Origin of the sequence: Pseudomonas sp. LTJR-52 (genome assembly GCF_003691465.1) — a bacterium.
In the GTDB taxonomy this organism is placed as follows: domain Bacteria; phylum Pseudomonadota; class Gammaproteobacteria; order Pseudomonadales; family Pseudomonadaceae; genus Chryseomonas; species Chryseomonas luteola.
The window spans coordinates 2793189-2850452 of the sequence record NZ_CP033105.1 but is presented as its reverse complement, the minus strand read 5'-3'; the positions used below and the strand labels follow the sequence as shown (position 1 = coordinate 2850452).

Sequence of the window (57264 nt, the reverse complement as noted above, 5' to 3'; positions counted from 1 at the left end):
TGTTGGCGTTCTTTTAGTTGAAAGGGCTCTGCGGGTGGCTTCGCTGATACCGGCGATCACCGTTGCAACGCCTCTATCACGCTCTATCGCATTAACTAAAAATTCCATTCAATGAGCAGGAGGTGCCCTATGCCTTTAAACATCTCCGATGATGTAAGCCTTACTGTGCTCCGGCAGATGAAGGAGGGTGGTTTCGACTTCTCACGCATACATCCCATCGATTTCTTCGCTATTTTTCCTGATGAAAAACAGGCCCGAGAGGCCGCATGTCAATTCAAGGGAGAGTCGTTGAACGCTCAGATAGTCCCGCACGAAGAGGGTGGGTGGCACTTACAAGTCAGTAAGGTCATGTTTGCTACCTATACGACAATTGACGATTTCGAGTCTGATCTTGAGGCCGTCGTCAGTCCTCTTGGCGGAACGTTGGATGGCTGGGGCGTAACCCAGGAAATCAGGAGGACCTGATCCTGACGTCGAGGCATGGCCGTTCGTGTCATGCCTCATTTTAGTTTCTGCCACATGCTCCGTTTGATCTCACGTCCTGCGATACCGATTTACTACTCCCCGTTCCTGCCCAAGAGGGCATAATGAACCCTTGATTCAGGGGAGAAAGGCATGCTGTCAGAGTTATTCGCGGTCATGGCGCCTGTGCTCATTGGCGCAGGTATCGGCTATTTCTGGAAGCGCTGGGGCTATGAATATCCCACTGACTTCATCTCCCGCCTGGTCTTCAACGTAGCCTCTCCCTGTCTGGTCTTGGCGACACTGGGGCATGCACACATCGACAAGCACAGCTTTGGGCAAATGGCCCTGGCCTGCGTTATTATCTGCGCGATCATGGGGTTGGCAGCCTATGGGCTTGCCCGAGTCTTCAAGCGAGACTGGAAGGTATTAGCCCCGGCATTCATGTTTCCCAATGTAGGCAACATGGGCTTGCCGGTGTGCCTGTATGCGTTTGGCGAGCAAGGCATGACGCTGGCCGTGGCATTTTATCTGGTCTTGTCGATCGGTAATTTCAGTTTAGGGATCTTCTGGATGTCCGGCGAGCGCTCGCTCAAGATGCTGTTGGGTAATCCCATTATGATTAGCGTAGCGATTGCGTTATCGCTCATGATGCTCGATGCCCAACTGCCGCGCTGGATTGCCAATACCGTCGACCTCATGTCCGGCCTCGCCATCCCGCTCATGCTTATTACGCTGGGCGTGTCACTGGCCAGCATACGGCCACAACACTTGGGGTCCGGCTTCCTATTCGGCGGAATCCGGTTATGCCTGGGTGCTCTTGTGGGCTGGCTGGTAGGTTGGGCGCTACATCTGCCACCTCTGGCCCATGCTGTCCTCGTCACCCAGTCATCCATGCCCGTAGCGGTTTTCAACTATCTCTATGCCCTACGCGCTAACCGGTCTCCCCAGGAAGTAGCCAGTCTCGTATTGTGCTCAACCATACTGGCGTTTGGGTTCTTGCCGCTGATGCTGGCATGGTGGCTGCCTGCCACAGGATAATCAGCCTCCCAGCAGGCGGGTCAGGTTGGGAAGTACAAGTACGATGGTGGTGATGATCAGCACAAGGCTCGCTTGCCGCCACTTGGGTGTCGGTTCTCTTAACATGACTCAAGCCCTTTCTTCTTATAGGGAGAAGCTCGATTGCTCTGTCGGCATTTATTATGGCCCTCGCAAGGGCCATATCACATTGAGTCGAGACTAGGTCGCAAGTTACAGCCTGTTTAGATCTAAAGCTTTTCTAAATCTCTTACTTAATGGTGTTTAGCGATTAAAAGGAGCGCTGTACAGCGTCTTTTCACTGTTATAGACACGTTTCACAGAGGTTTCGTGACAGCGTGCCGTTTGTCTGATGATTGTCAGGCGCGGCCGAAGTGTTGGACGTCCAGGGCGATAGCGTTATCCAGTGCGGACAGTAATGGCGCTCTGGCCTTTACCTTCGTATTCCCATGGGCTGACATGTTGAGCTTGCTCAGGCGCATAGCGGCGCGGTGAACAGCGTCTTCCAACGCTTCTGGCGCTACGACTTCATCCAGAAAGCCTGCTTCGACAGCCGCTTCAGGTGAAAACATTTCAGCACCAATCACGGCTCGTTGAAAGGCGGGACGGGGCAACCGGTCGCGTGCGATTTCAATACCCGCCTGATGCATTGTCATACCAATGGCGACTTCGTTCAGCCCTATGGTAAAGGCGCCTTTGACGCCAATCCGGTAGTCTGCCGACAGTAACAGGAAGGCACCTTTGGCAACGGCATGACCACCGCATGCAACTATCACGGGGAAGGGGTGGGACAACAGACGACGTGACAGACGAGACCCCATTGTGACTAGGTCGATCGCCTGCTGCGGGCCGCTCATCATGACCTTCAGATCGAAGCCCCCGGAGAGGATTCCCGGTTGGCCTGTAATGACCACAATGGCTTTGTCCTTTTCGGCCTGATCGAGAGCCTCGTTCAGCGCATGGATAACAGCTGGCGAGAGCGCATTGACCTTGCCGTTATTCAGCGTAAGCGTTGCAACAGGGGATTCATAGCGATAAGAAACAAGTGCGTTCATGAGTGAGCCGTTGTCGTTATTAATATTGCGGTGAACGTAACGACTGTTTCGAGTCACGTAAAGCCGTTTGGTTGACTGCCTGGTCACGCATGAACTGGGCTTTCTGATTTAAATGCATGAATACATTAAAAAAAATTTGCCATTTCAAAACTACATGGATATAGTAGCGCACCTCAACGACGCAGACGTTGAAAAATTCTGGTGAGGTGTCCGAGCGGTTGAAGGAGCACGCCTGGAAAGTGTGTATACGAGAAATCGTATCGTGGGTTCGAATCCCACCCTCACCGCCAGATTAACAAAACCCCTGAGAGCGAAAGCTCCAGGGGTTTTGTGCATTCTGGGTGAAATTTCTGCCGAATATACGGGCAGGATGTCAGCGTTTTAGATACCGAGCGCTTGGGGCGTAAGTTGCGAGTGTCAGATCTGGCAGGCAGGGTTCGCTGAAAGACGGTGGTTTACGAACTTCACGCTCTATATCCGTTAGCACAGTGTCCATCAGCAAAGGGTTCTGGACTTGCGCTGAGGTCAGCTTCCAGGTGAGCGGAGAATTCCCCGTTACGGGAGCTGCAGTAATGGTCAGGCTACCATCGCAATCGACCACTGTATTGACCTGATAGCGTCCAAGCGAGAGATCCGACAGGTGAAGAAGTGACTTCATGATCAAAGAGCAGCGTTTTCCGTGATGAGTATTAGATACGGAATTTCCTAAACATTCCCGCACGGCTTGACCGTTTGTCAGATCTTTTTTTCCTGTCTTACGTCTTGATTTAGATCAAGAAAGAGGTTGTTTCACCGACGCTGTTGACTCAAGCCGCAGCGTGTCGTGGCGACATGTCCGCCGCGACTTGCCTTTTATGGCCAAAACTTCTGATGGCCTGAAGGCTGTACGGGAAGGATGGTGGTAGGTGCGGTTATGAGGTCGCTGCTTAATCGCTCGACTGTTGTTTGCCAAGTTGTTGGCTATTGAAGGGCTAGGCTGACTTTTTCCCCTGGGTACTGTCAAAAACCGGGATTGTAGCGTGTGGCCAACTGGATGTTCGCTGGGTTGTCTGCAATGCTGTGTTTATCTTCAGGCAAAGGCGAACAGTTTGCACATCGCTATTCATTCCCTACCTCAACAATATGGCCATATGCGCCAGCCTGGTCTGTACTGGTTGTTGGTCAACCAGGCTCTGGTGGCCGATACGTTGCTGCTGTCAACCCTCTATGAACAGGCTTCGGACGTATCGTCAATTTGCGTATTGCCTGACCGGCCCAAGGACAGCTGGATCGACGTTCTGCTGGCTCATAAAACTAACGTCCGGTTTTATACGCTAGCTGAACAGAACCATGAGCGCTGGCTGGAGCGGTTGACCGAAGAGCTTGAATGGTACGGCAGGTTGGCCGGCCGGCTGATAGTGGTGCAGTACGATGTTCGCCAATTGGACAGTCTGACCGAGGCTGCGCTGAAAAAGCGGCTGGCTCATCTGGCCGGATGGGTCCGTAAGCACAAGGTTACATGGCTCATGATTGGGGTGGGAGATGGTGTCCAGCAGCGGACACGTCTAGCGCCGCTGAGTGATGAGTTATCCGGCCTGGGTGAAATGGAGCGCCATGCCTTTCATGTGCATTACCATATTGATCACTGGCGTAGCGGGGAGGGTGGCGTTTTTCATGCTGACTTCTCACTTGAGCTGAGTGAGTCCGGCCTGCGACTGGCCAATGCCGCTGATGTGGAGGTATCTACCAGTAACCGTGATGACGAGGTGGTTCTGGCCTGGCGAGAATGCCTGGCAGGTCGACAGGCACCCTCCCGACATTGGCAGCTGTTTGACTCACTGGAAGATCTGCTTAATGCAGCCCATGGCGCCCATGCCGCTACGGTAGTGCTGGGCATTGCAACTGCGGGCAAGGTAGAGGAACTCGCAAGACAGATCCATGGCTTACGCGCTGCCCGAGGCAATCGGCTCAAGATTGTGATTCGTGAAATCAGTCAGTGTCTTCGCCACGTGGATGAACGGCTGTTCTTTTCAGCGGGTACCAACCTCGTTGTGCCGTACCTGAACGATGTATCCCGTTTCTTTAGTCAGTTGCAAAGTGTACAAGGACAGATTTATCGGCGAACGGGCGATACGGACTTCGATAAGCTCCTGCAGGCATTACGTCCCCAGTTCATGCGTGGCTATGTGGCAGCAGAGACCTTTATTGGCAGTGTACAGGCCGAACTGGAGCGCATCGTACAGGATGAGCTGCCCGGCATGGTATTAAAGCTCAAGCCCGCCCATGGTCTGACCGCTCTGGATCTATTGGCACAGTGCGACATGAAGCGTCGTGGCGATTTCGTGACGGTGGTCGAGCAAAGCTTGTACCTGTATCTGTTTGCGTGTCGCCTCAATGATATCGAACCGGCCTTGCGAAATATTTTTCGTGTTTCTGTCGATACGCTGGCATCGAGTATCGAGATTTATGACAGCGCCGAGCGGTTGGGGCTGGAGCTGAGTCGAATGAATGCGCTACCGGCCCAGCATGACTATACGGATGACCTTGCCTTCCGGCTCAAAGGTATTGCCGAGCCGGCTGACATCAAAGATGTCTCTCCCGAATCGGGTGAGCCACAGCCGGTATTGAGGCGTGTTTCGCTTATGGTAAAGAGGACTGCAATCCATGAGCGATGAGCTGTTTCACTACGCCGTTATTCTGACCGGCATTCTGGCCTTTCTGGCGGGTTTTTTGCTGCGCTCGGCTTGGAAGGCCATACTGGATTGGATATTTCACAAGACACAAAGGCCTCGTTACCTGAAACCCTCGATAGAGCTTAAAGGGGGCAAGATTCGTGATGGCGAGACAAAAGGGCGGGGTAATCAGTAAACCTGACGGACGTTTATGCTCCGTCATCCATTCGACTACGCCTCGCTATCGCCTTGAGCGGGCAGGACGCCTTGATTGAAGATGTGTTTATGACCGATAGACCACTGCTGCCGCCACCCACCGCGCTTCAATACTGGCGAGGGTTGGGCTTCTGGAATTATTACTTCCTCACCAAATTCGTGCTGTTCTGGCAAGGCCTGCTAAATTTTCATGCGTTGGAGAATTTGGCCTTTGCGGCTTTTCTGTTGGTGCCGCTGCCGCCGGTATGGCTGCACCGTCTTAGGCATGTCGTGGCGATTCCCATTGGCGTGTCGCTTTATCTATATGACACTTGGCTACCCCCTGTCAGCCGGCTCTTTGCCCAGTCTGCTGAGATATCGGCGTTCAGCTTTGACTATATCCTTGAGCTGGTAGGGCGGTTCATTAATACTTCCTGGCTGGCCGCAGGTCTCGTGCTGTTGGTGGGGTACCTGTTCTTCAGTCAGTGGATACGTTTCACGGCGGTAACGGTTGTAGCCTTGGTAGCGATTCTGATTGCTGGCCAGACAACCTTCTGGCGTTCATCAAACCCTGCCGCGGGACCAACACTTGTAGACGTCCCAACCACGGCTGTACAGCCTGGAGGACAGGCGTCGCCTGTGCCCAGGCCGGTGGCGGGCGGAACGGTAGAGGCAACCGATGCCAATCTCAATGCAACACTCAGTGATTTTTATACCCATCAGAGCACTCTGGTCAGCCAGTTCCCTCCAGCTCTAGGTAACGACGCGGCCCCCTTTGACGTGCTGATCCTGAATATCTGCTCGTTGGCCTGGGACGACATGGAGGATGTCGGACTCAGTCAGCATCCGCTCTGGAACAAGATGGACGTGCTGTTTGATGACTTCAATTCGGCCGCTACTTACAGCGGACCAGCTGTATTGAGGCTGCTTCGAGCGAGCTGCGGCCAGTTGCCTAATGCCGGGTTGTATCAGCCTGCCAGCAAACAGTGCTTTCTCTTCGAAAATCTCAAGCAGTTGGGTTTTGACGAGGCCATGGTCATGAACCATACCGGTCGCTTCGATAATCTGATCGGGCAGGTTAAAGACAACGGTGATATGCAGGCGACTCTTTTCCCGTTTGGGGACTTGAGGCCCGTCATGACGGGCTTTGATGGCTCGCCCATTTACCGTGATGGACAAGTGCTCTCCAAATGGTGGCAACAGCGACTAGACAATGCGTCAGCGCGCGAGGCGATGTTCTATAACACGATCTCGTTGCACGACGGGAATCGGGTCATTGATCCAACGTCTGGCAAGACGGTCACGGCAGAATACAAGCCGCGTCTGCAGAACGTACTAGATGACCTGAGCGGATTTATTGATCGCCTCCAGGCTTCTGGAAAGCCGGTTCTGCTGGTGATCGTGTCCGAGCATGGCGCCGCATTGCGAGGAGATCTCATGCAGATCAAGGGAATGCGAGAAATTCCAAGCCCTACCGTGACGCACATTCCGGCCGGCGTCAAACTCATCAATGCCAAGGCGACGTTGAGCGGGGCGCCTGTTCATATCCGTACGCCTGCCAGCTACTTTGCGTTGTCGGAATTGATTAATCACCTGGTGGATGGCGCTGCCTGGAAAAATCCGAATTTCGACCTGAATGCCGTCATTACCAGCCTGCCGCAGCTGGATCATGTGGTGGCGGAAAACGAAGGCAGTGTGATGATGCGTTTCAACAACACGCATTATTTGAGGCTGGATGGTAAAAGCTGGATCAAGTATCCGGAGCGGGGGAAGTAAGCGAGAAAGGCCAGTCGTAATGTACGGCTGGCCTTTCTGGCGCTAGCTTCAGTCGTTGCCGACCCGGACGACCAGCTTGCCAAAGTTCTTGCCTTCCAGGAGGCCCGTAAACGCGTCAGGAGCATTCTCCAGGCCGTCCACGATCTGTTCGCGGTACTTGATCTTGCCTTCGCTTACCCAGGGCGTCATGTTTTCCAGGAACTCACCGTAACGGTCGCCATAGTCCATGGTGATGATGAACCCTTGCATGCGAATGCGCTTGTGCAGGAACGTAGCCTCCAGCATCGGGAGGCGATCCTTGCCGTCCGGCAGATCCTTTGGATCCTTGTTGTAAGTGGCGATCAGACCGCACACCGGTACGCGTGCCTTGGTGTTCAGGAGAGGCAGAACCGCATCGAATACCTTGCCGCCTACGTTTTCAAAATACACGTCGATACCCTTAGGGCAGGCCTTGGCCAGTGCCTCGGCAAAATGCTCACTCCGGTGGTCGATGCATTGATCAAAGCCCAGGGCTTCTACGGCATGCTGGCATTTTTCGGCTCCGCCCGCGATGCCTACAACGCGGCAGCCCTTGAGCTTGGCAATCTGTCCCACCGTCGAGCCAACGGGACCGGTGGCCGCGGCAACCACAACGGTTTCACCCTCCTTGGGCTGTCCAATATCAAGCAGCCCCATGTAAGCAGTAAAACCAGGCATTCCAAGAACGCCCAATGACCAAGAGGGATGCTCCGGGTTATCGCCGAGCTTGTTGAGATCATCGCCATTGGAGACGGCGTAATCCTGCCAGCCATTAGCAGCTAATACCCATTCGCCTTCCTTGTAATCCGGATGTCGGGAGCTTTCCACGCGGCAAACCGTGCCCCCTACCATCACATCGCCCACTTGCATCGGATCGGCATAAGATTTCGCATCGCTCATCCGGCCCCTCATGTAGGGGTCGAGAGACAGGTAGACCGTGCGCAGCAATACTTCACCGTCTTTTGGCTCAGGGCGAGGCTCGCGCTCCAGACGAAAGTTCTCTTGCGTCGGTGCGCCTTGCGGGCGCGAGGCCATTACGATGCGGCGATTTTCGTTTTGGGATTGGGTCATGTCTCACTCCTGTGGATCATCCAGGGTCAGCGCTGTGCCTGTTCAACAAGAGCAGGCGGGCTGTTGGTTACAGGGAAGGGACTGACCCAGATGCCCAGGGTTCCTGAAAATCTCTTTCAGGCTGGCCTGGGTTTAATTGAACTGTGCATATTCCTGAAGTGGCTCGGGCGGCATCCTGAGATCGCCTTCCCAGGGAGCAAAACTGTAGCGCAGGTACACGAGTGCTTGGTTGGGTTTGTAGTCACTCCCCACGGAGCGCTCGATTCCGGCAGACGTACCGATGAACCAATTGGGCGAAAGACGACGCTCCAGCGAAAAGCTGGCTCGATAGCCAAGGCCTTTGCTGCGGCCTCCCGTCAGTACAGGATTTCCTGCTTCGCGCTGCCAGGCGGACTTTGTCGGGAAGTAATCCGCATCATCCTCTTTCACCCACGAGTAGCTGGCTGATGCTTCGGCGTAAAACGACCAAGAATCCCAGCGTTGCGCAAAGTTGATCGGGACAGAGTAGGACAGGTATTGCTGTGGGCTATAATAGCCTCCCTGGCCGAACGTATAACCGCTCAGGTTTTCCTTGAAGTGCCAGTACATGACGTTACTGCCAACCCGCAGGCGTCGATTGGGCTCGTCGATCAGGCGAAAGTAGATTCCGCTCATCAGGCGCAGGCGATCATTGCTTTCCACGTTTTTACCAGTCAGACGATGAGCCTGCAGGCTCGACCAGATGCCATAGAAGCCGCCCTGGTCGTAGCTCAAACCAAGCGATACCCCATTGGTGCGGACGCCGCCCCAGGTTTTGCCTGTGCGAGGGTCTTCAGTACCTGCATAGGCCAATAAGGACGTGGACAGGGCGCGGCGGGAAATATCCATTGTCCAGCCAAGGGGCTCAAGATCGCCGCTCAGGCGTACGCCTCCCACGATATCCTGTACTGGAAACCCCAGGGGAGTAGTACCTACGTCCCACTGGGTGTCTTGCCCACGCCAGCCAACAGCCAGGCTGGTACCTTGGGCGCGTTGGTTGATATGCCCGCGACTGCATTCCTCACGGGTCTGGCAGAGGGCGACACTTCCAAAGTTGTTCTGCTCAAGAATGTTTCCCAGGCTGCCATTATCCATCGTAATGGTTTCCGCCCGGAAAAAGCCTTTGCCATCCCTGAGGGGATGATCAGCTTCAAAGCGTAGATCATGGGCCTTGAGGTCCGATATACCCGGTGTGCCTGAACTGTCCCATGCGTCATACTGCAGTGTCGCAGTAGCGGTCTGCTGTTGATAAAGCTCAGCGGTATCGCTGCGAATGCTGCGGTTGAGCCAGTCGTCATCAGGTTGTACTCGGGTTTGCCGGGTGAACTGCGCATCGTTTTGGCCCGGATCGCCCATGTTGCTTGTGCGCATGGCCTGGCGATAGCGATCAAGCGCCAGGTCCGGCTGTTGATTGCGCCTGGCGAGCCGCGCCGCGTCGCGCCATAGGAGCGGATCACGGGTCTCGACCTCCAGCGCGGCATTCATGTAGGCAGCGGCTTTCTCCGGCTCTCCCAGTTCCGACCACAAATTGGCCATTCGACGTTGTTGTCCTGCAGTGGCTGCTTTGGAGGACAGCTCGGCCAGCTGGCGCCGTGCCTGGATATCAAGGCTCTGCTGATGGGCAAGCTCTGCCAGGCTGAGTCCGGCTTCTATATTGTCAGGCTCAAGTACCTGAGCTGCACGGTAATAACGTTTGGCCTCGTCAGGATGTCCACCTAATACCGACCACTCGCCCAGCAGGAGAGGAATACCCGCTTCCTTGGGAAAGCGCGTACGTGCCTTTTCAAGCAGGGCGGTCGCATCCTGGGTGCGGCCCTGATTGTTTAAATCGCGCGCTTGAGCCAGGGTCAGGCCGTAATCCAGTCGATAGGCAAGGCTGTGCATGTCCTCACTCCACTGGTTGGCAGGGACTTGTCGCAGGCTACCAAGCGCCCGTTGCGCCTGGTCCTGACTGTCGAGAAAGAGCGCGTGGGCGTACCGCAGGACCGGATCAGTGGAGCGTTGACGCAGCTGATTTGCAAAGGCGTCTTCTGCCTTTGGATTATCCAGTGCTGCGCGCGCTCTGGCAAGGTTATAGGCCAGCCAGGGATCCTGCGGCTGCAGCTCAAGGGCTTCTGTCAGCTTGTGTTCAGCGGTTGCCCATTGACCTTTGGCGGCATGGGCATCGGCCTCGCGCGACAAGATGTTCGCCCGAATCCGGTTTAGCTCAGGTGTATAACGTTGACGCTGATCCTGGGGAAGGGAGGCGATGAGAGATTTGGCCGTGTCGATCTGGTTTTGCTGAAGGTAAAGGTTGATGAGGCCGCGTAGTGCTGGACCGTTTCGACGGTCATAGGCCAGCGCCCGCTTGTAGGTCTGCTCGGCTCTGTTCGTATCGCCCTGCGCTGCATAAACGTCGGCAAGACCTGTCAAGGGCTCTACAGCACGTGGCTGCAGTCTGGCAGCGTTCTGGTAGGCTTTTGTCGCTGCAGTGTAATTGCCTGCACGCAATGCAGCATCCCCGTCATTGAGGGTTGCCCAGAACTGGGCTGTTGCAATCAGGCTCTGCCATTGGGCTCGCTGGTCGATGTTCTGCTCGTTGGCCAGGGCCCGCTGGTAAAAGGCTAACGCTTCCTGATGCCTGCCTTCCCGTTGCCGTAGTCTTCCCAAGCTGCCTAAAGCGTCAGAATCATTGGGGAAGCCCTTGAGGGCCTGCTGCAAGGCGCGCTCGATAGCGGCATGGTCCTGCGAGTCTTGCTCCAGGAGCTGCTGCGCCCTCTGCTTGGCTCTGAACGCTGGGTTTGCCAGCAGCTGTTGTTGCGCGGCCAATCCCTCGTGGGCGATAGGAGCTGCATCCGGGTAGGACTCAAGGTAACGCTTCCAGAGCGTGACAGCCCGATCTTCAACTGGCATTCGCTGGAGCTGGTCCAGCCATACTGCAGAGGCGCCCTGGCGGGCATAGGGGTCCTGACTGAGCTTTTCCAGATCCTTGTAGGCTTCTGGATCATACGGATTCAGATCAAGTCGCTGTCTGACCAGCGCCAGCCGATAATTGCCACTTTGCGGATAGCGATTTACCAGTGATTGAATGCCCTGTAGGGCTCTGGTATGACCCTGCGGCGTATTGGCAACCGCTTGCCAGTATTCCAGCTCGTATTCCGGCGACGGCAGGCCTGGCTTGAATAGCTCATCGTATAGCTTCAGGGCTTCGTCATAGCGCCCCGCCCGCGCGAGCAGCCTGGCTTGAAGAAGCTGCGCTTTTTTTTGTGGCTGGTCGAGTTCGATATCAAGCCGTACCAGACTCAACGCCTGCGAACCTGGAGCAACCTTCTCCAGATGTTCCAGTGCGGCCTGTGCTTCCTGCGGCTTGTTCTGTCTTAACTTCAGGCGGGCGAGGGCAGCCAAGCCTTCCGGATGATCAGGTGCAATTTTGAAGAGGCGGTAAAGGCTGTCTTCGATCAGGTCATCTTTGTTACGCGCCTCGCCAGCCCTGACTTGCGCCATTAGCCGATCCTCCGGCGTAACGGGCCCCTCGGCCTGGGCCGACAGGCTAACCAATAGAAGAGACAGCAGAACAATCAGCGTGGGCATGCAGCGGTATCCGGCAACTGCAATTCACCATGAACGTTGAAGCGGAAGCGACCTTCTTGCCAGCCTCGTCCAAACAGCGACAGGACATTGCCATAATAGGCATCTGCCTCGAGCGGCTCCTGCTTCAGACGGGTTAGCTGAGCGTCGAGAGCCGCCTTGTCACCAAGGCTTGCCAGAAGCGGAAGTACAGCCGCCGAGAAGCCTAAAGGCCCGCGGTTTTGAGTAGTCCCTGTCTCGGCATTGACCTCTTCGGGCGGGTAGCCCCGTTGCGAGACATAAGTCTGCATGGGCTGGAAGCGCGAAAGCAGGCTGTCTCGGCCGGCTGACCCAGGTGCTTGCATACCCGCCCACAGGTAGACGCGAATGGCATTATAACTGCCTTGCCAGTTGCTCCGTTCGGAGCCATGCCAGGCACCTGAGCGCCAATCAATCCAGTCGGGTGCAAAGCCTTTGGGTGCGGTTTCGTTCAGCAGCCGCAGCGTAGGGGAAATCATGCCTTGCCAGGGGCCTTCCGGATGCTTGTATGCGAAGCTGCTGAGCAAAAAGAGCGGCGTGTAGCTGGGATTTAGCGTCCAGCTGTCCTCGTCGGTAAAGCCCACCGGGGCGGGCAGAAGCATGGGACCAAACCCGTCGATTCGCGCGACTTCCTGCTTTTCGATCTGCTGCAGAAGCCGATTGGATAACGTCTGGTAATTGTGAATCCGCCAGAGGCGCGAGGCTTCCTGAAGGCTGTAGGCGATCCAGAGGTCGGCATCAGAGGCGGCGTTGTCATCCAGTATTTGAAAGTTGCCGTTTTCCGCACGCCCCCAGAGCCAGGCGGGCAGGTGTTTGGAAAAGTCTCCCTGGCTTAGGTTGCCCTGCGTCCAGTTGACCAAACGCTGAAACGTGGTTCGGTCACCTGCCACCAGGGCGAAAAAGAGCGCGTAGGATTGCCCCTCCGATGTCGTAATTGCGCGCTCGTCGCTGCGATCAATCACCCTGCCATTTTCGATGAACCCGCGCTTGAAACTTTCCCAAGCCGGCCACTGGCAGGCAGCCGAGACGGGGCTGGCGAGGCTGATCAGACAGAGGGAGGCAAGCACTTTTTTCATGAAGGTTACTCCTGTTCCTGCAGGCGACGGCGCGCCAGCCAGCGGAGGACATTCCAGAGCAGGGCAGCCAATATCAGTGTGGTCACGATTGCAATGAATGCCAGTAGCAGTGGATGTGCGGACAGGTGATACCAGAGAAGCAGCCACCAGGGCAGGCTGCCTACGTAGTAAGGCTCCCCTACGATATGACTGTCGATCCGGTCTCCGCGGAAAAGACTGACAGACCCGGTGACATTCTCAAGCCCGGTATTCTGGCTCAAGGCCTCTTGCAGCTGCTGATAGCTGTTTTCGCCATAACCCATCAGAGCGACTACGCTACGCGAGCTGGCGTATGGGGATTCAAATCCGACCAGCGCCGAGATCGGCCCCGACGACAACGTCTGCAACTGTGTGTCTGCCATGGCAGACCCAGTGTCCTGTAGCGGTGACTCAAGGCGGGATGTCTTGCGGTTGGGCAGCATGAGCGACGTTCGGGTCTCATCCACGAACGCTGTCATATTCTTGTCCAACTCGGTCCGAGCCCGCTCGGGAATTTCACCTATTATCAGAACGTCGCGTTCGCCTTTCTTTACGGCTGACCAATCATCACCAATGGAGACCTGTGTCGCGGGATAGCCTGTAATGGCCCCCATGCGTCCCATCAACGTAAACAAAAGGCCTGTCTGTTCCGGCGTTGGCTGCGAGGGCATCATTACCTGCGTCTGGGATAGATCGGCAAGGCGAGTAAAGGGATATCCGGCACTGACAAAGGCGCGTAGATCGGGCATGGCCTTGTAGTGATAGAGCGAAGAAAAATCAATGGTCGAGTCCGGATCGATTGCGGCCTGAACATTGAGCGGAAGCGTCGTGGTGCAGCTGGTATTGTCGCCATTGGCCGGGAAGGCGCCGAAAGAAAAATCAAAACGCAGCTCATTGCGAGCCCCTAGCTTGAGTGACGGCACTTGAAAGCCGGTACTGGTCCCTAGCAGATTTTCGTTAAGAATCGGCAGATTAACACCGCCCATGCTCTGGTTGGCATTCTTGCTCAGCGTAAAGGCCTTGATGAACTGGTTGTTGGCGTTGACCGTCAACAGGGCTGTATCGTCACGGAGCGGGGGCGTGTAGCGGTATTTAAGATCCAGCGGGATACCGCGATTACGCCACACGAAGAGGTCCGGCGGAATATTGAACGCCAGCGTAATCGGTCGCGGCACCATGCCGGTGACTTCCAGCTGATTGGGATAATCCATTAGCTCGCCCAATCGAGTAGGGCGATCCAGTGAAACCCAATTTGGGGCATCGTAGGGTTGACGAGGTGCCAGGGTTTGCAGAGAGTCCACGGTAGTGGATTGTCCGCGTAGCGTAACAGCGCCCAAGGCGACGGCTTTCGCTGCGGTCAGCAGGTCGTTGTCGTCGCGTCCAAGGATCAATAACAGCTTTCCATAAGGATTTTGCGGATTCTCGACAATCTCAATGGTCGGTGCTGTCACCTCCGCATGGCCTTCAATCAACGCAGGCAACTGTGCATTCGTTGCAAACACAACGGCATTGCCTTGGATGGGCAGGTGTCCAAAAGAAGTCGGGAAGCTGGCGCCTCGCCAGCCGCTCAGCGTTCCAAACCAGGAGGCTATCACCGCGCCGGCGGTCTGCTGGGCACTGTTGGGACGATTTGCAAAGATGAATGGAACGCTCAGGGCCGCCGGGTCGCGCTGATCGAAAAAGGGCTCTGGTAATTTGGATAAGTCATTCTGGATCTTTAGTGCCTGAGTGCTCAGGATTAACTGGCTTTTCGCGCTGAAGTCAACCCACAAACTGGAGTGCAACGGGTCTTCACAAATAGGGGCGTAATGGCCGACCAGCTCAAAGCGCATGTTGTTGTAATCAGAAATAAACTGGGCATCGAGCGGTAGATCCCGCGTGATTTCCTTGCCCAGATCCGCCTGATTGATAGGCAATACCCCCATCAACTCATTGTTCAGATAGACTTTCAGGTGTGACTGCACCGGTATCAGTGCCGGCGAAGGGGTATACACCAGATGGAGTCGAGCGCCTGTGACGACCTCATCGCTACGTAACCCGAACGATGCGTAGAGATTTCTCAAGACATTACGGGTCGTCAGGTTTCCCGCTGATGAGATCTGATTGAAGCCCAGCTGCCGTTCCTGCACTGGAGGAACGGCAGGTCTGGTGTCGGGAGCAGGCGCAACCGTAGGCGCCGCGGTAGTCCAGGGGGCGCAGGCCAGCAGAGCCGCTGCGATGAGAAAGCGGATTACGCCTTTCATGCTTATCCTTGCTGTTATGTTCGTTTTGGCGGTAGGACAGGGGTTACAGGTATGAACGACACGAGTTTCTCCACCAGCCACACCGAGCCCTTGATAAGAGGACGGGAAAGCCTGGGGGAGTGCTGCAGCATGCGTTTATAACCTGATAATCCGACCCGGATAATGGCCAGGATGCTGCGTAGCGGACTGTCTTGCACGAAACTTTCCTGCCATTGGGCCCAAGTGTCGGCACGTGCAAACGTACATTGCACAAAATTGATGCGTGTCTGAACATCCATCGGTTCAAGCTCTAGCCCTGCCACCCGGCCTCGCTGGTTCCGAACGCGAGTGGCAAAGCTGTACTCCTCAAGGCCGCGCTTTAGTTGCAAAAAGATCTGCTCGTCCGACTTGAGGTCCAGCTCTGGCGGCAGCTCCAGGCCCACACCGCCGTCGGAGTAGTCCGTCAGCGTACACGCATAAACGTGGCCGCCCGTCAGACGTATGGCGGCAGGTAGTCTCAAGTCGACGCGATGGGTGCGACGAACCTGACGAACTTCTGCGGCAACTGCAATGGCGCCTCCGAGGATAATCAGGTTATAGACGGTCCAGAGCATGCTGATGATGACAGTGCCTTGTTCGACGGCTGGGCCGGTAACGTAACGATAGACACCAAACAGCAGGCCTACCACATTCAATCCAGCCAGGAACAGAAAGGACTTCGAGATCGTCCAGTCAAAGACGTTTTCCTCAACCAGTCCCCCTTTAGCCGTTACGTTGAATTTACCCTTGTGCGGATTGATCAGTGCCACTGTGGTAGGCCGGGCGATGTACCAGGACAGCACCGTTTCGTAGATCTCGCTCCAGAAGGAATAACGGTACCGACCCTGGATGCGCGAATTGGTAATGCTGGCATGGGCGATGTGAGGCAGAACGAACAGCAGAATCAGCAGCGCCGGGGCATACAGGATATACGCATGCAGGATCAGGAAGGCCAATGGTGAAAGCAGGTAGATGAGCCTGGGTACTCCGGCGAGAAAATGCAGCATTGCGTTGCAATAGCAGAGTCGCTGCGGAAGCGAGAGGCCTTTGCCCATCAGCGGATTGTCCAGGCGGAAGATCTGCACCATGCCCCGTGCCCAGCGAATTCGCTGGCCGATATGGGCTGAGAGGCTTTCGGTGGCGAGGCCGGCTGCCTGGGGAATACGAATATAAGCGGACGTCCAGCCGTTGCGGTGCAGACGCAGGGACGTGTGAGCATCCTCGGTTACGGTTTCCACGGCGAAACCACCAATGCTTTCCACGGCGGTGCGCCGCAAAATGGCGCAGGAGCCGCAGAAGAACGTGGCGTCCCACATGTCGTTTCCGTTCTGGACCAGACCGTAAAACAGGGTGTTCTCGTTTGGCGTACGCCGGAAATTACCCAGGTTGCGCTCGAACGGGTCTGGCGACAGAAAATGGTGAGGCGTCTGCATAACGCCCAGCTTTGGGCTTTTCAGGAACCAGCCCATGGTCATCTGCAGAAAAGAGCTGGTCGGAATATGGTCGCAGTCAAAGATCACCAGGAAATCACCTTTGGTGACTTTCATGGCCGCATTCAGATTGCCTGCCTTGGCGTGGCGATTATCCGAGCGAATCAGATAGTGCACCCCAACTTCCGCGGCAAACTGGCGAAATGACTCCCGTTTACCGTCATCAAGAATGTAGATGTTCAGCTTGTCTTTTGGCCAGTCGATACCCAGGGAGGCCAGTACCGTCGACCGAACGACAGACAGGTCTTCGTTATAGGTGGGAATATAAATATCGACCGAAGGCCATTCGGCAATGTTGAGGGGGAGCGGATAGGGCTTGCGATCCAGCGGCCAGATTGTCTGGAAGTACCCAAGGATCAGTACCAACCAGGAATAAGTTTCTGCCAGCAACAGGAGCAGGCCGCAGATGACATCCAGCGGATTTTCCCAGTTTAACGTCTGCGTATAGCGCCACCAGAAATACCGACACGATACAAGCAGCGAAAGGATAATAAGCGCTAACGTCGGGAAGCGCCCCGGCATCTTGCGAATGACCATTGCCAGCGCCCATAGCATGGCGATAAAAACGATCTGCTGGCCGATCTCGAATGGCTGCGTTACGCAAAGCAGCAAAAGCGGCGTGGCAATAAGCGCAAAGGCACCACCTAAGATACATTTCGTTCTAACCGAAAGAGACGACCAGGTCTCTTCTTTCAGCGTAGCGAGTGGCAAACGTTCCGGCAGACGTGCGGCTGAACGATAGAGGCGACGCCGATGTTCAAGCAGGGCAGGAAAACGTTGGAAACCCTTGGAGAGAGCAGCCAGGTAATCGGGACCTTTGCCATTGACGGGCCTGACCAGAATCAGCCAGATACTTTGCATGACAGTTCTGAGAGGATTGCCCAGGCGCCGCGTGGATAACTGAGGGTACAGCGCACGCCAGTTGATGGCGACCCATTGCCAGGTGGGGCGCTCGAATCGCAGGAATGTCCAGCCCAGTAGCCACAATGCCGTCATCAGTAAGGCAACCGGCGCGCGATGGCGCTCGCGGCTCTTGTGGTAGTACAGCGAAAGCCAGGATTTGGCAGCCGGTGCCAGGATCATGTGGCGCCTGCCTGCGCCACGCTCCATGTAGCCAGCGAGAGGAAGTTGTGGCTGGCCAGAGAGGCCGGAGCGCTATCTGCTAGCGGCCGCTTCAGGGCCAGGGCCTCGCGTACAGCTTCATCCTCGTGGATGATGGTTGAAATCAGTGTCCTGCCCAGGACCAGGCGCCAGAGTTGTATGAGATCCCGAGAGAGCTTGTAAGCGGGTTGGTAACGGTTCACCAGCCAGAAGCGGTTGGGTGTATTCAGCTGGCCGACCAGTGATTGCTGATTAATCAGGGCATGGCAGGCAGGATCGGCCTGCACGATTTGAATCCATTGCAGGTCCGTAATCTGACCTAGTGCCTCGCGAAAGCTCGAGTGCTGTGGCACGTCGAAAATCACATAGGTATCGTCCGGCATCGCAAGTGCGCGCAGGGATGTGGGCAACCAGTCTGCAGCCAGCTCATGTAGATGGGAAAGCGAGGTCGGACGACCAAAAGGCAGCAGCCAGATGTGCTCCTTATAAAGGAAAGCGGTGCTTTGCCAGGGGTAGCCTTCGGCGAGAGCCTGTGCCCATCCGGCATCCTCTGTAACGGATAAGCCAAAGTGCAGTCCCAGTAGATTGCTGGGGCAAAGATCAATCAGCAGAACATGCTTCTGTAAGGTGGCTAGACTGGCCGCCAGGCCTGCGGCTACTGAGGTGGTTCCACAGCCGCCCCGTATTCCCTGGACGGCTATAACGTGCATATTTTATGAGGCATTCTTCAGTTTGGCTTGCTCTTGAGTCGGTAGTACGACCTGAAGCGTCTCCAGGAGAAGAGGCCATTCGGCCAACGCTTTATTCAGATTCTGTACAGTCTGAATCTCAGCGTAGCGGAAATTTTGCAAATCGTAATGACGAATTAGCGTGGAAACGTCTTCACGACCACTGTTGCCTGTGGCAACGATCTCAGTAACGGGCAAGGTAGCCATTCTGGTATTGCTCCTGTTTGCAAAGCATCTGGGCTTTGCCGCGTTTATTTCTGATGCACCCAGCGGCGTAAGGTGCAATGGATAAGGCACTTGGAAATAAAAGCGTCATCAAGGGCCGCCATAATAGAGTTGCCCCACTACCGCCTGCGATCCGTGTCTTGAGTACAGTCTGTCCGGTCGCAGCCATGCCTTGAATTTGATTTCCTTAATCCACTCGATTCATTTTGTGAGCCAGTGCAAATTATCGGCGGCTATTCCCACTGCTTAAAGGTCTATCTGGCGCCTTCTGACCGAACGATTTTTTCTCAGGACGAATGGCGTTTTGATGGCATCTGTCTGTTTCCCTTATTTCTAGTTGACCTGAGCGCTGTGTCTGGCTAAATGCCGTCCGGTTGTGACGCTGAGTGCGTCATCCGCTGAGCAGTGAGGGTGAATGAACGCTTCGTGGGATATCTTTTGCAGTGTCGTCGATAATTATGGCGACATTGGTGTGACATGGCGCCTTGCGCGTCAGCTGGTAGCCGAGCATGGTCAGCAGGTACGCTTGTGGGTGGATGATTGGTCGTCCTTTGCACGTATTCATCCAGCCGCAGGCATCAGTGATGATCCTGTCCAACAACATCTGGGCGTCGAAGTACATCGGTGGACAGCCGTCTGGCCCGACGATGTCATTCCGGCAGATGTCGTTGTCGAAGCGTTTGGCTGTCCATTGCCGGCTCCCTACATCGACGCAATGGCTCGACGTGCCTCCCATCCCCTCTGGATCAACCTTGAATACCTAAGCGCCGAGGCCTGGGTAGAGAGCTGCCATCGCCTTCCATCGCCGCAGCAGGGGATGCAGAAATACTTTTTCTTTCCCGGCTTCACCCAAGGAACGGGAGGGCTGCTCAGAGAACAGGACCTGCTCGATAAGCGTTTGCACTTTCAGGCGTCTACTGACGCACGAGCACGGTTTCTGGCTGCCCTAGGCGTTACCCAGACGCCTGGCGAGCGCATCCTTTCATTGTTCAGCTATGAGATTCCAGCACTATCGGAGTGGTTGGATGAACTGGCTCAGGGCGCTGAGCCCACCTTGCTGCTCATTCCTGAAGGCCGTGTATTGAGCAACGTGGCCCATTGGCTGGAGGCTGAAACGTTAAAGGCAGGCGAGGAATATCACCGAGGCGCATTGCGGCTCTGCATTGTTCCGTTCCGCCAGCAGGATGATTATGACCTGCTCTTATGGTGCTGCGACTTCAATGCTGCACGGGGTGAGGAGTCATTCATTCGAGCGCAGTGGGCTGGCCGACCCTTTATCTGGCATATCTATCCGCAGGAAGAGCGTGCCCATATGCTCAAGCTGGATGCGTTCCTGGACCGGTATCTCGTCGGAGCAAGCCCGGCTGCGCAGGTAGCTACGCGTACGCTATGGCACGCATGGAACGGAGAAGGATCTCTTGGGCAGGCCTGGCGTGAATGGTCAAAACATGAAGCCGAAATGACCGCTCATGCGGAAAACTGGTGTGCCCGACAGAGTGAACTCAATGACTTGGCGTCAACGCTAGTACAATTCCATACAGAGCGGCTATTATACGGCGCTTGATTTTCTATCTTCTTCCAAACGGATAACCGCATGAAAACCGCACAAGAGTTCCGTGCCGGCCAAGTGGCCATGATCGACAACGCTCCCTGGGTCATCCAGAAGGCTGAGTACAACAAGTCCGGCCGTAACGCTGCAGTGGTCAAGATGAAGCTGAAGAGCCTGCTTTCCGGCAGCAGTACCGAAACGGTATTCCGTGCTGACGACAAGCTGGAACCAGTCATTCTGGATCGCAAGGAAGTAACCTACTCCTACTTCGCCGATCCGCTGTACGTGTTCATGGACAATGAATACAACCAGTACGAGATCGAAAAAGACGACCTGGGCGATGCGGTTAACTACATCGAAGACGGCATGACTGACGTCTGCGAAGCTGTTTTCTACAATGATCGTGTGATCTCCATCGAGATGCCGACCACTATCGTTCGTCAGATCGCTTACACCGAGCCGGCTGTTCGTGGTGATACGTCTGGCAAGGTGATGAAGACTGCTCGTCTGAACACCGGTTTCGAGCTGAAAGTTTCCGAGTTCTGCGATATCGGCGACCATATCGAAATCGATACTCGTACCAACGAGTACAAGTCACGCGCCAAGGTTTAATCGGCGAGTGTCACAAGAGCCCGGCTGATGCCGGGCTTTTTTGTGGGCCGTGTTTCGTTGGCCCAAAGCACAGTGATGGACAGGATGATGTATGGATGTAACGGCGATTGTGCTTGATATCCTGCTGGGTAGTGTTCTGGGCGTAGTGGGTGGTCTTTTTGGAATTGGGGGTGGTCTGATTGCGATCCCTGTGCTGGGGCTGCTCTTCGGGCTCGATCAGCAGTTGGCACAAGGCACAGCGTTGGTCATGGTCGTTCCTAATGTGCTGGTGTCAATCATCAAGTACAACCAACGCAATCGCATCGATTGGCGTCGTGCAGGTATTCTCTCGGGAGCGGGTATCCTGTCAGCCATTGCAGGGGCGATGCTGGCGGTAGGGCTGGATGCAAACCTGATGAGAAAAGGCTTTGTAGTCTTCCTGCTGTTTCTTGTGGTCTACAATCTCTGGCAGCTGCGCATGAAGAGCCATACGGTGATCAATCCACCTGGAGTCGCCTGGTTGGCAGTACTGGGCGTGTTTGCCGGTCTGGTAGGAGGTCTCTTCGGCGTAGGCGGCGCGGTGATTGCGACCCCCATGTTGACGAGTGTCTTCGGCCTGTCCCAGGTCGTAGCGCAGGGGCTCTCGCTAACCATGGCGCTCCCGGCCACCAGCATTACGCTGGCAACCTATGCGATTCACCATGAGGTCGACTGGCTTATTGGCATACCACTGGCAATCGGTGGTTTCTTCAGTGTCGGGTGGGGTGTAAGAATGGCCCACGCCTTGCCGGAGCGTCTGCTGCGTGGGCTGTTTTGCGGTTTTCTTCTGGTATGCGCCATATTGCTTGCGCTCAAATGATCAGCCAAGACGGAAGCCTTCGACAATGAAGTTTGCGAAGGCCTCCGTAACTTGGGACTCAGTGTTCGAATTACGAATCAGCATGATCCGGGCGGAGGGCAGGCGGGGCAGACCGGCTTCTTCCTCGTTGATGATTTCCAGTTCTGGCGTAGCCAGGCTGTGCAATTGCGCTGTTACGGCAAGGCCGGTGCCGGTCATGGCCAGGATGGCCGACAGGCTGTGGCTGCTATAGGCAACTCGGTAATCGATGCCCGCTGTCTCCAGGGCATTGCACATCCATAGACGGCAAAAACAGCCATGATTGAAGACCGCTACAGGCAACGGGCTTCGCTCAAGAGCGGAGCTGCCAATGGCCTGCATCCAGCGAACGGGTTCTTCTCTAAGGAACTGACCGATTTCGTGGCCTGGCTCGCAGGTCACGATGCTCAGATCAAGGTCATGCCGCTGCAACAGCTGCGCTGATGTCTCGCACTGAACTTCGACTTGCACAAGCGGATAGGCCTGAGCAAAGCGTGACAGAATACCGGGCAGAAAGCGCATAACGTAATCATCAGGAGTCCCGATGCGAACGGTACCTACCATATGGGGCTCGCGTAGCGTATTCAGCACTTCACTGTGCAACGCCATGATACGGCGAGCGTATCCCAGCAGCACCTGACCCTCAGCCGTGAGGCGAACCTGGCGTCCCTCTCGATCGAACAGCTGACGTTGAACGATATCCTCCTCGAGACGTTTCATCTGCATGCTAACGGCAGATTGGGTTCGGTTGACGACCTCGGCCGCACGCGTGAAGCCACCGCTGTCAGCAATGGCGATAAAGGTGCGCAAGAGCTCACTGTCAATGCTGGGGAAGAGGCTCAAAGCATCAATCTCCTGAATGCAAGGCATCAGAACTATTCGTTGGATTGATCTTAGACACGGGCCAAGAATGATGCCACTACATGAAGAGGAGGTATCAGCATGAACGCTCATGAGGTTATCCAGGCTTTCGATAGTGCGCGCCGCAAAATATCGGCTCTCTTGTCCTGGCAGAAAACACATGGAGTCATCAGGGCTTGGCGTGAGCAGGCCAGGCAACGCCAGACCTTGGCGATGTTAAGTGATGACGCCTTGAAGGATCTGGGCTTGAGCCGGGCGGATGCAGAGCGGGAGGGTTCCAAATGGTTCTGGGAGGGACCATTTTCGCGTTGATGTCTGGCAGAGGGTTGACTAGGGTGTCCGTACCCGGCCCTTGGAATTCATCATGTCCGTCCCTTTGTCCCTGTCGTTGAACGAGGCTCGCCGACTCGCCCTGATGGCCCAAGGCTTTTACGGCTTCAAGCCCAGGGGCGAGGTCCGGCATCGGCATATCGAAGCGTTAATGAAGCGTTTGTGCATCCTGCAGATCGACTCGGTCAATGCGCTCGTGCGGTCACATTACCTGCCATTATTTTCTCGGCTTGGGTTCTATCCCCGAAAGCTTCTGGATGAGATGGCGTGGTCATTGGAGAAACCGCACCAGCTGTTCGAGTGCTGGGGGCATGAAGCCTCCCTGATGCCGATGGAGGATTATCCGCTAATGCGCTGGCGCATGGAGCGGGCCGCTCAGGGGCAAGGCATCTATCGGGAGCTGGCACGGCTTGGGCGTGAGCAGCGCGCCGTGATTGAAGCGGTGCTGCAGGCGGTACGGGAGCGGGGCGCGCTTGGCGCAGGAAGCCTGACGACCCGAGTCGGCAAGGCGGGACCTTGGTGGGACTGGAGCGTCGAAAAAAAGGCACTCGAATGGTTATTTGCGGCTGGAGAAGTAACGGTGGCAGGCAGGCGTAGCTTTGAACGTCTATACGATCTGCCTGAAAGGGTGATTCCGAAGGCCATACGAGAAAAACCGCTACTGAGTGAGGCGGAGGCCCAGCGCGAGTTGATCCGCCGAAGCGCAGCAGCTATGGGGGTGGCGACCGAAAAGGACCTACGAGACTATTACCGGCTCGATCCTGCTGATGCCAAGGTGCGTATCGCAGAATTGGTGGAATCCGGCGAGCTGCTGATGCTGACTGTAGAGGGCTGGAAAAAGTCGGCCTTTAGCCTTGGCGAGCCGCAGCAATCCCTGCGTGCGCGACACGTGAGCGCGCTGTTATCACCTTTTGACTCGCTCATTTGGGAGCGCGCCCGTACGGAGCGATTGTTCAATTTCAGGTATCGGCTGGAGCTCTATACGCCTGCTCATAAGCGAGTGTATGGCTACTATGTCTTGCCTTTTCTCTTCAATGAGCACTTGGTTGCACGGGTAGACCTGCGGGCTGAGCGCGCCTATGACCGGCTGACGGTACATGCCCTGCATGGTGAGGAGGGACACTTGAGCGAGGAGGCTGGTCATTCGCTGGCAACCAATCTCCGCCAGTTGGCCAACTGGCTTGGCTTGGCGGAGATCAGTCTGCATGGCAGTGCAGCGGTGCTCAAGGCACCGCTGGCTGAGGTCAGCGGCGGACCTGCTTGAGGGTTTCCGCAATCATGAAGGCCAGTTCCAGAGACTGGTCGGCATTCAGACGTGGGTCACAGTGGGTATGGTAGCGGTCGCATAAGCCGGCCTCGGTAATAGGTCGCGCACCCCCGATGCACTCAGTCACGTTCTGGCCGGTCATCTCGATGTGAATGCCGCCCGCATAACTGCCTTCAGCTTGATGCACTTGGAAGAACTCGCGAACTTCCGATAGAACGCTGGCAAAGTCACGCGTCTTGTAGCCACTGGAAGCCTTGATCGTGTTGCCATGCATCGGGTCCGAACTCCAGAGCACCAGGCGGCCCTCTTTTTGTACAGTCTGAATCAGGCGGGGCAGGTGATCACCCACCTTGTTGGCGCCCATCCGTACGATCAAATTCAGACGGCCGGGATCATTGTCCGGGTTCAGCGTATCGATGAGGCGTATCAGGTCTTCCGTTGACGTCGTCGGTCCAACCTTTACGCCGATCGGGTTATTGACACCCCGCAGGAACTCCACATGCGCGCCGTCGGGCTGGCGGGTACGGTCGCCAATCCAGAGCATGTGCGCAGAGCAGTCGTACCAGTCACCCGTCAGGCTGTCACGACGGACAAACGCCTCTTCATAATTGAGCAGCAGGGCTTCGTGAGCGGTAAAGAAGCTGGTTTCCTTAAGCTGCGGTGCGCTTTCCAGTCCGCAGGCACGCATGAAGGCGAGAGTTTCGTCAATGCGGTCCGCCAGTTGATGGTAGCGCTCGGCCAAAGCCGAGTTCGCAATGAAGTCCAGGTTCCATTTATGTACCTGATGCAAGTCGGCAAAGCCGCCCTGGGCGAAGGCACGCAACAGGTTCAAGGTTGCCGTCGCCTGGTGATAGGCCTGCAGCAGACGCTGAGGATCCGGTACGCGGTTGGCTTCATCAAAGGTGATGCCATTAACGATGTCGCCACGATAGGCTGGCAACGTGACGCCATCCTGGGTTTCTTCACCCGAAGAGCGAGGCTTGGCGAACTGGCCGGCCATGCGACCCACCTTGACCACAGGGCACCCGGCGGCAAAGGTCATCACCACGGCCATCTGTAGCAGTACCTTGAACGTATCGCGGATCTTGCCGGCAGAGAACTCCGCAAAGCTCTCCGCGCAATCACCGCCCTGAAGCAGAAACGCCCGGCCATGGGTAACTTCGGCAAACTGACGACGCAATTCACGGGCTTCGCCTGCAAATACAAGCGGTGGAAAACTGGCCAGGGTGCGCTCGACGTCGCTTAGACGCTTGGCATCGGGGTAGACGGGTTGTTGCTGGATGGGCAGTGCTCTCCAGCTGTCAGGGCTCCAGGGTTGAGTCATGATGGCTACTTGCTTTACGGATTATCCAATTGGGCAGGCATGTTAACCGATTAACAGCCTTTGGCGCTGATAGACGTGCTATATCAGTCTGCCTAAGATGGTGTGCTCTGTATAAAGGAGTCGACATGGATACTCAGGAGCGGTTACTGGCGGAAGTACACGACGAACATGGTCGTATTCGAGTCGTGGAAGCAGGGGAATACCGCTTTCTCGAGTTTGGAGACGAAATCGAGCAGAGTTGCGTATCCACTGGCAATCCCGGCTGGTTGGAATATGAGTATGGCCGGGCCATGCTGATGGGCGCGCTTTGCCATCCTGAACCACGGCGGGCGGTATTCATGGGCTTGGGTGCCGGAACACTGACGCGTGCCTGCCTTGATCATCTGCCATTGCAGGATGTCGAGGCAATCGAGCTGCGCGAAGCGGTACCGCCGCTGGCTCGACAGTATTTCGGTCTTGGTGACGATCCGCGCCTGCATATCCGCATTGGCGATGCGATGGATCTGCTGGACAGCTGCGAGCCAGCCGATCTGATTTTCGTCGACCTCTATACGGATGTAGGCCCCTCAGCCGCTCACTTGGCATGGGGGTTTCTGACAGGCTGCCAGAGCCGCCTCAATCCTGGTGGCTGGCTCATCATCAACCAGTGGAGCAGTACCGACGACAAGCCCCTGGGATCTGCATTCCTGCGCGGCATGTTCAGGCACCACTATTGGGAGTGCCCGGTGCCTGAGGGCAATGTCATCATTCTGGTGCCGGCCAGCTTCGAGCAAACCCTGGACCGGAGCGGACTGTCGGTACGTGTCGGTGCCATGGAGGAGAAGACTGGTTACTCACTGGGCCATCTGGTCGATCTGATTCGTCCGGCGAGCTAAATGCTTAGCCTTGAAAGCATTTTTGAGAAAGGCTGGGCTAATCCTGAGTTTTCCGGTATGATACGCCTCGGTCTTTTCAGACCTTTCCGTTCAGGAACTGCATTTTCCCGGTTCGCACCGGCCATAGCCTTGCAGTGCGAACTATTCCAGATGTAACACCACGTAATTTACTCATTCGCAAATCCTCACCTCGTCTGCCTGGGTGACTTCGGTCTATCGGAAATTAGCAGCACTAGGTCTTGGGTCTTTGCGATGTACAGAGGCAAGACAATGACCCAGGAAATCGGCGGTTTCGCCGCTCTCGATCTTAATCCTAACGTACTGGCGGCAATCAAGTCCGTTGGCTACGAAGAACCTTCTCCTATTCAGGCCCAGTCGATTCCAGTCATTCTGGCTGGCCACGACATGATCGGCCAGGCTCAAACGGGTACTGGCAAGACAGCCGCTTTTGCGCTTCCGTTGCTGTCCCGTATCGACCCTGCTCGCCGTGAGCCACAAGTCCTGATATTGGTGCCAACCCGTGAGCTGGCCCTGCAAGTGGCAACAGCCTGCGAAACCTACTCAACAGAAATGCCGGGCGTTAAGGTCGTTGCTTTATACGGTGGCGCGCCCATGGGCCCACAACTGCGTACGCTGCGTTTGGGCGCTCAGGTTCTGGTTGCTACGCCGGGCCGTCTGTGTGATCACCTTCGTCGGGATGACAAGATACTGTCCACTGTTGGACGTCTTGTACTCGACGAGGCGGATGAAATGCTCAAGCTGGGCTTCATGGACGATCTCGAATTCATTTTCGAAGCGATGCCTGAGTCGCGTCAGACCGTGCTGTTCTCCGCTACGCTGCCGCCGTCGATCCGTGCGATCGCCGAGCGTCATCTGAAAGAGCCCAAGCACATCCGCATTGCAGCCAAGACCCAGACAGTTGCCCGTATCGAACAGGCTCACCTGATGGTTCACGCTGATCAGAAGCCAGCCTCCGTGCTGCGTCTGCTGGAAGTGGAAAACTTCGATGCCCTGATTGCTTTCGTGCGTACCAAGCAAGCCACGCTGGACATGGCTGAAATGCTCGAGCGTCAAGGCTATCGCGTCAGTGCCTTGAACGGCGACATGCCCCAGGCTCAGCGAGAAAAAGTAATCGAGTCGCTCAAGGACGGATCGCTGGATATCGTGGTTGCAACAGACGTTGCTGCGCGGGGTCTGGACGTGTCTCGTATCACGCACGTACTGAACATCGACATGCCCTATGACCCAGAGTCCTACGTACACCGTATCGGTCGTACAGGTCGTGCCGGTCGTGAAGGTCGTGCGCTGCTGCTAGTAACGCCGCGTGAGCGTCGCATGCTGCAGGTCATCGAGCGTGTAACAGGTCAGAAGGTTGGCGAGATTCGCCTGCCTGATGCCGAAGCGGTACTGGAAGCCCGCATTTCCCGCCTGGCGGACAGTCTGGGTGCGCTACTCGCGGACGCAGAAGAAAACCGCGGTGCGCTGCGTGACGAGCTGTGCGAGCGTCTGCAGTGTGATCCGACAACATTGGCCGCTGCGGTATTGGCCAAGCTGACTGCTGGCCGTGCGCTGGATATCGACACGGTTCGCCGTGAGCAGCCGCTGACACCGGCGCCTCGCTCCGATCGTGGCGAGCGTCAGAGCAGTGGTGGTCGCAGTGAGCGTGGCGAGCCACGTGATCGTCGTCCGATGGCGCCACTGCCGGAGGGTCGCGTGCGTTGCCGTACAGCCCTTGGTGCACGTGATGGCATCGCTGCCAAAAACCTGCTGGGTGCTATCCTTAATGAGGGTGGCGTTCAACGCGAGGCGATTGGTCGTATTCAGATCCGTGAATCCTTCAGCCTGATCGAGTTGCCGGAAGAAGGACTCGAAGGGCTGCTGAATCGTCTGAAAGATACGCGTGTAGGTGGCAAGCCGCTGCGTCTGCGTCGTTATCGCGAAGACTAAGCAGTGTGATTTGCAAAAAGCCCTGGCCTTGTGCCGGGGCTTTTTGTTTTCAGGTGTTGGATGCCTACTGTCTAGTTATCAGCAAGGAGGTCATGTGGAAGCAGCATTCTGGATATCCAAGTGGGAGCGCAACGAGATCGGTTTTCACGTGCCTGAAGTCAGTGCTTATCTCACACGAAACTGGGCGTCACTGGAGCTAGCTGCCGGGTCGCGCGTACTGGTTCCGCTTTGTGGAAAAACACTGGATATGGTCTGGCTGGCAGAGCAGGGCTATCAGGTCGTGGGCATTGAACTCTCCCAGGTGGCGGTCGAGTCATTCTTTGCCGAGCAGGGAATAAGCCCGATGCAGGAAAAGCGCGGTGATCTGGTGCTCTACAAGGCAGGACCTTATGAAATTGTGCAAGGTGATTTCTTCAAGGTAGGCGCACAGCAAGTGGCGGCATGCGCTGGCTTCTATGACCGAGCAGCTTTGATTGCCTTGCCGGAAAATATGAGGCCTTCTTACGTTAAGCAAATGGGCAGGCTTATGCCAGCCAAGGCGAAAGGACTCCTCGTAACTCTTGAATATGACCAGGACAAGCGCGCAGGCCCGCCGTTTTCAGTGTCAGGGCACGAACTCCATGCCTTGTATGGCTCTGCTTGGGGGCTGACCTGTCTGGAGCGCAATGATGTACTGGCGGAAAACGCCAAATTCGCCCGGCAGGGGGTGATCCGGCTTGATGAGGTGGTGTACCAAATCAGTCGGTAGGAAAGGGGGCAGCAATGCGCTGCCCCTGATTCAGAGAATGACTTTGTCTCGCAGCTTTTCAGCAGCCTGCTGCAAGGCCTGGATGACTTTTTCCTTGTCATAGTTCTGGATGCTATTGGTATCCAGGTACATGGAAAAGCCTGGGGCTTCATGCTCCATGTAACTGGGTGAAGCGCCCAGATCACGGCGGAAATCTACGACCTGATAGATCTGAACCGGGCGGCTGAAGCCCTTCACGCTAATCTGGCTTTTATCCCGGCACATGATGACGTCCTTGATCAACGAGTAGGTCTCATGGCTGATCAGAATTTCCCCGGCATCGGCCGCACTTTCAAGCCGGCTGGCAAGGTTTACTTCACGGCCGATGATCGTGTAGTCCATCCGTGTGCTGGCACCGAAGTTACCGACTGTGCAGTAACCCGTATTGAGGCCCATGCGGATTTCCAGAGGCTTGGTAATGCCCTGGCTACGCCACTGCTGCCTGAGAACTTTCATGTGCTTGCGCATGGCAATGGCCATGGATACCGCTGCAACCGCGTCCTTCTTCGCGCCTTGGGTATTGGGATCACCAAAGAACACCATGACGCAGTCCCCTACGAATTTGTCGATCGTACCACCGTACTTGATGGCAATTTTCGACATCTCGTTGAGGTAGTTGTTGAGCATGTCCGTCAGCGCTTCGGCTTCAAGCTCTTCGGACAGCTCCGTAAACCCTTTGATGTCGGAAAAGAACACGGTGAGCTTTTTACGCTGGGTCTCTAGGATGACGTTCTTTTTACCAGTAAAGATCGACTCCCATACCTGAGAAGGCAGATACTTGGAAAGATTATGGGCTAGGTTCGCGGCTTTTTCATGTTCAAGCTTGAGTTCTTCCTGCGCCTGGCGCAGGCGAAGCCGCTGTTCATACATGAAGTACGCTGTCATGCAGAGGTGCAGACTGGTGCCTACGATACTGACAAAGGTAACCAGAAGCGGTGTGTGCGGTTCGATGTGCTCCAGCGCGACCGCACTGGTCGCCAGTAGAGCGCTGAAGGCTGTCAGCAATGCAATAGCAGCATAGCGGCCCCCTCCCATCAATAGGGAGGTAAACGTCAATAGCAGCAGGACCATGAAGCTGGGTACCAGCGAAAAGCCTAGCAGCAGAATGCTGATACCCGCATGCACCGAATCGATGAACAGTAGGATCAGGTCGGTTTCCTGGTTGCGGTTGCGGCGGAAGCGTATGCTGACCTGTTGAGCCACATGGGGATACAGCAGCGTGTAAGGCACCAGCCACAAAATGTTGTATGCGAAGTGGTGGGCATAGGCGCCTGCGGCAATGGTGGCTGCCAGGGCAAGATAGGCCAATGCGCGAGAATAGTATTCGCCTAGGTACTCGGATGGGCTGTTGGCGTGTCGATGGGTCAGAAACTTCATAGAGTCGAACCATCTGGAAGAAAAAGTGATGCCATGGTAACCCTCAAAAGTCTTGCAAAGAGCTGTGCCAGAATAGCGTCGCTGGCGAGCGCGATCTTAGCTGAGGTCGTTATTCTCGTCCAAAGTCTTTACTTGTTACCGATGAGCAGAAGTTTGGCATGGAGTAATGGCACAATTCAGCCGGTCTGTACAACAACGATCGTTTTGATGAAAAGAGGTGTTCATGGATGCACTCGATGTGCTGCTTAACCGCGTTTCCGTTGCTCGCTTGACCGAGCCTGCCCCTACGGCAGAGCAGTTGAAAACCCTCTTTGCTGCCGCGTTAAGGGCGCCCGATCATAAGCAGCTGCGCCCCTGGCGCTTCCTGACGATTCAGGGGGAAGGGCGCCAGGCGCTGGGCGAGTTGTTTTCAAGGGCGGTTCTGGCTCAACGCCCAGAGAGTCCGCCCGAAGCCTTGGCCAAGGCGCGCAACATGCCTATGCGTGCGCCTTTGCTGGTGGTGGCTGTGGCCTGCATTCAAGAGCACCCTAAAGTACCTGCGCAGGAGCAGATCCTGGCAGCAGGATGTGCCGCTCACGGTCTGGAGCTGGCAGCTTATGCCATGGGGTTAGGCGCTATATGGCGCTCCGGCGATCTCACGCATGATCCTGTCGTACGCGAAGGGCTGGGCATTGGTGCTCACGAGGAAATCGTTGGTTTCATTTACCTGGGGACGCCGGAAGTTACTCCGCGCAAGCCGGTAGCGTTGGAAACGAAGCAATTCGTCAAGACTTGGCCGGCGTAATCAGGCTTGCGGGAAGCTCCAGTGTGGCGACGAACCCACCCTCGGGATGGTTGGCGAACACGAGCTTTCCCCCATGTCGCTCGACCGCGCGCCGAGCGATGGCCAGGCCCAGGCCGTAACCCTGACCCGTCTGGTTGGCCGCACGATAGAAGGGTTCGCCCAACCGTGGTAGGTCTTCATTCGCCACCCCTGTTCCGTGATCACGCACTGCGATAGTCAGTGTTCCCCCGGTCTGGTGGGCTGTAATTTCCAGCGGCGTTTCAGGTGGATTGAAGCGCAGTGCATTACGGATCAGGTTATCGATGGCGCGTTCGAGCAGGTCAGGCCATCCGTGTAGCATCAGGGTAGCGGGTACACTTACCTCGATCCGCTGCTCGGGTGCGGTCAGCTGAGCGTCATCGCACAGGTGTTCGATGAGTGCATTCAGAGGGATGTCTGCCCTGTCGCCAGATTCGCCGTCCAGGCGGGCCAGCGCCAGGATCTCACCGATCAGCGTTTCCAGACGATTGCATTCCTGTTCCAGCCTGGGCCACATGGCGGCGCGATCTTCAGGGGTCGCGCGCTCGGCCAGCGCAAGGGCAATGCGAAGTCGGGCAAGAGGCGAGCGTAACTCGTGAGAGACGTCTCGAAGCAGTTGACGCTGGCTGACTATGAGACTTTGCAGGCGGTCGCCCATTCGGTTGAAGTCCTGTGCCAGTACGCCAAACTCGTCTCTTCGCTGAGAAAGCTTGGCAAGGCTGTCCTGCTGATAGGCCGTACGTCCCAGATCATGCACAGCGCTGCGCAAGCGGTTCAAGGGTCGGGTAATCGCCAGCGTTAACAGCAGACTGAACAGCGTCAGAACCACAAAGGCAATGACCAATACACTGATAGGGAAGAGCACTGAATCGCGCCGCCAGGCGTTCAGCTCGGGCAGTGGGATATGGTAAATGAACAGGTAACTGCGCCCGCTTTCGCTGCTGGTATATTCCGTAGTAATCCGGCGCCAGGGCGGCGGTCTTCTGGGGCCGCGTTTTTCCATTTCCATAACGTGCGGAGGGAGGGTGCCGGGCACCAGTAGCGTCCCGTTCTCGCCCAGTACCTGTATATCGACGCCAAAGCGGCGCTTACGGTGTTCGAGCAATCGTTGGGCCGCGTCCTCGCCTTCATGCTCGTAGCGCTCGACCCACTTGGCGGGCAGCTGTTGAAGGCCGGGGTGGCGGGAGAGGATCCAGGAATCCTGATCGAGAATATGCCCCAGGAGCATGGTCAAGCCGACTGCCGACAGGATTGCCAGCCAGAAGGTACCGAATATTCGCCAGAACAATGTTCTCAAGACCATGTAGAACCCTGGTTTGGATGGAAAACTGCCCAGCCGGACTAGCCGGGCTAGGCAGTTTCAAGCGTCAATTGGATTTGTGTTCTTTCTTCCACTGCTGGAATTCAGCCCATTCCGCTTTGCGCTGTTCCTGCTTCTTGGTCTGTTCATCGAACTTTTTGCGCTGATCAGGCGTGAGCTGATCGCGAATGGTCTTGTGCGTCTTTTCGCGGTTGGCCTTGAGCTCATCCTTCATGGCCTGGCGCTCTTTTTCTGGCAGCTTGTCCAGGTACTTGTGAATGATGTCCTGGCGATCGTGCATCTCCTGACCCATCAGCTTACCGATGGTACGGTGCTGCTCAGGCGTCAGATCAAGCTCGCGGAACGGGCCGCCCATCATGTCGCGATGTCCCTTGGGGCCGTCCATATGCATGCCGGGCGGGGGCGGCGGCATGTCATCGGCTGGCGCAGGCGCTGCAAAAGACAAGGTAGGCAGCAGGGAAGCGAACAGCAGGGCGGGAATCATCTTGCGCATAAGGTTCTCCTTTTTGAGAGCCGGTATCGACCGGATGAGTCCACTTTAGCGGAGGCAAGGTCAGGCGCCGTCAATCAAGGTAAAGCTTGGGTAAATACGCAGTCAGTAAACTGTGTCGTACCGTGCTGGCTATTCACTGTAGTAATAGCCGCGGCCTCTAATGGCCATGATGCGGGGTCTGCCATCCGCATGGGCACCCAGTTTCTTGCGCAGATTGCTGACATGCATGTCGAGGCTGCGATCGTAAAGCGTAAGCTTACGTCCCAGGGCAATCTGGGCCAGAGCCTGTTTATCCAGAGGGTCACTGGGTTGGCGAAGCAGGGCTTCCAGAATGCGGCTCTCGGTAAGTGTCAGGTTGACCTCGTGCTCGCCGATGTTAGCGACGCCTCGGGCAACGCTTAATGACAGATCACCCAGCTGTAAACGGGCTGCGGGCTGCGCCGGATGGCTGCGGCGTAGAACGGCGCGCAGGCGCGCAGTCAGCTCTCGCGGGTCGCAGGGTTTGGCCAGATAGTCATCCGCGCCCAGCTCCAGGCCCAGGATGCGATCCAGGGGTTCGCCACGGCCGGACAGCATCACGACAGGTAGCTCGGGGTAGTCGCTGCGTAGCTGCTTGAGCAGCTCCAGACCACTTCCATCAGGCAGCATGACGTCTAGTACTACTGCAGAAGGGGTGTGGGCAGCCAGTTCCTGGCGTGCAGTCACGCCATCGTGGCTGGCGCACACTTCGAATCCTTCCTGCTGCAACCAGGCACTTAGCAGATCGCAAAGCTCACGATCGTCATCGATCAGAAGAATTTGGCTCATTACGTTAGGCTCGTCGGGAACCGGAAGCAGGCTACCGACGTATGACAGGCCGGCAGCTGTATGAAGACTTCAGCGGTTCTAGGATTTCTTGGAGTCGCTGTCATGCAGATGCCTAGACAGGTAAATGCCCTGACCAATCATGAAGAGCAGCGTCATGCCCAGGCTGCCAAACACCTTGAAGTCCACCCAGATGCTCTCGAACGTAAAGGCGACGAACAAATTAGCAAAGCCGCAGACCAAGAAGAAGATGATCCAGGCAATGTTGAGGCGTACCCAGATCGCATGAGGCAGGGTCATGGCATGGCCCAGCATCCGTTCGATCAGCGGTTTGTCACCAATGAAATGACTGCCGATGAAGGCCAAGGCAAACAGCCAGTTGACCACAGGCGCTTTCCATTTCAGGAAAGTTTCGCTGTGGAACGCCAGGGTCATGCCACCAAACACCAGACAGGCCACCAGCGTCAGCCATTGGCCTTTCTCCAGACGTCGCTGCTGGATGAAAAGGATGCCATAGACGATGACTGACGCAATGATCAGAACCGCTGTTGCACTAAAGATGCCGCCCAGTGAGAAGGCATGACCTGCGAACTCGACGGTTCGAGGTTCAAGCTTGAAGACGATGAAGAACAGAAGCAGGGGGATGAAGTCGATAAGTTGTTTCATTTAAGCAGCCGGAGCCAAGACATCCGGGCATAATAACAGACGAATCAAGACGAGGAACCAGGATGCGTGTCGATCTGCACTGCCACAGTACGGCTTCCGATGGGACATTGGCCCCGGCCGAGGTGGTTGCACGCGCCTATGAGCGGGGCGTTCGGTTACTGGCCCTGACCGATCATGACACCTTGGAAGGATTTGCCGAGGCGCGACAGACGGCCGATAAGCTGGGATTGACGTTACTGACAGGCGTTGAGCTCTCCTGTACCTGGGGCGGCGCGACCATCCATGTATTGGGCTACGGCTTTGACAGCGACTCTCCAGACTTGAAGCAGGCGCTACAGGCCCTTTACACGGGGCGTTGGGCGCGGGCCGAAGAAATTGATCGACGTTTGGCTGCCAAGGGCATGCCGGGGGCGCTTGAAGGCGCTCAGGCTATTCAGCAGGCGCTGGGTGATAGCCGTAATGCGCCTTCCCGCCCTCATTTCGCTGAGTTTCTAGTGCAGGCAGGTTATGTTAAGGACAGGGGCGAAGCATTCCGCAAATGGCTGGGCGGAGGCAAGATCGGTGATGTCAAGCAGCACTGGCCGACCCTGGAGGAAACAGTCACAACCCTGCGTGCGGCCAAGGCCTGGATTAGTCTGGCTCATCCATTGGCTTATGACTTCACGCGGACCAAGCGGCGTAAGCTGATCGGTGACTTCATCATGGCCGGCGGGCATGCCCTGGAAGTGGTCAATGGGGTCCAGCCAGCCGAACAGGTTGGCATGTTGGCAATTCTGGCGCGTGAGTTCGGTCTGATGGTTAGTGCCGGAAGTGATTTCCATACACCGAGTGACTGGTCTGACCTGGGCATGTACCGTCCGGTCCCTGAAGACCTGCCTCCGCTGTGGGCACGATTCGGCCATGCCATCTACCCAGCCAATCAGGAGCCAACGTGAGCCAATACATCGAGATACATCCGCAAAATCCCCAGCCGAGGCTGATCCGTCAAGCCGTGGATATCATTCAAAGCGGCGGCGTGATCGCCTATCCCACCGACTCGTCTTATGCATTGGGCTGTCGGATCGGTGAGAAAAATGCCGTAGAACGCATCCGGCGAATTCGCCAGCTGGACGATAAGCACAACTTCACTCTGGTATGCCGCGATCTTTCCGAGCTTGGTTTGTATGCCAAGGTCGACACGAGCACCTTTCGACTGATCAAGGCACATACGCCAGGGCCTTATACCTTTATTCTCAACGCCACCCGTGAGGTGCCACGCATTCTGCTGCATCCCAAGCGCCGTACCATTGGTGTGCGAGTGCCCGAACATCCAATTACTCAGGCGCTTCTGGAAGAGCTGGGGGAGCCGCTGATGAGTGTCAGCCTTATCATGCCCGGCGAGAAAGAGTCGCTATCCGACCCTTATGAGATGAGAGACCAGCTGGACCATCTCGTTGACCTGATCATTGATGGTGGAATGGGGGGACTTGAGCCCTCTACGGTGGTCAGCCTGACCGACAGCGAGCCGGAAGTTCTACGTGTTGGCGCTGGTGATCCAGAGCCGTTTGAGCGTGAGCGTGCATGAGCGAGCCAGGCAGTCCTGACGTGAACGAGCCTTCGGCACGCATAGAGGCGGCAGTACCGCTGGTTTACGGGCAGGCTTTTACCGAGCTGCCACAGGACTTGTATATCCCGCCAGATGCGCTGGAGGTCTTCCTCGAAGCCTTTGAGGGACCGCTTGACCTGCTGCTTTATCTGATCCGCAAACAGAATATCGATATTCTTGATATTCCAGTGGCCGAGATCACGCGGCAGTACATGGGTTATGTCGAACTCATGAAATCGGTTCGTCTGGAGCTTGCTGCAGAGTATCTGGTCATGGCAGCCATGCTGGCAGAGATTAAGTCGCGCATGTTGCTGCCTCGCTCTTCGGAGGTAGAAGAGGAAGAGGATGACCCTCGAGCTGAATTGATTCGCCGGTTGCAGGATTACGAGCGCTTCAAAAAAGCTGCTGAGGATATAGATACTTTGCCTCGGGTAGGGCGTGACATTACCGTACCCACTTTACCGGCACCTGACGCCAAGGCGCGCAAGCTCCTGCCGGATGTCGGTCTAAACGAGCTGATGCTGGCCATGAGTGAGGTTATGCGGCGGGCGGATCTCTTCGAGAGCCATCAGGTATCACGGGAAGTCTTATCGACTCGTGAGCGCATGAGCGATGTGCTCGAACGCCTCAAGGGGGGGCAGTTCGTACCCTTTATTGCCTTGTTTACTGTCGAAGAAGGCCGTTTAGGTGTGGTGGTGACATTCATGGCTATCTTGGAGTTGGTAAAGGAATCGCTGATCGAATTGGTACAGAACGAGCCCTTTGCAGCGATTCATGTACGGGCCCGAGGCGAAGACGCGCCTGTTGCCGATGCAGATATTGCTCAGTCCTGACTACCGGCCTAGGCCTAGCGCCGTCATCAGGGAATCGATTGCAGTAAATGTCTGGTCCGCCTGTGGCAATGGGGGGCGAGCACGCATCAGGACAGGAATTTTCAAGTCGCGCGCAGCGATCAGTTTAGCCTCGGTGGCGCTGCTGCCGCTGTTCTTGCATACAATCACCTCGATCTCTTGATCTTTCAACAAGGTGTATTCGTCTTCTATCTGGAATGGCCCTCGTGCGTTCAGGAGCGTAACGTTGGAACGAGTCTGCTCCGAAGTGACCAGGCAGCGAACCCACCAGCGCTGGTGACGGGGTATCTCATCGATATGGGTTAGAGGCTCTCGTCCGAGCGCCATCAGGACGCGGGCAAAGGGATAAAGCTGGGCCGTCAGCTCGGGCCAGTGATGCCATTCCCGCCAGTCATCACCCGCGTAAGGATGCCAGGCCGGACGATGCAGCACCCAATATGGGGTACCTGTTTGTCTAGCGGCTTTCTGAGCATGTCGGCTGATCTGTTCAGCGTACGGATGGGTTAGATCGAGCAGCAAATCAATTCGTTGTTCATGAATGAAACGAACCAGCCCATCGATACCGCCAAAGCCACCCACGTGGCAGCGGCAGGGTAAGTCATCGGGTATCTGACCCAGGCCAGCTAGGCTATAGATGGCATCAGCGGGAAGCTGATAGGCAAGGCGCAGACCTTCGCGAGTGCCGCCCAGCAGCAGAATTTTCTTCAAGACGCGCTTCCCATCAGATTGCCGGCGCGGTCGATGGCAAAAACGTCCAGTGCCGTGGCAGCGGGCAGTTTACTGAGCGCCACATTACGAGCGAGTCGGCAGATATGGTCAGCCAGGAGGAAACCGGCCTCATGGGAAAGCTTGAGCGCCTGTTGACTGGTAGTGCAGGAAGCAATAGCCGCTTGCAAGGTGGCGCCTGCGCCGAGAGCTGCCGCCTGCTCAGCTAGCCAGGGCAGGTCTATGCTGGAGCTACGGCTGTGGAGATCCATGTGTCCGGCTGCCAATTTGCTGATCTTGCCAAAACCGCCACAGAGAGACAGTCGTGGCACTGGAACGCGCTTGGTATGTTTTAAGACCGCGCCGACAAAATCTCCCATCTCGATCAAGGCAATTTCAGGCAGACCGAAGTGGGTCCGCATGGCCGCCTCGCTGGCATTGCCGGTACACGCAGCCAGGTGAGACTCCCCGTTGGCGCGGGCAACATCAATAGCCTGCTGAATTGAGGCGATATAGGCTGCGCAGGAAAAGGGACGAACGATGCCGCTGGTACCCAGAATCGATAGCCCTCCCAGGATGCCCAGGCGGGCATTCATGGTCTTTTGCGCCAATACCTCACCGTTTTCAATGCTGATAGTCACTTGGAACCCGCCAGGGTAGCCAGCCTCAAGGGCGAGCCGCTCCAGATGGTGGCGCATCATCTGCCGGGGTACCGGGTTAATAGCGGGCTCACCAACCTCCAGTACCAGACCTGGTCGGGTTACTGTGCCAACACCAGGACCTGCTAGAAAGATAATACCGGGCTCGGCCGTCAGCTCGACCTGAGCGAAAACCCGTGCGCCATGGGTAACGTCCGGGTCATCTCCAGCATCCTTGATGATCGAGGCGGTGGCACCCGTAGCACTACGCTCGCAATGCTCGATGCGAAGCAGAAGGGTTTTCCCGCCCTTGGGCAAGTCGATAGTCAAGGCGTCACAGGTTTCGCCACGCAAGAGCAGGCGTGCCGCTGCCAGGCTTGTGGCCGTGGCGCAGCTGCCTGTTGTAAAGCCGCTGCGCAGCGGACCTTTACGCTCGGGAGATTCCTCGCGCATGGGCGTTGAGTCGTCCTTCAGCCCACCACTGACATGAATGCGTCAGGTTTGGAATGGACGAACGGGCAGGTGAACGGTCTCATGCAGGCGGCTCCTCGCTGGCTTTCTTGCGACGCTTGTATGCCGGACGATATACATGAGCCTTGTCCTCCCGGTAAAGAAAGGATTCGGAAAAATCATCTGGTGCCAGCACACGCCCGACAATAATCAGCGCCGTGCGGTGGAAGCCTTTGGCACGAACCTTAGCCAGGATGTCTTCCAGCGTACCCATTACCCAGTCCTGATCCGGCCAGGTAGCTCGGTGCACCACAGCCACCGGGCAATCGGCGCCATAGTGCGGGATCAGGTCCTCGACAATCTTGTGCAGTCGGTTGATTCCCAGGTGTATGGCAAGGGTTGCGCCATGCCGAGCAAGGTCCGGCAGTTGTTCACCTTCGGGCATAGCTGTCTTGCCTGCATAGCGCGTGAGAATAATGGTTTGAGAGATATCCGGAAGCGTCAGCTCTGTACCGAGCAAGGCAGCGCACGCAGACGTGGCTGTGACGCCCGGTATCACTTCGAAAGGAATGTCCAGCTCACGTAAACGGCGAATCTGTTCGCCAATTGCGCCATAGAGTGACGGGTCGCCTGAATGCACGCGTGCTACATCCTGGCCCTTGGCATGGGCAGCTTCGATCAGCGTCATGATTTCTGCCAGATGAAGCTCGGCAGTATTGATGACTTGTTCGGCTGTGTTGCCTTGGAGAACAGCCTCGGGGACCAGAGAGCCTGCATAGAGAATGACCGGGCAGCTGTGAATCAGGCGCTGGCCTTTGATGGTGATCAGCTCAGGGTCGCCAGGACCGGCGCCGATGAAATAAACCGTCATGCATCGGCTCCCAGTTTTTTAGCATAGCCGCGGGGCGTGTATACCCATTGGCCAACTCGGCGGGTTTCGCTGTTGCCCACCAGCACAATGGTCAGCATATCGACCTGAGCTGGGTCCAGTTCGCCTAGTGTAGTGACAGTGATCTGCTCTGTTGCCCGGGTGACGTTGCGACCGATAATGACAGGCGTGTCTGCTGGGCGTTTTTCCAGTAACAGCTCACGGGCACGTGCCAACTGCCAGGTACGCTTTTGGGAGACCGGGTTGTAGAAGGCCACCACAAAATCTCCCAGGCCTGCCGCACGGATGCGTGTCTCGATGGTTTCCCAAGGAGTGAGCAAGTCTGAAAGCGAGATAGTGCAGAAATCGTGGGCCAGTGGGGCGCCCACACGGCTGGCGCAGGCTTGCAGGGCTGAAATGCCGGGCACTACGGCAATCTCCACCTCGTGCCAGGCGGGCAGCGCCTCGTGCTCCAGTAGCTCGAACACCAGAGTCGCCATGGCATAGATGCCTGCATCTCCGCTGGAAATCAGCGCCACGCTTCGGCCTTCGGCGGCCAGCTCCAGGGAGCGGCGGGCACGGCCGATTTCATCACCCAGCGGGCTATCGTGACGTGCCTTGCCGGCCACGATCTCGCCGAGCAGGTCGACGTAGAGCGGGTAGGCAACCAGGTCTGTAGCGCCTTCCAGCGCGCGGCTGGCAGCGGGGCTCAAGTGCTCCAGCCCGCCTGGGCCGGTACCGATGATAACTAAACGTCCAGTCATGAAGGATCCTGATAGGCGCGTGCAAGAGCAAAGGTCGCACGGGCGTTCTTGTGTTTGGGAATGATCAGCTCGGCCGGACCGCCCGTTACCTGCTCGGCCATTGCAAGGGCCGCTGCCTCTGCCACGCCATAGCAGCCCGTTTCGCGAAAAACGATAGCGGAGCGTTGAGTGAGCTGGTTTTCGTACCGGTTGAGCGTGTCGGACTCGAAAAACCGAATAGGTACATTTAATGTTTCAGCCAGTGCCAGCATGCCGACTTCGTCGTGTTTCAATGCGATGCTGGCGAAGCCATTGATGTCGGCTACGGTCAGCGAATGGGCAGCCAGGGTTTCTGTCATCAGTGTATGTAGTACTAATTCCGGGCAGCCTCGCTCGCATCCCAGGCCAGCAATGTAGAGAGGACGGGTGTAGCGCCGGGCACTGGTGATAACGCATTGAGCCTGCAGCTGCTCCGCCCATTCCTGCGCCCAGGCGTTGGCGCCGCCTTCATGGCCGGACAGCAGGGGAATGATGAACCGACCGGCTTCATCCAACACCAGCACCGGCGGGTCGCGGTACTTGTCTTGCAACACCGGCGCCAGGGTGCGTACGGCGATACCGCTGGCACAGATCAATGCCAACCGATGTCCGGCCTGGAAGCGTTGCTGTACGGTTTCGATAAAAGGCTGAGGACGATGCAGCCACTCGGCACTTCGATCCAGTAACTGCAAGCGTTGAGCGAGCGCAGCGCCGGCATCCGTCAGACTGACGATGGTCAGCATGGCTGTGCCCCGATTAGGAATAAGGCAAAGTAGGGGCCTTGTTCTCCATCAGGCATCGCTTCATGGCATCGAATGATCCGCTGTGTGTCACGGCTGGCGTATTCGACATAAACGCTATCAGCGTCACGTCCGGTACGTCGCAGCAAGCGCATGATTTCACCGTACTGGCGGCCGGGTTTCATGATCACGAGCGGTCCGGGCTCATGCAGGGCGCTGGCCAGCCGCTCCGGGCCGGCAGTGGCGGGTAGGATGCGCAGGCTTTGTTCGAGTCGCGTCAGCGGGTGACGCGCTGCAGCGGCGGCGGCCATGATCGAACTGATGCCCGGCACAATCTGGCAGGGAAACCGTTCGCCCAGCCGGTCATGTAGATAGATGAAGCTGCCAAACAGTAGAGGATCGCCTTCGCATAGAACCGCCACGTCCTGCCCACGCTCAAGCCGATGGGCAATATCAGCAGCAGCTTGATCATAGACAGATAGCGCCGCATCGCGCTGACGCTCGAACGGCATGTAAATAGGCAGCTCCAGCTGATCGATCAGGTGTTCCTGGGCAATGACCCGCGCCTGGGAGGCACCTTGCTGATTTGCAATATAGGCTACTACCGGACACTGCCGGATCAGGCGGGCAGCCTTGAAGGTAAGCAGCTCGGGGTCGCCGGGGCCGACACCGATGCCATAAAGTGTACCAGTCATGGTTTGATTCGCTTGAAAAGAAGTACAGGCAGGTGCGGGCGCATGAGGCGTTGACCGGCGAGACGGTCGCCTCTGGAAACGGCCAACTGGATCCATTCGTCGTCCTGGGCAGGCTCAATTTGTGAAAAGCCATGCAAGGCCATACGCGCATCTTCGGTGACGGCACTGGCGATCAGGCGTCCTCCTGACGGAAGTCGAGCCCAGCATGCTTCAAGAATCGCAGCCAGATCACGGCCGCCACCGCCTACAAATACGACGGTCGGCGATGGCAGTTTAGCGATATGCTCAGGCGCACGGCCTTCATGAATATGCAGGTTCTTGATAACGCCGAAGCGGTCACGGTTCGTAGCAAGATGGGTGAGTCGCTCGGCGTGATACTCCAGGGCATGAACCTGCCCATAGGGGTTCCATCGGGCCCATTCCACCGCTACGCCACCACACCCTGCACCAATATCCCAGCCGATATCACCTGCACGGGGCTCAAGCAGCGAAAGAACACACAGCCGTACCTCGCGCTTGGTCAGCAGACCTCTGCCGGCCTCGTCACCGTCTGTGCTGAACGCGGCGTCGGTGATGCCCGGGAATTCAGGCAGTACGCCACCTGCACCTTGAGTCCTGAAGATCACGACGTTCAAGGGAGAAAAGACTTCAGTCGACTCACTGAGAAGGCTGGCCGTATGAGTGGACACACGTTCCTCATGGGTACCCAGGTTTTCTGCTACCCAAACGGTGGAATCACCAAAGCCTCCGGCAACCAGCTCGTCTGCGATCGCGGCAGGATGGCTGTGGGCATCGGTGAGCGTTGCAAACCAGCGATTGACCTTCAGGGCGGCGCGCAGACTGGAAAGGGGACGACCATGCAGGCTGACCACTTCAGCCTCTTGCCAGGGTTGGCCGATCCGGGCAAAGGCGGCCTGGATACTGGACACTGCCGGATAAAAGCGAAGCTGCTCAGCGGTGAGGTGCTTGCGCAGATGTCCGCCAAGGCCATAAAAAAGCGGGTCGCCAGAGGCAAGCAGGACGATGCGCTGGCCGGAGTGCTCTGCCAGAAGCGACCAGAGCGCTGAAAACGGGCTTGGAAAATAGGCTCGATGAGGAACAGCGAGACCTTGCTGCTCAAGCGCTTCGAAATGACGCGGTGCACCAATAACCAGCTCAGCCGAGTCCAGTGCCTGTCGCGCCTCGGCCGAAAGGGCTTCGCCTGCGAGCCCAAGGCCGATGACTTCCAGCGTAGGGCCATTCCAGGTTCGTTCGCTCACCAGCGTATCCCTTGCTGCACACGTGCCAGTGCATTGAGCGTAGCGGCGGCCAACGCGCTGCCGCCCCGTCGGCCACTGAGCGCTATCCACTCGATGCCGAGTGCTTGCCCATGAGCCATGAGAGCATCCTTGGATTCTGCTGCACCAATGAAGCCAACCGGCATCCCGATGACAAGGGCGGGCCTGGGGCCACCCGTTTCCAAGTGCTCAAGCAGTCTGAACAGGGCTGTCGGGGCGTTGCCAATGACTACAATGCTGCCGGGCAGATAGGGCTCCCACAGCGACAGTGCCGCCATGCTGCGCGTTTCACCCGTTGCTTTTGCCAGCGCCGGGACACGCTCGTCATTCAGAAAGCATAAGGGACGTTCACCAAACAGGCGTCGGGTCAGGCCGTGCCTGACCATTTCGACATCACAGAGGATAGAGGCCTGCGCCTCCACGGCGGCAAGACCGGCTTCCATGGCATGTGGGCTGAAGTGCAGCGCTTCCACAATCTCCGGTTCGCCACAGGTGTGCACCAGGCGCATGGCAATCTGCGCCTGGTCAGGGTCGAAGCGGCTGAGGTCGGTCAATGTCCTGATCTGTTCAAAGGACTGACGCTCGATGGCCTCCGGGTCGCGCTGATAATCGAAGGGCATGCAATCAATCCGCCGGGGTCAGTTTCTGAACACCTTTGAGCGGCGCTGCCTGGGCAGGTGACAGAGCATGATCGTGACTATGGCCATGGTCATGATTGTGGTGGTGATGACCATGATGGTGATGATGATGGTGGTCATGATCGGCATCGGTGCCAATACCGCGCACATGGTGGTGGTGTCCGAACTGGGGAGCACCGACACGGTCTTCGAAGCCGATGATCTGCTCGCGGTAATGGCAAAGCTGGCAGTTCATGTTGCCAGTGCCTTCCTCGGTTTCATGGAGTTTGTCCACCAACGCCTCGATCACCAAGGGATGGTCGTTGAGATAACCGGCCTTGACAACCCGTACCTCGGGATGCGCCTCGGCATAGGCATCTACGTCTGCATAGATGCGATCGATCAGGCGTCCTGTGAAAAGGAAGTAGGGGAATACGATGACATTGCGGTAGCCCAGGCGATGCACGACAGGCAGCGCGTCGGCTACCAGCGGCTTGGTTACGCCGGAATAGCAGGTCTCGGCCCAGGCGAAGCCCATGCCTTCCCACAGGAAGCGCGTGATCTTGGTGATGTTGGAGTTGGCGTCAGCATCGGACGCGCCTCGCCCGACAACGACCAGGAGAGTTTCATCGCGACGGTAACCATCGCCAAACTGCGCTTCGGCCGCCTCGATACGATCGCGTGCCGCGCGCATCATCTTGGCGTTGACGCCCAGTTCCACTCCGTAGGTGATCTTGATTTCCGGGTTCGCGGCCATGAACTCGTTGAGTTCGCTGGGAATGTCGTTCTTGGCATGGCCGGCGGCCATCAGCATGCCAGGAATGGCGGTAATGTTACGAGCACCTTCTGCGATCAGCTTGTTAAGGCCTTCAGCAATGGTCGGGCGGGCGAATTCGAGAAAGCCTGTGGTGCACAGACGATCTGGAAAGCGGCTCTTGAGGTGTTCGGCGAGGCGGAAGAACTCTTCGACGCCCGGCCTGCTGCGAGTGCCATGCCCCACGACGAGAATGGCGGGTGCGCTGTTACTTAAAGTCATCAGGTGTTCTCAGCTGTATCACGGGTGTAGAACCAGGCGCTCAGCCAGCCCAGCACAATCCAGAAAACGGCATTGGAAACAAGTGCTGCCAACTGGAAATGTTGCTGCAGGGATTCAGGGGCCAGGCTTGCCTGTTCGGCAGGTTGTGGTGCGCCAATTATATGGGGCAGCGCCAAAAGGGCCAATGCGGCCAGACGCAACACCCTATGGCGGGTGAAAAATAGCAGGGCCAGGGCGCAGGCTGTGGCAGCCGCGGTGCCGATCCACCAGCCTTGCCGTGCGGTCAGTTCAGCCGCTGCGGTGCCGGGCAGTTCCGGTGGCAGCCCCAGGGAGGGCGCAAGACAAAAGGTCAGATAGCCGGTAGCGCCCCAAAGCAAGCCATGCCAGGCGTGGCGTGGGACTCTTAGCGTAAACAGGCCTGCCAATATCAGGCTGAATCCAACCGCAACGACCAGGTTGCCGCCGAGTGTCGAAAGCGTTCGTTGCCAGCCGTCTTCAGGCGCCCAGGCCTCGTCGTCATGGTGGTGAGCAGGCGTGTCAGCGGCATGCGCGTGCGCTTCACCCGCTACCTCATAGGTTTCGGCTTCCAGGATAAGCGGCGTGATCCAAAGACTCTGCAGCACACTCAGGAGCAGTGCCGCCAGTAGTCCGGCAAAGCCGGCTGTAAAGGCAATCCGTTTGTACATGTCACAGCCTCAATGGCAGGGGAAGCCTTCACTATGACGGGTGTCATGAGCGCCATTATGAATGGCGTCGATGTGTGAGAAGCCGGCTAGAAAGACTAGGCCTGCTCCCAACACGCACGCCAGGGCGGCGGCAGTCAGGCGTTGAGTCAGGGTGCCGGATGCCGTAGGCACATGAGACAGGGATTGGCTATTCATGGATTCCCTCCTAGGAGTGTGGCGAGGATGAGGGAACGCACGAAAGCGCGGTCGCTTGCGCGCCACGCCATTCAGCTGCGCCCGCCCACCGCGGGTTGCTCAATCGTCAATCAGGCCGGTCTCCGGACTTGTGAAGGGGTGGAGCAAGGGGCTCCAACGCCTGCAAGATCGGCCTTCCCATACTCTACAGCCGAGCACAGTGGATATCGATCTACACTCACGTACCGTTGCGGGGGCAGTGCCGGACTTGAACCGGCTTCCCGTTTCACCGCCACGAACCGCGTGGCGACACCTGAAATCAGGCGCAAGCAGACCACGAACACGGGCGAAGCGTCAACTTCATCGATTGACACTCCAGAGTGTCGCTCGTAGCCTTTGCGCCTTCAGGGTGCTTTGGCACATGACCAAAGCTAAGAGGGAATGCGGTGCGAGACCGCAGCTGCCCCCGCAACTGTAAACGGTTGTTTAATCGATGCTTTTCAGGAAGCCACTGCTCTTGGGCGGGAAGGCGAGAAGCGTTGCCGTGAGCCAGGAGACCTGCCTTGAACACATTTCAGAATGCGGCTGCACGTGTGAGCCGTATTCTTTCCGACAACCGGGCGGGGTGATCCGGTGTGGCGTCTGGACTGCGTATGAGCGCGTCTTCGTCATGCCTGCCTGTCCCTTTTTCATAAGGCAGCTCATGAAAACCTTGGCCAAGATTCCTGTCACAATCATTACCGGCTTTCTCGGCGCCGGCAAAACCACATTGCTGCGCCATATTCTGGAAAATGCCCAAGGGCGGCGCATCGCCGTCATTGTGAATGAATTCGGTGAGCTGGGTATCGACGGTGAAATCCTGAAGCAGTGCAGCATCGGATGTACCGAAGAAGAAGCCGCAGGCCGGGTATTCGAGCTGGCTAACGGCTGTCTGTGCTGTACCGTGCAGGAAGAGTTCTTTCCGGTGATGCGCGACCTGGTGGCCCGACGTGCCGATATCGACCACATCCTGATCGAGACGTCTGGTCTGGCGCTGCCCAAGCCACTCGTGCAAGCCTTCCAGTGGCCGGAAATCCGTAATGCGTGCACCGTGGATGCCGTTGTCACCGTGGTGGATAGCCCGGCGGTTGCCCTGGGTACGTTTGCGGCCTATCCCGAAAAGGTCGATGCCCAGCGTCAGCTGGACCCGAATCTGGATCATGAGTCCCCACTGCATGAGCTGTTCGAGGATCAACTGGCAAGTGCCGATCTGGTCATCCTGAACAAGGTAGACCAGATGCCGCAAATGGCCCTGGCGCCCGTCCGTAGCCAGATCGAGAGCGAATTGCCAGCGTCCGTGAAAATCATCGAAGCGAGCAATGGGCAGCTGCCGTTGTCTGTCCTGCTGGGGCTGAATGCCGAGGCCGAGCTGCATATCGACGCGCGAAAGACGCATCACGACCATGAGCCTCATGAGGAGCATGATCATGACGAATTCGACTCGTTTGCGGTCGATCTGCCAGAGGTAGAGGAGAGTGTCTTGCTGGACGCATTGACCGGGCTGGTGCAGCGCCACGGCATCCTGCGTATAAAGGGCTTCGTCGCCATCAAGGCCAAGCCGATGCGCCTGCTGGTGCAAGGGGTAGGTACCCGCTTCGACAAGCACTTCGATCGTGCCTGGAAGGCGGATGAGGTTCGGCAGACACGTCTGGTCGTGATTGGCCAGGATCTGGATCAGGCTGCCATCAGCGCTGAACTCCGCAGCGTACTGGCTTAATACGATGCATCTCCTCAGGACTCAGCCCGGCGGCTTTACTCCCGACGACGGAATCGCCCATCTTGCACAGACCCCGGGTGACCTGGTGATCCTGTGCAGTGCCGATTCTCATCTAGCGCTGCTGGCCGAAGCGGCGCGCGGGCTGCCTGAGGACTTTCCAAGCCTGCGCTTGGCCAACCCCATGCAGCTGATGAATCACGCCTCGGTCGATCTGTATACCGATGAGGTGCTTCAGCATGCCAAGGTCATCATTGTCTCGTTGCTGGGCGGCGCGGCGTACTGGCGCTACGGTGTAGATCAGTTGGCCCAGCTGGCCGCACAAGGTGCCAGGCTGATTCTTGTACCCGGAGATGACAAACCCGATCCTGAGCTAATGGCGTTGGGTAACTCTTCCGTTGAGGATGCCGAGCGGATCTGGCAGTACCTGCGACAAGGCGGCATGGATAATGCCCGCATGCTGTATCGCTTCATCGGCCAGCGATGGTTTGGACGTGAGACGATGTGGGTCGAGCCTCAGCCGCTACCGCGTGTTGCGGTGTATGCGCCAGAGCGTGATAAAGAAAAGGCGCTGGGCTCGTGGCAGCGGCGTTGGCAGGAGGATGGGCCGGTAGCGGCCCTGTTGTTCTACCGCAGTCATCTACAAGCGGCCAATACAGGGTTCATCGATACGTTCTGCGAAGCGTTGATAGCCCAAGGGATCAATCCGTTACCTGTTGCCGTAGCCAGTCTCAAGGAGCCGGAGTGCCTTGCTGAGGTCGAGGCACTGCTGGAGGCGACAGAGACCGAGCTGATCATCAATACGACAGGTTTTGCCCAGTCCAATCCGGATTCTCCTCATCTTCGCCCGTTCCGTCGCGATGTGCCGGTATTGCAGGCTATTTGTGCCCAGGATAACGAGCCGGGATGGCGGGAGAACGCCCAAGGGCTTGGTCCACGCGATCTGGCGATGCACATTGCCTTACCGGAACTGGATGGGCGGATCATCACTCGCCCCGTCAGTTTTAAAGGTCTGGCCTGGCGAGATGAGCGCAGCCAGAGCGATGTGGTCTGTTACCAGCCGGTCTGCGAGCGAATGGCATTTGTGGCTGAACTGGCTCGGCGCTGGATCATGTTGGCTCGATTGCCAAATGGTGAAAAGCGTACCGCCTTGATCCTGGCCAATTACCCGACCCGGGACGGCCGGATTGGTAATGGTGTAGGGCTGGATACGCCTGCCGCTGCACTCAATATTCTCAAAGCGCTGGAGACCGAAGGGTATCCGGTCGAAGGCCTGCCCGAGAGCGGAACGGCCCTGGTCCATTCTCTACTAGGCGGCGTGACGAATGATCTGGGAAGCCTGGATCTACGGCCATGCCATCAAAGCCTGGGGATGGAGGACTACCTGCGCTTTTTCGCCGAATTGCCGCAAATGAATCAGGACGCAGTGCGGGAACGCTGGGGCGATCCCGAGCAGGACCCCATGTTTCGCCGCGGCCGCATGATGGTTGCCGGGCTGCGGTTCGGACTGACGTTTGTAGGTATCCAGCCGGCGCGGGGCTATCACCTTGATCCCAGTGCGGTTTACCACGATCCGGACCTTGTACCGCCGCATGGGTATCTGGCGTTCTATTTTTGGCTGAGGCACGTCTATCGCGCCCATGCGCTGGTGCATGTCGGCAAGCATGGCAACCTTGAGTGGCTTCCAGGGAAGGGTGTTGGTCTGTCTGAAACCTGTTGGCCAGATGCCGTGCTTGGCCCAACGCCCAATATTTATCCTTTCATTGTCAATGATCCGGGCGAAGGGGCGCAGGCCAAGCGTCGTACCCAGGCGGTTATCATCGATCATCTGATGCCTCCGCTGACGCGCGCCGAGAGCTATGGACCTTTGCGCGATCTTGAGCGGCTTGCCGATGAGTTCTATGAAGCGCAACTGCTTGATCCGCGTCGCGCCCGCGAGCTGCAAGGCGATATCGCGAAGCTGTTACGCCGCTCCAGTCTGGACCAGGAGCTGAAACTCTCGGATACCGAAGCGCCCGAAGACTGGTTACCCAAGGTAGACGCCTACCTGTGCGAGCTGAAGGAATCGCAAATCCGCGACGGGCTCCATATCTTTGGTGAGTCTCCGCAGGAGCGCCTGCGGCTTGATACCTTGCTGGCGTTGGTTCGTATTCCCCGCGGTAACGGCCAGGGCGGTAATGCCAGCCTGCTTCAGGCATTGGCTAAAGACCTGGACCTGAATATTGATCCCCTTGATGCTGCGTTGGGAGAGCCCTGGCCTGGGCCGTACCCTGAAGCGTTACAGGCAGTCAGTACGGAGCCTTGGCGTATCGCCGGTGACACGCGTGAACGCCTGGAATTACTGGCCGGTCGACTGATTGAGCAGGCACTGGGCGGTGAGTTGAATGAGGCGCAGTGGCCCTATGCGGGGCAGGTGCTGGCCCAGCTCAAAAGCCATATAGCACCGCTTCTTGACGCCTGCGGTCCGGCGGAAATCGCAGGAATCATCAGTGCATTGGCAGGACGGTTCGTCCCGGCAGGCGCCAGCGGAGCACCTAGTCGAGGCCGTCTGGATGTGTTGCCTACGGGCCGCAACTTCTATTCGGTAGACGTTCGTAATCTGCCAACCCAAACGGCATGGCGAATCGGTTGGCAATCAGCCAGCCTCTTGCTGGAGCGTCATTTGCAGGATCATGGCGATTACCTGCGGCAGCTGGGGCTGTCCGTTTGGGGAACCGCTACCATGCGAACAGGTGGCGACGATATCGCCCAGGCCATGGCATTGCTGGGCGTGCGCCCCGTCTGGCAGGCGGGTAGCCAGCGTGTCAGTGATTTCGAGATCCTGCCTTTGACAATCCTGGACCGGCCGCGTGTAGACGTCACGTTGCGGGTTTCGGGTTTTTTCCGTGATGCCTTCGCCAACCTGATTAGGCTATTTGATGCTGCGGTGCAGGCGGTGGCAGCGCTGGACGAGCCGGACGATATGAATCCATTGGCCGCCCGGGTCCGTGATGAGCAGCGTGTCCTCGAAGCGAAGGGGTTGGCGACTGACGAGGCGCGGCGCCAAGCTGGCTGGCGGGTATTTGGTTCCAAGCCCGGCGCCTATGGGGCGGGTCTGCAAGGCCCGATCGATGAGCGTCAGTGGCAATCTCGCGACGATCTGGCGGAGGTATACCTTAATTGGGGCGGCTACGCCTATGGCGCAGATGACCCAGGCACGCCTGCACGGGAGCGCTTCGTCGAGCGGCTCGGCCATTTACAGGCTGTCTTGCATAACCAGGATAACCGTGAGCACGACCTGCTGGATTCGGACGACTACTATCAATTCCAGGGTGGCATGCTGGCCGCCGCAGAGACATTGCAGGGCGAGGCAGTAGCGTCTTATCACGGCGACCACAGTCAGCCGGAGTCGCCTCGTATCCGTACACTCAAGGAAGAGCTCAACCGAGTCATTCGTTCCCGGGCTGCTAATCCCAAATGGATCGATGGCGTGAAGCGGCATGGATACAAAGGTGCTTTTGAGCTTGCGGCCACGGTGGACTATCTGTTTGCCTTCGACGCCACGACAGCGTTGATCGATGACCACCAGTATGCGCTGTTGGCCGATGCCTATGTGCTCGATCCGGCCACCCGCGAATTCATCCAGCAACACAATCCTGATGCCTTGCGAGAAATGACCGAGCGATTGCTGGAGGCCCAACAACGCGGGCTCTGGCAGGAGCCGGGGCATTATCGGGAAGCGCTGGAAAACATTCTGATGGACAGCGAGGAAAGCTAAGTAGATGTTTCCTCATAATACCAGCCCATTAATGAGCCCTCTATGACTGATACTCCGCAATTTCCTTTGGCTGCCATTGTAGGAGCTGACTCCTTGAAGTTGGCGCTTTGCCTCAATGCCATTGATCCGGGTATCGGTGGGGTATTGATCGAAGGCCCGCGCGGTATGGCGAAATCCACCCTGGCTCGCGGCGTAGCCGCCCTGATGCCGGGTGGTTCATTCGTGACCTTGCCATTGGGAGCCAGCGAAGAGCGTATTACCGGCACACTCGACCTGAACGCCGCCCTAGGTGAAAAGCGCGCTGCATTTTCACCTGGCGTGTTGGCCAAGGCGGATGGCGGAGTGTTGTATGTGGATGAGGTCAATCTGCTGCCGGATCATCTGGTTGACCTGTTGTTGGACGTAGCCGCCAGTGGTGTAAACACCGTGGAGCGCGACGGGATTTCCCATCGGCATCCGGCGCGCTTTGTACTGATTGGCACCATGAACCCCGAGGAGGGGGAGTTACGTCCTCAATTACTGGATCGGTTTGGTTTCAATGTGGCGCTGAATGCCCATCCTGCGCCAGCAGAGCGAGCCGAGATCATGCGCCGCCGTCTGGCGTTCGACCTTGATCCGCCCAGTTTTATTGCCAGTTGGGCCGGAAGCCAGGCGGACCTTGTCGAGCGTTGCCAGGCTGCACGTAGCCGGTTGGCAGGGGTCGCACTGGATGATCTGTCGCTGTCGCGTATTGCCGAGCGCTGTTTTGCAGCGGCAGTGGATGGCATGCGTGCGGACCTGGTATGGCTAAGGGCAGCACGCGCCCATGCGGCTTGGCGCGGTAACGAAAAGATTACTGAAGATGATATCGATGCGGTGGAAGAGTTCGCGTTGCGTCATCGCCGACGACAGCAACCCCCTTCGGAGTTACCGCCACCGCCATCTTCTGATCGTCCCGTCTCCGAACCCTCTTCAAGCCATTCGAAGAGTGAAGGGCAATGGGGTGAGCTACCGCCTCAGGCGACGGCGATTGGCGAAAAACGCTCAGGTGAGGGTTGGCCAAAAAAGCGCTGAGCATTCGCCCGCGTGTAACCCAAGTGGCGGATGCTCGACCTTTACCGGGGAAGGCCAGTAGCGGTCGGCACGGTGCTTCTCGCACAGGTGAGGCAGGGGCAGTTGCCTGGGTACCCACCTTACTGAGGGGGCTTCCTCGACGTGAGGCTGACCTGATACGCCAGCCTCGCTCTCAGTCGCCACGAGAGCATTGGTTGTTCATTGTCGATGCCTCGGCGTCCATGCGACGTCATGGCGCCCTGGTTCAAGCCAAGGGCGTATTGCTGGGTTTTCTCGAGCAGGCTTACCGCGCGCGGGCAAGCGTAGCGGTGCTAGGGGCAACAGGTGTACAGCCGCACTGGCTTGCCCAGGCTCGTCGAGCCAGTCAGCAGGTTCCGGGTTGGCTTGCAGACCTGGGTGCAGGGGGCGGTACTCCCTTGCTTGAATCCCTGAAGCACGCACATGAGTGGCTAAAGCAACACCAATGTCGTCTCGGCAATGAGCCGGTAAGTGTCGTTGTGATGACCGATGGCCGGGTACGCGCCTGGACCTCATTGCCTCGTCTTGATGCGTCTGTCCTTGTCATCGATACCGAGCGTGCTCCGGTTCGTCTTGGACGTGCACGTCAGCTGGCAGCTGATCTACAAGCCGTCTACTGCCACGTCGATGAGCTACCCATTGGGAAGCTGAAACATCCGTTGCGCTAAATAAGGCAGCGATTTTGTTGCGTAACCGGTAGGCTATACAGCAGAACTACGATTTTCTTTGAGGTATGCGTCCTTGTTTTCCGATTTCGACCTGCACGAGCGTCTGCTCAAGGCACTGGACACGCTGAAATTCAAAAAGCCCACGCCGGTTCAGGAGGCCGCCATCGGCCCGGCACTGGATGGGCGAGACCTGCGTGTGACTGCCCGTACCGGCAGTGGCAAGACGGCTGCCTTTGTCCTGCCGATTCTGCATCGTCTGTTGTCCGAGCCCAAACCCCAGGTGGGTGCTCGGGTGTTGATATTGTTGCCTACCCGCGAGCTGGCCCAGCAGACGCTCAAGGAAGTCGAGCGGTTTGCCCAGTTCACGTTTCTAAAGGCCGGACTCATTACCGGAGGTGAGGGATTCAAGGAGCAGGCCGCGGCGATGCGCAAGAATCCCGAGATTCTTATCGGAACGCCCGGACGGCTGATTGAGCATTTGAATGGCGGTAGCCTTGAGTTGGACGATGTCGATTTTCTCGTCCTGGACGAAGCCGACCGGATGCTTGACATGGGCTTTTCCGAAGATGTGCTTAAACTGGCCGACGCGTGCACTTCAGAGTCTCGACAAACGTTGCTGTTCTCGGCTACCAGCGGCGGTAGCTCCCTGCGTACTGTCATAGAACATGTCCTGCGTGAGCCGGAAGTGCTCATGCTTGATCGCACCGGGGAACTCAACGAGGCGGTCACCCAGCAGATCATCACTGCCGATGACGTGGCTCACAAGGAGCGCCTGCTGCAATGGTTGCTGGCCCACGAGACCTATCGCAAGGCCATTGTCTTTACCAATACCCGTGTACAGGCCGACCGCCTGGGTGGCGTGTTGACCGCCAGCAACATCAAGGTTTTCGTTCTGCATGGCGAAAAGGACCAGAAAGACCGCAAGCTGGCGATGGAGCGCTTGAAGCAGGGCGCCGTGTCCGTGCTGGTTGCTACGGATGTAGCGGCCCGTGGCCTGGATGTGGAAGGCATGGATCTGGTCATTAACTTTGATATGCCGCGCAGCGGGGATGAGTATGTCCACCGTATTGGCCGTACCGGACGTGCCGGCGAGGCGGGTACGGCGATTTCGCTGATTTGCCATACCGACTGGAACCTGATGTCCAGCATCGAACGCTACCTGAAACTGCGTTTCGAGCGGCGCGTGGTGCAACCGCTTAAAGGCACCTATCAAGGGCCGAAGAAGCTCAAGGCGTCTGGCAAGGCTGCCAGCACCAAGAAGAAAAAGACCGACACCAAGAAGCCAGTGACGAAAGCCAAGACATCGCCACGGCCCAAGCGCCCCAGCGCTTCCAAGGTGGTCAGCCAGGATGGCATGGCGCCTCTACGGCGTAAGAAGACGGACGCGGAATAAACGAATTGGCCCTGTTGATTACAGGGCCAATTTCGTATCAGAGCTAGTTCGTTGCGTAAGACGGTGAGAAAGGCGAGCCGCCCTGGCCGGAGGGTTGAGGTGTTACGGGGCGCCTGAGCCAGTGCTCAAGCTCAAGCGCGCCCATAGGTTTGGCGATATGGTAACCCTGGCCTTCGTCACAGCCTAGCGCCAGTACACTATCTAGGATTTCCGGCGTTTCCACGCCTTCCGCGGTGACTTCGTATCCCAATCCATGCGCGAGCTCCACCATGGTACGAACGATCAGCGCGTCCTTATCATCGCCCGGTAGGCAGCGAATGAAGCTCTGATCGATCTTGATGTAATCCGTCGGTATCTGGCGGAGATAGATCAGATTGTTGTATCCCGTTCCAAAATCATCGATCGAGATGGATGACCCCAGGTGCCTGAGTGCGTCCAACTGGGTTCGAGCATTCTCAAAATTGCACATGAGCGAGTTTTCCGTCACCTCGAACTCCACGCAGGAGGGCGGTACGCCATGTTTGGCCATCTTCTCCGCTACACGTTCGGCAAAGTCTGGATCGTCCAGGTCGTGGGATGAAATATTGATCGACACATTGAAACAATGGCCGTCTGCTTTCCAAAGCGCATACTGGCTCAAGACAGCATCGATGACCCAGTAACTGATGGAGCGAATCAGGGCCGTTTTCTCAGCCAGTGCTATGAATTCGGTAGGCCCAATGGCGCCCAGCTTGGGATGAGCCCAGCGCAACAGGGCTTCCACGCAGCGGCAGGTACCCGACTTGAGGTCTACGCGAGGCTGATAAAACAGGGAGAGCTGACCTTCGCTGTGCAGGGCGACCGGCAGGCTGCTCAACAGGGCAAAGGCCCGTTGCTGGGCAAGGTCGTGAGCGGAGTCGTAATAACGGCTCCCCATTCTACGTTCGCGGGCTATATCGGCCGTCGAGATGAGCGCCCTCAGCCAATCACGGGTGTCGCCGGGCTTGAGCTTGAGAATCCCAAGACCGGGACGGGTTTCAATCGGGATGCCGTTGTAGTCGATAAGCCCTGTCATGCCGCGCTCGATGCAATCAAGCACTTCCTTGTCTTGCAGATCGGTCATGCCGTGAATCAGAAATGCAAAGCGGGCCGTACCGATGGAGTACAGCCTTATTCCCGAGGGCAACAGGGAAAGCAGTCGCTCCTTGATGGACTGGAGCAGTCCTTCGTAGTGGTCCTGGCCCAGCGCATTGAGCAGGCCATTGAGATAGAACGGGTCGAACACATCCATGGAGACGGCCAGCAGCTCTTCGGAGCTGCGCAGCATCGATTCGGCATCTTCCAGCAGACGGCTGCGGTTAGGCAGCTGGGTAATAGGATCTACGTAGCTGAGTGAACGCAGCGTCTCGATGCGCTCCATCAGCATATCGCGCAATTTACTAAGGAGTCGTACCTGGGCACCACTGAGCTCAGACCGTGGGTTGGTATCTATCAGGCATAAGGTGCCTAAGGCCAGGCCTTCGTGGGTCCGTAACGGGATGCCGGCATAGAAGCGTATGCCAGGGTTGCCGGTCACTAGCGGGTTATCCTTGAACCGTGGGTCGGTCTGGGCATCACGCACCTGCATGATGTTTTCATCCAGGATGGCATGAGAGCAAAATGAGATATCCCGAGGCGTTTCCTGCGCGTCGAGTCCGCGGATAGACTTGAACCATTGTCGATGCTCATCCACCAGCGAAACGATGGCAATAGGCACGTCGAAGAGTTCGGTAGCAATTTCGGCTATGTGGTCAAATGCGGGGTCAGCTGGGCTGTCCAGCAAGTTTGAACTGCGTAAAGCAGCCAAGCGCTCTGTTTCATTAGGCGGAAGGGCAGCGCCGTTACTCATAAGCTAAATCCTGCAGACATGTCTGCTAAATAACACACCCATACTTTCGCATGAGCGCTCTACAGCTCATTTCTACTAAACAGTTGGTAATCGCAACGGTTTAGTACAACTATAGGAATAGCTTAGCCTTGGCATCTGCGCCAGAGTGGCGCATCGGCATCATGAGTACCCTAACGGTCAGCTCTTAACGACGCGGCTGACCGCTGCTTGAGCGCTATCGTCCCAGATAGTGCACGCTAAAGAGGGCCGCGGGATCTTTCCATACGGCTATTGGGGAAAAGCCAGCTTCCCGGGTCAAGGTTTCAAATCCTTTCAAACTGTATTTATAAGAGTTTTCGGTGTGCAGCGTTTCGCCCTGACGAAACATGAAACGCTGGTCTTCGACACGAATCGTCTGGGCGCGGCGGCTGACCAGATGCATTTCAATGCGAGACTGCTGTTCATTATAAAAGGCGTAGTGGCTGAAGCGCGAAGGATCAAGGTCGGTATCCATCTCGCGACGGATACGCTCCAGCAGATTGAGGTTGAACGCCGCGGTAATACCCTCAGCATCATTATAGGCCGCCTCCAGGCGGGCCTTGCTCTTGACCAGATCCACACCGATCAACAGCCCGCTGCCCAGTGGCAGCAGTCGATGGAGGTTGCGCAGAAAGGCACGTGCCTGAGTTGGTGTGAAGTTGCCGATGCTCGAACCGGGAAAGAAGGCCAGTACAGGCGCTTTTCCCAGCGTTTGTGGAAGCTCCATCGGCTGTGTGAAATCCGTGCACAGCGCACTCACATCCAGCCAGGGATAATCGGCAGCCAGACGGTGCGTGCTGTAAAGAAGAAAGTCTCGGGAAATGTCCACACCCAGGTAGCTTTGAGGACGCATGGCTTCCAGCAGGAGCCGAATCTTGCGGCTGGCACCACTGCCCAGTTCCATGAGCGTCATGCCGGAGCCTGCAATAGCAGCGATATCGCCAGCCGCCTCGGTCAGGATGCGCTCTTCAGTACGAGTCGGGTAGTACTCTGG

General features: G+C 57.0%; 50 protein-coding genes, 1 tRNA gene, 1 pseudogene and 2 riboswitches (1 of these 54 cut by a window edge). Of the genes and pseudogenes, 23 read left to right on the top strand and 29 right to left on the bottom strand.

Features of this window, described 5'->3' with window-relative positions; all coding sequences use genetic code 11:
• Positions 1 to 129 precede the first annotated feature (129 nt).
• Positions 130 to 465 carry a ribonuclease E inhibitor RraB gene (locus EAW52_RS13355; RefSeq protein WP_122042784.1) on the top strand — a complete coding sequence of 112 codons (336 nt, stop codon included), beginning with the start codon at positions 130 to 132 and terminating at the stop codon, positions 463 to 465.
• Between the two features lie 150 nt (positions 466 to 615).
• On the top strand, positions 616 to 1503 hold the full coding sequence (locus EAW52_RS13350) for an AEC family transporter (protein ID WP_010798008.1): 888 nt from the start codon (positions 616 to 618) through the stop codon (positions 1501 to 1503).
• Positions 1504 to 1859: 356 nt separating this feature from the next.
• Here the strand turns inward: EAW52_RS13350 and EAW52_RS13345 are convergent, their stop codons facing one another.
• Positions 1860 to 2555, bottom strand: coding sequence for a crotonase/enoyl-CoA hydratase family protein (locus EAW52_RS13345; protein ID WP_122042782.1), 696 nt, complete (start codon positions 2553 to 2555; stop codon positions 1860 to 1862).
• A gap of 200 nt (positions 2556 to 2755) precedes the next feature.
• On the opposite strand from EAW52_RS13345, the gene EAW52_RS13340 reads away from it, so the two are divergent.
• Positions 2756 to 2845 (top strand) — tRNA-Ser (locus EAW52_RS13340).
• A gap of 83 nt (positions 2846 to 2928) precedes the next feature.
• On the opposite strand, the gene EAW52_RS25965 is transcribed toward EAW52_RS13340, so the two are convergent.
• Positions 2929 to 3213 carry a hypothetical protein gene (locus EAW52_RS25965; RefSeq protein WP_162997641.1) on the bottom strand — a complete coding sequence of 95 codons (285 nt, stop codon included), beginning with the start codon at positions 3211 to 3213 and terminating at the stop codon, positions 2929 to 2931.
• A gap of 430 nt (positions 3214 to 3643) precedes the next feature.
• Between EAW52_RS25965 and bcsE the strand changes: the two genes are divergently transcribed.
• The 3 genes from bcsE (at position 3644) to bcsG (ending at position 7177) form a co-directional block, all read left to right on the top strand.
• Positions 3644 to 5209 (top strand): cellulose biosynthesis protein BcsE, encoded by a 1566-nt coding sequence (gene bcsE / locus EAW52_RS13335; RefSeq protein ID WP_122042781.1) that lies wholly within the window; start codon positions 3644 to 3646, stop codon positions 5207 to 5209.
• Complete coding sequence (locus tag EAW52_RS13330; protein WP_122042779.1) at positions 5199 to 5402, top strand: hypothetical protein; 204 nt, start codon at positions 5199 to 5201, stop codon at positions 5400 to 5402. The genes bcsE and EAW52_RS13330 overlap by 11 nt, the downstream gene beginning before the upstream one ends.
• 89 nt (positions 5403 to 5491) lie before the next feature.
• Entirely contained in the window at positions 5492 to 7177 is a 1686-nt protein-coding gene (gene bcsG / locus EAW52_RS13325) for a cellulose biosynthesis protein BcsG (protein WP_122042778.1), read from the top strand.
• Between the two features lie 48 nt (positions 7178 to 7225).
• Here the strand turns inward: bcsG and EAW52_RS13320 are convergent, their stop codons facing one another.
• From EAW52_RS13320 to bcsR, 7 genes are all read right to left on the bottom strand, one after another.
• Positions 7226 to 8266, bottom strand: coding sequence for an NADP-dependent oxidoreductase (locus EAW52_RS13320; RefSeq protein ID WP_122042776.1), 1041 nt, complete (start codon positions 8264 to 8266; stop codon positions 7226 to 7228).
• Positions 8267 to 8398: 132 nt separating this feature from the next.
• A complete protein-coding gene (bcsC, locus tag EAW52_RS13315; RefSeq protein WP_122042774.1) occupies positions 8399 to 11854 on the bottom strand; it encodes a cellulose synthase complex outer membrane protein BcsC in 3456 nt (1151 codons plus the stop codon).
• Positions 11842 to 12945, bottom strand: a complete 1104-nt coding sequence (bcsZ, locus tag EAW52_RS13310; RefSeq protein WP_122042773.1) for a cellulose synthase complex periplasmic endoglucanase BcsZ — start codon at positions 12943 to 12945, stop codon at positions 11842 to 11844. Before bcsZ ends, bcsC begins: the two co-directional genes overlap by 13 nt.
• Before the next feature lie 5 nt (positions 12946 to 12950).
• Positions 12951 to 15206, bottom strand: a complete 2256-nt coding sequence (gene bcsB, locus EAW52_RS13305; RefSeq protein WP_122042771.1) for a cellulose biosynthesis cyclic di-GMP-binding regulatory protein BcsB — start codon at positions 15204 to 15206, stop codon at positions 12951 to 12953.
• A gap of 14 nt (positions 15207 to 15220) precedes the next feature.
• Entirely contained in the window at positions 15221 to 17797 is a 2577-nt protein-coding gene (bcsA, locus tag EAW52_RS13300) for a UDP-forming cellulose synthase catalytic subunit (RefSeq protein ID WP_122042769.1), read from the bottom strand.
• The gene (gene bcsQ / locus EAW52_RS13295) at positions 17794 to 18525 is read right to left on the bottom strand and encodes a cellulose biosynthesis protein BcsQ (protein ID WP_122042768.1); all 732 of its coding nucleotides are present in this window, start codon (positions 18523 to 18525) and stop codon (positions 17794 to 17796) included. Before bcsQ ends, bcsA begins: the two co-directional genes overlap by 4 nt.
• Positions 18526 to 18528: 3 nt before the next feature.
• Positions 18529 to 18750: a BcsR/BcsP family cellulose biosynthesis protein gene (gene bcsR / locus EAW52_RS13290; protein ID WP_010798021.1), complete on the bottom strand. Its 222-nt coding sequence runs from the start codon at positions 18748 to 18750 to the stop codon at positions 18529 to 18531.
• A 433-nt stretch (positions 18751 to 19183) separates the two neighbouring features.
• On the opposite strand from bcsR, the gene earP reads away from it, so the two are divergent.
• From earP to EAW52_RS13275, 3 genes are all read left to right on the top strand, one after another.
• The gene (gene earP / locus EAW52_RS13285) at positions 19184 to 20332 is read left to right on the top strand and encodes an elongation factor P maturation arginine rhamnosyltransferase EarP (RefSeq protein WP_122042766.1); all 1149 of its coding nucleotides are present in this window, start codon (positions 19184 to 19186) and stop codon (positions 20330 to 20332) included.
• A gap of 30 nt (positions 20333 to 20362) precedes the next feature.
• Complete coding sequence (gene efp / locus EAW52_RS13280) at positions 20363 to 20929, top strand: elongation factor P (RefSeq protein WP_010798023.1); 567 nt, start codon at positions 20363 to 20365, stop codon at positions 20927 to 20929.
• 91 nt (positions 20930 to 21020) lie between these two features.
• A complete protein-coding gene (locus EAW52_RS13275; RefSeq protein WP_122042764.1) occupies positions 21021 to 21767 on the top strand; it encodes a sulfite exporter TauE/SafE family protein in 747 nt (248 codons plus the stop codon).
• Here EAW52_RS13275 and EAW52_RS13270 read toward each other — a convergent pair whose 3' ends face one another.
• Positions 21768 to 22628: a LysR substrate-binding domain-containing protein gene (locus tag EAW52_RS13270; protein ID WP_218567887.1), complete on the bottom strand. Its 861-nt coding sequence runs from the start codon at positions 22626 to 22628 to the stop codon at positions 21768 to 21770.
• Positions 22629 to 22727: 99 nt separating this feature from the next.
• Here EAW52_RS13270 and EAW52_RS13265 point away from each other — a divergent pair, with 99 nt between their 5' ends.
• Together EAW52_RS13265 and EAW52_RS13260 are read left to right on the top strand one after the other, a co-directional pair.
• Positions 22728 to 22958, top strand: a complete 231-nt coding sequence (locus EAW52_RS13265) for a DUF1127 domain-containing protein (protein ID WP_122042760.1) — start codon at positions 22728 to 22730, stop codon at positions 22956 to 22958.
• 52 nt (positions 22959 to 23010) lie between these two features.
• On the top strand, positions 23011 to 24240 hold the full coding sequence (locus EAW52_RS13260; RefSeq protein WP_122042759.1) for a winged helix-turn-helix domain-containing protein: 1230 nt from the start codon (positions 23011 to 23013) through the stop codon (positions 24238 to 24240).
• Here EAW52_RS13260 and EAW52_RS13255 read toward each other — a convergent pair.
• The gene (locus EAW52_RS13255; protein WP_122042757.1) at positions 24221 to 25567 is read right to left on the bottom strand and encodes a class II 3-deoxy-7-phosphoheptulonate synthase; all 1347 of its coding nucleotides are present in this window, start codon (positions 25565 to 25567) and stop codon (positions 24221 to 24223) included. The two genes, EAW52_RS13260 and EAW52_RS13255, sit on opposite strands and share 20 nt — an antisense overlap.
• A gap of 125 nt (positions 25568 to 25692) precedes the next feature.
• Here EAW52_RS13255 and EAW52_RS13250 point away from each other — a divergent pair, with 125 nt between their 5' ends.
• The 3 genes and pseudogenes from EAW52_RS13250 to EAW52_RS13240 all read left to right on the top strand — a co-directional run bounded on the left by EAW52_RS13250 (position 25693) and on the right by EAW52_RS13240 (position 29137).
• Positions 25693 to 26442 (top strand): spermidine synthase, encoded by a 750-nt coding sequence (locus EAW52_RS13250; RefSeq protein ID WP_122042755.1) that lies wholly within the window; start codon positions 25693 to 25695, stop codon positions 26440 to 26442.
• Positions 26443 to 26681: 239 nt separating this feature from the next.
• Positions 26682 to 28389: pseudogene (locus tag EAW52_RS13245) on the top strand (DEAD/DEAH box helicase).
• 94 nt (positions 28390 to 28483) lie between these two features.
• A complete protein-coding gene (locus tag EAW52_RS13240) occupies positions 28484 to 29137 on the top strand; it encodes a thiopurine S-methyltransferase (protein WP_122042754.1) in 654 nt (217 codons plus the stop codon).
• Between the two features lie 30 nt (positions 29138 to 29167).
• Here EAW52_RS13240 and EAW52_RS13235 read toward each other — a convergent pair whose 3' ends face one another.
• A complete protein-coding gene (locus EAW52_RS13235; protein WP_010798032.1) occupies positions 29168 to 30553 on the bottom strand; it encodes an adenylate/guanylate cyclase domain-containing protein in 1386 nt (461 codons plus the stop codon).
• Positions 30554 to 30776: 223 nt separating this feature from the next.
• Between EAW52_RS13235 and EAW52_RS13230 the strand changes: the two genes are divergently transcribed.
• Complete coding sequence (locus EAW52_RS13230; protein ID WP_122042752.1) at positions 30777 to 31337, top strand: NAD(P)H nitroreductase; 561 nt, start codon at positions 30777 to 30779, stop codon at positions 31335 to 31337.
• On the opposite strand, the gene EAW52_RS13225 is transcribed toward EAW52_RS13230, so the two are convergent.
• The 4 genes from EAW52_RS13225 to EAW52_RS13210 form a co-directional block, all read right to left on the bottom strand.
• Positions 31318 to 32658 carry a HAMP domain-containing sensor histidine kinase gene (locus EAW52_RS13225; RefSeq protein ID WP_177411910.1) on the bottom strand — a complete coding sequence of 447 codons (1341 nt, stop codon included), beginning with the start codon at positions 32656 to 32658 and terminating at the stop codon, positions 31318 to 31320. The two genes, EAW52_RS13230 and EAW52_RS13225, sit on opposite strands and share 20 nt — an antisense overlap.
• 64 nt (positions 32659 to 32722) lie before the next feature.
• Complete coding sequence (locus EAW52_RS13220; RefSeq protein WP_122042750.1) at positions 32723 to 33169, bottom strand: LTXXQ domain protein; 447 nt, start codon at positions 33167 to 33169, stop codon at positions 32723 to 32725.
• Between the two features lie 129 nt (positions 33170 to 33298).
• The gene (locus tag EAW52_RS13215; RefSeq protein ID WP_122042749.1) at positions 33299 to 33976 is read right to left on the bottom strand and encodes a response regulator transcription factor; all 678 of its coding nucleotides are present in this window, start codon (positions 33974 to 33976) and stop codon (positions 33299 to 33301) included.
• Between the two features lie 78 nt (positions 33977 to 34054).
• Entirely contained in the window at positions 34055 to 34639 is a 585-nt protein-coding gene (locus tag EAW52_RS13210) for a septation protein A (protein ID WP_019365064.1), read from the bottom strand.
• A 62-nt stretch (positions 34640 to 34701) separates the two neighbouring features.
• Here EAW52_RS13210 and EAW52_RS13205 point away from each other — a divergent pair, with 62 nt between their 5' ends.
• The 3 genes from EAW52_RS13205 (at position 34702) to EAW52_RS13195 (ending at position 37057) form a co-directional block, all read left to right on the top strand.
• Positions 34702 to 35574 (top strand): PHP domain-containing protein, encoded by an 873-nt coding sequence (locus EAW52_RS13205; RefSeq protein WP_122042747.1) that lies wholly within the window; start codon positions 34702 to 34704, stop codon positions 35572 to 35574.
• Positions 35571 to 36203: an L-threonylcarbamoyladenylate synthase gene (locus tag EAW52_RS13200; RefSeq protein WP_010798039.1), complete on the top strand. Its 633-nt coding sequence runs from the start codon at positions 35571 to 35573 to the stop codon at positions 36201 to 36203. Before EAW52_RS13205 ends, EAW52_RS13200 begins: the two co-directional genes overlap by 4 nt.
• Before the next feature lie 119 nt (positions 36204 to 36322).
• Positions 36323 to 37057 (top strand): ScpA family protein, encoded by a 735-nt coding sequence (locus tag EAW52_RS13195; RefSeq protein ID WP_162997765.1) that lies wholly within the window; start codon positions 36323 to 36325, stop codon positions 37055 to 37057.
• Here EAW52_RS13195 and EAW52_RS13190 read toward each other — a convergent pair whose 3' ends face one another.
• From EAW52_RS13190 to EAW52_RS13140, 11 genes are all read right to left on the bottom strand, one after another.
• Complete coding sequence (locus EAW52_RS13190; RefSeq protein ID WP_122042744.1) at positions 37058 to 37783, bottom strand: cobalt-precorrin-6A reductase; 726 nt, start codon at positions 37781 to 37783, stop codon at positions 37058 to 37060.
• Complete coding sequence (locus tag EAW52_RS13185; protein WP_122042742.1) at positions 37780 to 38871, bottom strand: cobalt-precorrin-5B (C(1))-methyltransferase; 1092 nt, start codon at positions 38869 to 38871, stop codon at positions 37780 to 37782. The genes EAW52_RS13190 and EAW52_RS13185 overlap by 4 nt, the downstream gene beginning before the upstream one ends.
• A 79-nt stretch (positions 38872 to 38950) precedes the next feature.
• Positions 38951 to 39739: a precorrin-4 C(11)-methyltransferase gene (gene cobM / locus EAW52_RS13180; protein ID WP_122042741.1), complete on the bottom strand. Its 789-nt coding sequence runs from the start codon at positions 39737 to 39739 to the stop codon at positions 38951 to 38953.
• Positions 39736 to 40500: a precorrin-3B C(17)-methyltransferase gene (gene cobJ, locus EAW52_RS13175; RefSeq protein WP_122042739.1), complete on the bottom strand. Its 765-nt coding sequence runs from the start codon at positions 40498 to 40500 to the stop codon at positions 39736 to 39738. Before cobJ ends, cobM begins: the two co-directional genes overlap by 4 nt.
• The gene (locus EAW52_RS26650) at positions 40497 to 41261 is read right to left on the bottom strand and encodes a cobalamin biosynthesis protein (protein WP_122042738.1); all 765 of its coding nucleotides are present in this window, start codon (positions 41259 to 41261) and stop codon (positions 40497 to 40499) included. The genes cobJ and EAW52_RS26650 overlap by 4 nt, the downstream gene beginning before the upstream one ends.
• Complete coding sequence (cobI, locus tag EAW52_RS13165) at positions 41255 to 41953, bottom strand: precorrin-2 C(20)-methyltransferase (RefSeq protein WP_162997640.1); 699 nt, start codon at positions 41951 to 41953, stop codon at positions 41255 to 41257. Before cobI ends, EAW52_RS26650 begins: the two co-directional genes overlap by 7 nt.
• Positions 41950 to 43212: a precorrin-6y C5,15-methyltransferase (decarboxylating) subunit CbiE gene (gene cbiE / locus EAW52_RS13160; protein ID WP_162997639.1), complete on the bottom strand. Its 1263-nt coding sequence runs from the start codon at positions 43210 to 43212 to the stop codon at positions 41950 to 41952. The genes cobI and cbiE overlap by 4 nt, the downstream gene beginning before the upstream one ends.
• The gene (locus EAW52_RS13155; RefSeq protein ID WP_122044805.1) at positions 43209 to 43850 is read right to left on the bottom strand and encodes a precorrin-8X methylmutase; all 642 of its coding nucleotides are present in this window, start codon (positions 43848 to 43850) and stop codon (positions 43209 to 43211) included. The genes cbiE and EAW52_RS13155 overlap by 4 nt, the downstream gene beginning before the upstream one ends.
• 4 nt (positions 43851 to 43854) lie before the next feature.
• Positions 43855 to 44883, bottom strand: coding sequence for a sirohydrochlorin chelatase (locus tag EAW52_RS13150; RefSeq protein WP_122042735.1), 1029 nt, complete (start codon positions 44881 to 44883; stop codon positions 43855 to 43857).
• Positions 44883 to 45569, bottom strand: a complete 687-nt coding sequence (locus EAW52_RS13145) for a CbtA family protein (protein WP_122042734.1) — start codon at positions 45567 to 45569, stop codon at positions 44883 to 44885. Before EAW52_RS13145 ends, EAW52_RS13150 begins: the two co-directional genes overlap by 1 nt.
• A 9-nt stretch (positions 45570 to 45578) precedes the next feature.
• Positions 45579 to 45764: a CbtB-domain containing protein gene (locus EAW52_RS13140; protein ID WP_010798051.1), complete on the bottom strand. Its 186-nt coding sequence runs from the start codon at positions 45762 to 45764 to the stop codon at positions 45579 to 45581.
• A gap of 95 nt (positions 45765 to 45859) precedes the next feature.
• Positions 45860 to 46075, bottom strand: a riboswitch (cobalamin riboswitch).
• A 58-nt stretch (positions 46076 to 46133) separates the two neighbouring features.
• Positions 46134 to 46324, top strand: a riboswitch (cobalamin riboswitch).
• Between the two features lie 122 nt (positions 46325 to 46446).
• On the opposite strand from EAW52_RS13140, the gene cobW reads away from it, so the two are divergent.
• The 5 genes from cobW (at position 46447) to EAW52_RS13115 (ending at position 54385) form a co-directional block, all read left to right on the top strand.
• On the top strand, positions 46447 to 47499 hold the full coding sequence (cobW, locus tag EAW52_RS13135; RefSeq protein ID WP_122042733.1) for a cobalamin biosynthesis protein CobW: 1053 nt from the start codon (positions 46447 to 46449) through the stop codon (positions 47497 to 47499).
• A 4-nt stretch (positions 47500 to 47503) separates the two neighbouring features.
• Positions 47504 to 51253 (top strand): cobaltochelatase subunit CobN, encoded by a 3750-nt coding sequence (cobN, locus tag EAW52_RS13130; protein WP_122042732.1) that lies wholly within the window; start codon positions 47504 to 47506, stop codon positions 51251 to 51253.
• A 42-nt stretch (positions 51254 to 51295) separates the two neighbouring features.
• Positions 51296 to 52306: an ATP-binding protein gene (locus EAW52_RS13125; RefSeq protein ID WP_122042731.1), complete on the top strand. Its 1011-nt coding sequence runs from the start codon at positions 51296 to 51298 to the stop codon at positions 52304 to 52306.
• The gene (locus EAW52_RS13120; protein WP_122042730.1) at positions 52288 to 52992 is read left to right on the top strand and encodes a VWA domain-containing protein; all 705 of its coding nucleotides are present in this window, start codon (positions 52288 to 52290) and stop codon (positions 52990 to 52992) included. The genes EAW52_RS13125 and EAW52_RS13120 overlap by 19 nt, the downstream gene beginning before the upstream one ends.
• A 73-nt stretch (positions 52993 to 53065) precedes the next feature.
• Positions 53066 to 54385, top strand: a complete 1320-nt coding sequence (locus EAW52_RS13115; protein ID WP_019365046.1) for a DEAD/DEAH box helicase — start codon at positions 53066 to 53068, stop codon at positions 54383 to 54385.
• Between the two features lie 43 nt (positions 54386 to 54428).
• Here the strand turns inward: EAW52_RS13115 and EAW52_RS13110 are convergent, their stop codons facing one another.
• On the bottom strand, positions 54429 to 56252 hold the full coding sequence (locus tag EAW52_RS13110) for a sensor domain-containing phosphodiesterase (protein ID WP_122042729.1): 1824 nt from the start codon (positions 56250 to 56252) through the stop codon (positions 54429 to 54431).
• Between the two features lie 214 nt (positions 56253 to 56466).
• Positions 56467 to 57264, bottom strand: the 3' portion of a protein-coding gene (gene egtD / locus EAW52_RS13105; protein WP_122042728.1) for an L-histidine N(alpha)-methyltransferase. It continues 162 nt past the right edge of the window; only the last 798 of its 960 coding nucleotides appear in the window; its start codon lies off the right edge, out of view — the gene reads right to left on this strand; its stop codon occupies positions 56467 to 56469.

What these genes read in the sequence shown, in the direction of transcription:
- EAW52_RS13355 (WP_122042784.1), top strand. Translation starts at nt 130, where the DNA reads ATGCCTTTAAACATCTCCGATGATGTAAGCCTTACTGTGCTCCGGCAG.
- EAW52_RS13350 (WP_010798008.1), top strand. Translation starts at nt 616, where the DNA reads ATGCTGTCAGAGTTATTCGCGGTCATGGCGCCTGTGCTCATTGGCGCA.
- EAW52_RS13345 (WP_122042782.1), bottom strand. Translation starts at nt 2,555, where the DNA reads ATGAACGCACTTGTTTCTTATCGCTATGAATCCCCTGTTGCAACGCTT.
- EAW52_RS25965 (WP_162997641.1), bottom strand. Translation starts at nt 3,213, where the DNA reads ATGAAGTCACTTCTTCACCTGTCGGATCTCTCGCTTGGACGCTATCAG.
- EAW52_RS13330 (WP_122042779.1), top strand. Translation starts at nt 5,199, where the DNA reads ATGAGCGATGAGCTGTTTCACTACGCCGTTATTCTGACCGGCATTCTG.
- bcsG (WP_122042778.1), top strand. Translation starts at nt 5,492, where the DNA reads ATGACCGATAGACCACTGCTGCCGCCACCCACCGCGCTTCAATACTGG.
- EAW52_RS13320 (WP_122042776.1), bottom strand. Translation starts at nt 8,266, where the DNA reads ATGACCCAATCCCAAAACGAAAATCGCCGCATCGTAATGGCCTCGCGC.
- bcsC (WP_122042774.1), bottom strand. Translation starts at nt 11,854, where the DNA reads ATGCCCACGCTGATTGTTCTGCTGTCTCTTCTATTGGTTAGCCTGTCG.
- bcsZ (WP_122042773.1), bottom strand. Translation starts at nt 12,945, where the DNA reads ATGAAAAAAGTGCTTGCCTCCCTCTGTCTGATCAGCCTCGCCAGCCCC.
- bcsB (WP_122042771.1), bottom strand. Translation starts at nt 15,206, where the DNA reads ATGAAAGGCGTAATCCGCTTTCTCATCGCAGCGGCTCTGCTGGCCTGC.
- bcsA (WP_122042769.1), bottom strand. Translation starts at nt 17,797, where the DNA reads ATGATCCTGGCACCGGCTGCCAAATCCTGGCTTTCGCTGTACTACCAC.
- bcsQ (WP_122042768.1), bottom strand. Translation starts at nt 18,525, where the DNA reads ATGCACGTTATAGCCGTCCAGGGAATACGGGGCGGCTGTGGAACCACC.
- bcsR (WP_010798021.1), bottom strand. Translation starts at nt 18,750, where the DNA reads ATGGCTACCTTGCCCGTTACTGAGATCGTTGCCACAGGCAACAGTGGT.
- earP (WP_122042766.1), top strand. Translation starts at nt 19,184, where the DNA reads ATGAACGCTTCGTGGGATATCTTTTGCAGTGTCGTCGATAATTATGGC.
- efp (WP_010798023.1), top strand. Translation starts at nt 20,363, where the DNA reads ATGAAAACCGCACAAGAGTTCCGTGCCGGCCAAGTGGCCATGATCGAC.
- EAW52_RS13275 (WP_122042764.1), top strand. Translation starts at nt 21,021, where the DNA reads ATGGATGTAACGGCGATTGTGCTTGATATCCTGCTGGGTAGTGTTCTG.
- EAW52_RS13265 (WP_122042760.1), top strand. Translation starts at nt 22,728, where the DNA reads ATGAACGCTCATGAGGTTATCCAGGCTTTCGATAGTGCGCGCCGCAAA.
- EAW52_RS13260 (WP_122042759.1), top strand. Translation starts at nt 23,011, where the DNA reads ATGTCCGTCCCTTTGTCCCTGTCGTTGAACGAGGCTCGCCGACTCGCC.
- EAW52_RS13255 (WP_122042757.1), bottom strand. Translation starts at nt 25,567, where the DNA reads ATGACTCAACCCTGGAGCCCTGACAGCTGGAGAGCACTGCCCATCCAG.
- EAW52_RS13250 (WP_122042755.1), top strand. Translation starts at nt 25,693, where the DNA reads ATGGATACTCAGGAGCGGTTACTGGCGGAAGTACACGACGAACATGGT.
- EAW52_RS13235 (WP_010798032.1), bottom strand. Translation starts at nt 30,553, where the DNA reads ATGAAGTTTCTGACCCATCGACACGCCAACAGCCCATCCGAGTACCTA.
- EAW52_RS13230 (WP_122042752.1), top strand. Translation starts at nt 30,777, where the DNA reads ATGGATGCACTCGATGTGCTGCTTAACCGCGTTTCCGTTGCTCGCTTG.
- EAW52_RS13225 (WP_177411910.1), bottom strand. Translation starts at nt 32,658, where the DNA reads ATGGTCTTGAGAACATTGTTCTGGCGAATATTCGGTACCTTCTGGCTG.
- EAW52_RS13220 (WP_122042750.1), bottom strand. Translation starts at nt 33,169, where the DNA reads ATGCGCAAGATGATTCCCGCCCTGCTGTTCGCTTCCCTGCTGCCTACC.
- EAW52_RS13215 (WP_122042749.1), bottom strand. Translation starts at nt 33,976, where the DNA reads ATGAGCCAAATTCTTCTGATCGATGACGATCGTGAGCTTTGCGATCTG.
- EAW52_RS13210 (WP_019365064.1), bottom strand. Translation starts at nt 34,639, where the DNA reads ATGAAACAACTTATCGACTTCATCCCCCTGCTTCTGTTCTTCATCGTC.
- EAW52_RS13205 (WP_122042747.1), top strand. Translation starts at nt 34,702, where the DNA reads ATGCGTGTCGATCTGCACTGCCACAGTACGGCTTCCGATGGGACATTG.
- EAW52_RS13185 (WP_122042742.1), bottom strand. Translation starts at nt 38,871, where the DNA reads ATGCGCGAGGAATCTCCCGAGCGTAAAGGTCCGCTGCGCAGCGGCTTT.
- cobM (WP_122042741.1), bottom strand. Translation starts at nt 39,739, where the DNA reads ATGACGGTTTATTTCATCGGCGCCGGTCCTGGCGACCCTGAGCTGATC.
- cobJ (WP_122042739.1), bottom strand. Translation starts at nt 40,500, where the DNA reads ATGACTGGACGTTTAGTTATCATCGGTACCGGCCCAGGCGGGCTGGAG.
- EAW52_RS26650 (WP_122042738.1), bottom strand. Translation starts at nt 41,261, where the DNA reads ATGCTGACCATCGTCAGTCTGACGGATGCCGGCGCTGCGCTCGCTCAA.
- cobI (WP_162997640.1), bottom strand. Translation starts at nt 41,953, where the DNA reads ATGACTGGTACACTTTATGGCATCGGTGTCGGCCCCGGCGACCCCGAG.
- EAW52_RS13155 (WP_122044805.1), bottom strand. Translation starts at nt 43,850, where the DNA reads ATGCCCTTCGATTATCAGCGCGACCCGGAGGCCATCGAGCGTCAGTCC.
- EAW52_RS13150 (WP_122042735.1), bottom strand. Translation starts at nt 44,883, where the DNA reads ATGACTTTAAGTAACAGCGCACCCGCCATTCTCGTCGTGGGGCATGGC.
- EAW52_RS13145 (WP_122042734.1), bottom strand. Translation starts at nt 45,569, where the DNA reads ATGTACAAACGGATTGCCTTTACAGCCGGCTTTGCCGGACTACTGGCG.
- EAW52_RS13140 (WP_010798051.1), bottom strand. Translation starts at nt 45,764, where the DNA reads ATGAATAGCCAATCCCTGTCTCATGTGCCTACGGCATCCGGCACCCTG.
- cobW (WP_122042733.1), top strand. Translation starts at nt 46,447, where the DNA reads ATGAAAACCTTGGCCAAGATTCCTGTCACAATCATTACCGGCTTTCTC.
- cobN (WP_122042732.1), top strand. Translation starts at nt 47,504, where the DNA reads ATGCATCTCCTCAGGACTCAGCCCGGCGGCTTTACTCCCGACGACGGA.
- EAW52_RS13125 (WP_122042731.1), top strand. Translation starts at nt 51,296, where the DNA reads ATGACTGATACTCCGCAATTTCCTTTGGCTGCCATTGTAGGAGCTGAC.
- EAW52_RS13110 (WP_122042729.1), bottom strand. Translation starts at nt 56,252, where the DNA reads ATGAGTAACGGCGCTGCCCTTCCGCCTAATGAAACAGAGCGCTTGGCT.